The sequence below is a fragment of the Pantoea sp. EKM10T genome, assembly GCF_011800685.1.
In the GTDB taxonomy this organism is placed as follows: domain Bacteria; phylum Pseudomonadota; class Gammaproteobacteria; order Enterobacterales; family Enterobacteriaceae; genus Pantoea; species Pantoea agglomerans.
The window spans coordinates 1-57,524 of record NZ_JAALEU010000013.1; the positions used below are offsets into that span (position 1 = coordinate 1).

Sequence of the window (57,524 nt, forward strand, 5' to 3'; positions counted from 1 at the left end):
GCGGGGGCCGGATTTGAACCGACGACCTTCGGGTTATGAGCCCGACGAGCTACCAGGCTGCTCCACCCCGCGTCCGTGGAAGCGCACTATACTCTCCGCGCTAATTCATGCAACCCCTTTTTGCAGATAAAAGCCAAATTAACAGCCAGTTGCTGAAGGATTCAACCATCTGGTTAATTATTAAACTGATATGCGTGACGTCTGAGCGGATGCATTTCATTCTGTCGGGGGCTTTGCTATCGTCGCGGGGCGAACAGTTATAAAAAGAGAAGATAATGAAATCACATTGGGTGAAGTATGCACTCACTGGCGCGTTAATTACGCTGCTGGCGGCCTGTAGCTCCAAACCGACCGATCGCGGTCAGCAATATAAAGATGGCAAACTGGAACAACCGCTGGCGCTGGTGAATCAGCCCAATGCCAAAGGCGCACCGGTTAATGGCAGAGACTTTGGCGAGCAGGTCCGTCAGATTCAGTCCGCCTCATCCGCCCTGTATAGCCGTCAGAACGGCACCTATAGCGCGATTGAGAGCTGGCTGATGGCGGGTGCCGATACCCGACAGCTTCGTCAGTATGGGCTTAACGCCTGGCAGATGGAGGGTACGGATAACTACGGTAACGTGCAGTTCACCGGTTACTACACGCCGGTAGTGGAAGCGCGCTACACCCGTCAGGGTGAATTCCAGTATCCCATCTACCGTATGCCTCCGCGCAAACGCGGAGAAAAATTACCGAGCCGCGCCTCTATCTATAGTGGCGGACTCGATGACCGCTACATCATCGCCTACAGCAATTCCCTGATTGATAACTTCATGATGGATGTGCAGGGCAGTGGTTATGTCGACTTTGGCGATGGCCGCCCGATGACCTTCTTTGGTTACGCCGGTAAAAATGGCTGGGGTTATCACAGCATTGGCAAAGAGCTGATCGATCGCGGTGAAGTGAAGCGCGAAGATATGTCGATGCAGGCGATTCGTCAGTGGGCGCAGGAGCACTCACCACAGGAGGTCCGTGCGCTGCTGGAAACCAACCCATCATTCGTCTTCTTTAAGGCTGAGCCATTTACGCCGGTGCGCGGTGCCAGTGCAGTTCCACTGGTGGCGAAAGCCTCCGTTGCGTCTGACCGCTCAATTATTCCGGCGGGCACCGTACTGCTGGCTGAAGTGCCGCAGTTAAATGAGAATGGCAAATTCAACGGCAAATATGAGATGCGCCTGATGGTGGCACTCGACGTGGGTGGCGCGATTAAAGGCCAGCACTTTGATATCTATCAGGGTATTGGCCCGGACGCCGCGCATCTGGCGGGCTTCTATAATCACTACGGACGCGTCTGGGTAATTAAAGCCGCGCCGGGTGCCGGACAGCCGCTGTTCTCCAGCCCGCAAAACGGTAATAATGGTTCACTGCTTCTCGGCGCTAACTAATTTCTTCTCTGCGGGCCTTCGGGCCCGCACGACGTAACAGGTTCAACTATGAAAATGTTAAATGACGCCTGGCATCAGCGCTTTGGCGGCACGGCGCGTCTCTATGGCCAGGATGCGCTGCAACGTTTTGCTGACGCACACTTCTGCGTCATCGGTATTGGCGGTGTCGGATCCTGGGCGGCGGAAGCGCTGGTGCGCACCGGGATTGGTAAAATCACCCTGATTGATATGGATGATGTCTGTATTACCAACACCAACAGGCAGCTTCATGCGCTGCAGGGCAACGTCGGCAAAGCTAAAACGGAAGTGATGGCAGAACGGCTGCGTGCGATTAATCCTGACTGCGAAGTGATCTGCATTGATGACTTTATTACGCCAGAGAACACCGCCGAACTGATGGCAGCCGGTTTCGACTATGTGATCGACGCTATCGACAGCGTGCGACCGAAAGCGGCGCTGATCGCCTGGTGCCGCCGGAATAAGATCCCGCTGATCACCACCGGTGGCGCGGGTGGGCAGATCGATCCGACTCAGATCCAGGTCGCCGATCTGGCGAAAACCATCCAGGATCCGCTGGCGGCGAAGCTGCGCGAACGACTGAAAAGCCTGGGCGTGGTGAAAAACAGCAAGGGCAAACTTGGCATCGACTGCGTCTTTTCTACCGAAGCGCTGGTCTATCCGCAGGCTGATGGCAGCGTCTGTGCTTCACGCAGCACAGCGGAGGGGCCGAAGAGAATGGATTGCACCTCCGGCTTTGGCGCGGCCACCATGGTAACCGCCACCTTCGGCTTTGTTGCCGTCTCGCATGCGCTGAAGAAGTTTCTGGCGCGTGCTGCCCGTCAGGACGCCGTCAGCGCCTGACGCGCGGCGTGCTCCACTGCGGCGGCCAGCGCCTGCAGGCCGCTGCTGCGGGAGGCACTGAGCTGGGCGCGCAGGCCCAGTTCATCAAACAGTTTTAAGGGATCCATCGCCAGCAGCTGTTGCGGCGTCTGGCCCTCAGCGGCGGTCAGCAGCACGGCCAGCAGGCCGCGCACAATACGTCCTTCACTGTCACCATAGAAATGCAGCGTGCCATCTTCGCGTAACTGGCTGCCCAGCCAGACCCGATTTTCACAACCGCTCAGTTCAATTTCTGCTGTTTTCAGTTCCCCGGGTAAGGCAGGCAACTGGCGGCTCAGCTGGATCAGCTGACGATAACGATCTTCCCACTGACGAAAGCGGCCAAAGCTCTCTTTCAGGCTGGCAACGGTAATCTGTTCGCCAAACGGGTGTGGCGCTAACGGCGATGAATGCATAATCAAAACTCCGATAACAGCGAGATGGCGCTCTTCATAGCGCGCACCAGCGCATCAACATCCTGCAGATTATTATAGGGTGCAAAAGAGGCCCGCAGCGTGCCGCTGACGCCCAGCGCCGCCAGCAACGGCTGCGCGCAGTGCTGGCCAGCGCGCAGGGCGATTCCCTGCTCAGCCAGCAGCGTCACCAGATCGCTGTGATGCAGGCCAGCGAATTCAAATGCCAGCAGGCTGGCATTTGAACAGCGGAAGCTGCGGAAACCGGGTAATTCCGCCAGCTGCTCTTCCGCCAGCGTCGCAAGCTGCTGACTCCAGCGCTCCGCTTCGGGCAGATCGTACTGCGCCAGCCAGCTCAGTGCTGCACTCAGGCCCACCACGCCCGCCACATTCGGGGTGCCAGCCTCAAAACGCCACGGCACCGGCTGCGGCGTAAATCCGTTGAAATCGACATCCGTTATCATTTTACCGCCGCCCTGCCAGGGATCCATCGCCTCCAGCAGTTCCGCTTTGCCATATAACGCGCCAATGCCCATCGGGCCGTAAATCTTATGTCCGGAAAAGGCGTAAAAGTCGATATCCAGCGCCTGTACGTCAGGCGGGCAATGCACCACGCCCTGTGCGCCATCGACCATCACTTTCGCGCCCACGGCGTGAGCCAGCGGGATCGCCTGAGCGAGTGCGGGACATCCGCCGGTGACGTTCGACATCTGTCCGACCGCCAGCAGGCGGGTACGGCTGTTGAGCAGGGCGGGCAGCTGGCTGATATCCGGCAGGCGATCCGCGCCTAACGGCCATTTTACGACGCGGGCACCGCACGCCTGCGCGGTCATCAGCCAGGGCACCAGGTTGGCGTGGTGTTCTGCCTCGCTGACCACAATCTCATCACCAGGCTGTAAGCGCGGGCGCAGCCAGCTGTTCGCCACCAGGTTTATCGCTTCGGTGGTACCGCGCGTCCAGACAATCTCACGATCGTCAGCGGCGTTAAGCCAGCGGGCAACCTGGTTGCGCGCCTGCTCATAGCGATGGGTTAAGGCCTGGGCGGCGGCAAACTGGCTGCGATGGACTGTACCCGCGCTGAGGCTGTAAAACTGCTGCGTGCTGTCAATGACGGCCTGCGGCTTCAGCGTGGTCGCTGCGCTGTCGAGATAAACGCCTGCATCGGCGAGTGCGGGAAACTGCTGGCGAAATGCGGTGGGATTAAATGCGGTCATGCCTGGTCCATGATAAGAAAAATTAGGACCACACTGAAAGAATGGTCTGCGTCTGGCAAAGCTGGAAAAGCGCGTTATGCTGAATATTGCAAGGTTTGAACCAAACCCGCATAACGATCGGACGTTTACTAGTCGATCTCACTTATCGGCTGCCTCTGGTTAGCGTAACGCGGGTGGTTTGATGCAATCAATCTACAAGGAGATAGCAGATGAAAAAATTAACCGCAGTACTGGCCGTGTGTACCCTGGCTTTTACCCTGAGTGCCTGTTCAAGCAATTACGTGATGCATACCAATGATGGTCGCACCATTGTGGCTGCCGGCAAGCCTAAAGTCGATAACGATACCGGCATGATCAGCTATAAAGATGCGAATGGCAACGAGCAGCAAATCAACCGCTCTGATGTCAAAGAGATGGTAGAGTCTGGCAACTAAGCAGCAAAAAAAAGCACCGCAATTTGCGGTGCTATTTAAAAATCACTATGGACAGACAGGGTAAATCTACAGGAATTAAGAGTTCGATCCGCAATCGTCGGATCAAAAATTGCAAACACAACATCACGACCACAAGCCAAAAGCTTTCAGAAAATCTGCGAACTCACTCACAAATCTAAAAACTTTTCGTTCCGGCTCAGGAAGTGCGGCAACTATAGGTATTTGCTGGAGGTTCCTCAACGGACAAATTATAATGCCTCGGATTAAAAATTCTAATACGTAAACGCTTTGTATAAGCCAGCGTATTTTTTGCCGATCCGGATACGGAAAACCATGTCGAAACGCCTTCCTCCTCTCAACGCACTGCGTGTTTTTGATGCAGCTGCACGCCATTTAAGCTTTACCAAAGCCGCAGAAGAGCTGTTTGTCACCCAGGCTGCTGTAAGCCATCAGATTAAATCTCTGGAAGATTTTCTGGGGTTAAAGCTATTTCGCCGGAGGAATCGTTCGCTATTACTGACCGAAGAAGGACAAAGCTACTATCTCGATATCAAAGAGATTTTCTCGGCAATCAACGAAGCGACCCGCAAACTGCAGGCACGCAGTGCCAAGGGTGCGCTGACCGTTAGTTTACTGCCGAGCTTTGCCATTCAGTGGCTGGTTCCCCGCCTCTCCAGCTTTAATATGGCTTATCCGGGAATCGACGTGCGTATCCAGGCGGTTGACCGCGACGAAGAGAAACTGGCCGACGATGTCGACGTGGCGATTTTTTACGGCCGGGGTAACTGGCCCGGCCTGCGGGTTGAAAAACTTTATGCCGAATATCTGCTGCCGGTCTGTTCACCGTCGCTGATGACCGGGGATAATCCGCTGAAAACACCGATGGATCTGTCGCGTTTTACTCTGCTGCATGATGCCTCCCGCCGGGACTGGCAATCTTATATCCGGCAACTGGGCCTGCAGCATATCAATGTGCAGCAGGGGCCAATCTTCAGCCACAGCGCCATGGTATTGCAGGCGGCGATTCATGGTCAGGGCGTGGCGCTGGCGAATAACGTCATGGCGCAGAGCGAAATAGAAGCGGGGCGATTAATCTGCCCGTTTAATGATGTATTAGTCAGTAAAAACGCTTTTTATCTGGTTTGTCATGACAGTCAGGCAGAACTGGGTAAAATAGCCGCCTTCCGACAGTGGATCCTGGAAAAAGCTGCAACCGAACAAGAAAAATTCCGCTTTCGCTATCAACAATAACGTATTGATTTATTTGCATTCAGATGCAAAAGGACTCTGAGGATCGGTTAATGTCCAGTCGTGCCATGTTTGTTTTTTCGGCTATCAGCGGATTTCTGTTGGTGGCTTTTGGCGCATTTGGTGCCCACGTTTTAAGTCAGTCGCTTGGTGCGGCTGAAATGGCCTGGATTCATACCGGGCTGGAATATCAGGCTTATCACACCTTAGCGGTGATGGGGCTGGGTGCTGCGATGTTACGCCGCGCCAATATCTGGTTTTACTGGAGCAGTGCGCTGATGGCGCTCGGCACCGTGCTGTTTAGTGGCAGCCTCTATTGTCTGGCGCTGTCACATCTGAAGTTTTGGGTTTTTATCACACCCGTGGGCGGAGTCTGTTTCCTCGCCGGTTGGGTATTGATGTTGATTGGCGCGCTGCGTCTTAAACGAAAGGCAGAACGCCATGAATAAAGTTTTACTCTATTGTCGTCCCGGTTTTGAAAAAGAGTGTGCGGCGGAAATCAGCGCCAAAGCGGCTGAACGTGAAATCTACGGCTTTCCACGGGTTAAAGATGACTCTGGCTACGTGCTGTTTGAGTGCTATCAGTTTGAAGATGCTGAGCGGCTGGCACGTGAGTTGCCGTTTGACGAGCTGATTTTTGCCCGTCAGATGCTGGTCGTCGGCGAAATGCTGCGTGACCTGCCGCAGGAAGATCGCATTACCCCGATTGTCGGCATGCTGACCGGCGTAGTGGAAAAGGGCGGAGAACTACGTGTTGAAGTGCCAGACACCAACGAAGCCAAAGAGCTGACTAAGTTCTGCCGCAAGTTTACCGTGCCGCTGCGCTCGGCACTGCGTGAAAGCAAAATCCTGTTGAATTATGAGAGCCCGAAACGCCCGGTCGTGCATGTGTTTTTCATCGCACCGGGCACCTGTTACGTCGGCTACTCCATCCGGGAAAACAGCTCGCCGTTTTACATGGGTATTCCACGCCTTAAGTTCCCCTCCGATGCGCCAAGCCGTTCCACCCTTAAGCTGGAGGAGGCGTTTCACGTCTTTATCCCTGCGGATGAGTGGGATGAGCGTTTAGCCAGCGGCATGTACGCCGTGGATCTCGGTGCCTGTCCGGGCGGCTGGACCTATCAGCTGGTGCAGCGCAGCATGATGGTATATGCGGTGGACAACGGACCGATGGCACCGAGCCTGATGGATACGGGCCAGGTGATGCACGAGAAAGCGGATGGCTTTAAATTCCGTCCGCCACGCACCAACATCAGCTGGCTGGTGTGTGACATGGTGGAGAAGCCGGTGCGCGTGGCTAACCTGATGACCGACTGGCTGGTCAACGGCTGGTGCCGTGAAGCGATCTTCAACCTTAAGTTGCCCATGAAAAAGCGCTATGAAGAGGTGACGCAGAATCTGGCCATGATGCAGGAACGATTTGATGATAATGGCATTAACGTGCAGATTCGCGCCCGCCAGCTTTATCATGACCGCGAAGAAGTGACGGTACATGTGCGCCGAATCTGGGCGGCTGCCGGTGGTCGTCGCGACGAACGTTAATCGCCGGGCTGAGTGCAAGGGCACTCAGCCGGTATAACGCAGCGTATTCAGATTGCCCTGCAGCACCAGATCCCGCTTCAGGGTTGCGACCTGACGGCTGATCTCTGCCATCTGCCGACCCTCAGCGAGCTTCTCCCGCCATCTGGCTGGCACCTGATCCAGTTGCTGATAGATCCCTTCAAGCGTGTGAAACTCTGTCAGCAGCTGTTTCGCGCTTTTCGGACCGATGCCGGTGATGCCCGGAATTTTACTGCTGCTGATGCCGCACAACCCCCAGTAGTCGGGTAACCGCTGTGGCGCCACACCAAATTCAGCCTCGATAAAAGGCAGATCAAGCCAGCGTTTCTGGAAGTAGTCGCGGATGCGGATCTCGGGTGCCAGCAGCTGACAGTAGCCTTTGTCGGTTGAAACAATGGTGGCCTGATGTCCGGCCTGAGCCATTTTCACCGCCAGCGTCGCCGCTAAATCGTCCGCCTCATCCTCGCCCGCTATCCAGCAGCTTACGCCTGCGGCGCGAAAGGCCTCCTGTAACGCCGGCATCTCTGCCTGTAAATCGTCTGGCATCGGCGGGCGACCGCTTTTGTAATCGGGTAGCAGCTGATGACGCCAGCCCTGATGACGCGCTTCGCCATCAAATACCGCCACCGCATGAGTCGGATGGGCGTGACCCAGTATCTGGCGCAGCGCGGCCAAGCAGCCTTCGACACAGGGTGAGCCCTGTACCGCATGCAGACGGCGAATCAGATTCAACGCGTCAACAATAACAAGATGAAGAGCCATGAGAGTATGGGCAGCCCGGGGGCTGCCTCCTGGTTTATTTGATAATTTCGTAGCAGGGAATGTAGGCGGTGCCTGGCAGTTTCATGCGTTGCTGTGCAACGAATCCCTGAAGCAGCTCATCCATGCGGTGCATGATGTCGGGGTCGCCATGGAGTTTGTAGCGTCCCTTCTCACGGATTTCGCGGATGCCCATCTCTTTGACGTTACCGGCTACGATACCTGAGAAGGCGCGGCGCAGGTCAGCAGCCAGCTTTTCGGGTGGCTGATTGGTGTAGAGATTGAGATTCGCCATATTTTCATGGGTTGGCAGGAACGGCACCTGCAGATCGGGTTCAATGCGAATCGACCAGTTAAAGCTGTAAGCATCGCCGGTTTCGCGACGATTCTCTTTTACCTGCGGCATCGCTTTCTTCATCAGACGCGCCACTTCGGCTGCATCGTTGATGATGATCTGATAATGCTTACGCGCCTGTTCGCCCAGGGTGTTAACGATGAAATCATCCAGCACGCGGAAGTAGTCGGCGCTCTCTTCCGGCCCGGTCAGGATCAGCGGTAATACCTGATCGCTGTTCTGCGGATTCATCAGGATGCCCAGCAGATAGAGCAACTCTTCTGCGGTCCCTACGCCGCCCGGGAAAATGATGATGCCATGGGCAATGCGCACAAAAGCTTCCAGACGTTTTTCGATGTCCGGCATGATGATCAACTCATTCACCAGCGGATTCGGCGGTTCTGCCGCAATGATGGAGGGTTCGGTCAGGCCGATAAAGCGGCTGTCACGATAGCGCTGCTGAGCATGGCCTACGGCGGCCCCTTTCATTGGCGCTTCCATCACGCCCGGCCCGCAGCCGGTACAGATGTTCAGTTCACGCAGTCCAAGCTGAGTTCCGACATTGCGGCAATACTGGTACTCAACGGCGTTGATCGAGTGACCGCCCCAGCAGACCACGGTGTTGGGATACTCGCCGATATGCAGCGCCCGCGCGTTACGCAGAATGGAAAACACGGTGTTGGTGATAGTGGCGGAGTCATTTTCTTCAGCCGCAGTGAACCGACCCGGCATGTTGAGCTGACCGCTGACAAACAGGATGTCACGCAGCACCGCAAACAGGTTAGCCTGCAGTGAACGGATGATGCGGCCATCCACAAACGCCTCTTCCGGTGGATTGATCAGCTCCAGTTTGACGCCGCGCTCACGGCGCAACACATTGATGTCGAAATTTTCAAAGCGGGAGAGCAGCTCCTGGCTGCTGTCAGTCTGGCTGCCGGAGTTAAGCACGGCAAGAGAGCAGTTGCGAAACAGCTGGTAGAGGTCGCTGCTGGCTGTGCGCTTGAGCATATCGACTTCCAGCTGTGAAAGCAGATCCATTGAGCCAAGAGGGCTGATATGGGTAATCAAATGAACTCCTTTACACCCGCCTGGGTGCGTGTTGGCACTGCAACGGCAGTGACGAAAATCCCTGGTCGGCCACCCGCAGGTAGCCGCCATCACCAGAGTAGCCTTGTCGGCCCGCACAGCTCAAGCGGAACTGCGCTTAGTGCACGCAGCCTGCGAGAAGTCTCGCAAACTACTGACGGACCAGCCGCGAAAAACCGGGCGAGAAGGGCACATTAGTGCGCCATGGATTGATATCCAGCCCGCCACGACGGGTGTAGCGTGCATACACCGTCAGCGCTTCCGGATGGCAGAAACGCATCAAATCATTAAAAATACGTTCGACACACTGCTCGTGAAATTCGTTGTGCTGGCGGAATGAGACCAGATAGCGCAGCAGCGCTTCACGGTCGATACGCGGGCCTTTATAACGAATCATCACGGAGCCCCAGTCGGGCTGATTGGTAATCAGACAGTTTGACTTGAGCAGGTGGCTGACCAGCGTCTCTTCAACGATTTCGCTGCCCGCAGCATCGGCCAGATAGTCAGCATTGAAGCGGTAATCCTCTATGGCGATATCCTGCTCATCAATACAAACCCCCTCAAAATGGCCGATGGGCTGACCTTCCACTTCATTGAGACGGAACAGCGCGACCCGCGCTTCACCTTCAGCACAGGCACTCAGGTCCCGCTCCAGCGTCTGACGAACCTCGCCCCAGTCGGCAAAGCGGGTCTGGTTGAAACTGTTAAGGTAGAGCTTGAAGCTTTTTGACTCGATAAGGTTGCGGCTCTGTGCATCGAGCACCACTTCGCCAACGGCAACCTGTGGCAGACCTTTGCTGTTGAGCCACGAGAGTTCATACAGGGTCCAGATATCACTGCCGGTAAAGGGCAGACTATCGGGAAACAGGCCAAGGGGTTCACGATTCAGGCTGCGCGGTACCGCCTGCAGTAAGCTGTTGTCATAATGATCGTGATAGGCTGTGGGTTTGCCCAGCGTCAGGTTGCTGAGTGCCTGATCCTGTTCGTGAGTAGTCATTGCGGTTACCACCAAAATTAATCAAAGTGGCTAAGTGTAACCCATCAGAAGTGAGAATATGAATGATGCAGCAAACTGCCGCCGCGTTGCGCGACTTTACCACCCGATACTGCCAGCACTGGCTTCAGCAGGCCGGGCATGCGCCGGCCAGCAGCGATCTCTTTGGTGTACCTTCGCCCTGTGCCCTGGAGGATCGCGATCAGCGGGTCGTCTGGCAGCCGCAGCCTTTTACTCTGCCACAGACGCTGGATGCGGTTGAGCGGGCGATCGACATCCAGCTCCAGCCGCAGATCACGGCTTTATATACCACGCAGTTTGCCGGCGATATGCAGGCCAGTTTTGGTGAGAATCAGCTGACACTCTTACAGGTCTGGAGTGAGGATGATTTCCTGCGTTTACAGGAGAATCTGATCGGGCATCTGGTGATGCAGCGCCGCCTTAAACAGTCGCCTACGCTGTTTATCGCCACCACCGAGTCAGAACAGGAGATCATCTCGCTTTCTAATCTCAGCGGCGAAGTGATTCTGGAGCAGCCCGGCGGTAAACAGCGTGTAAAATTAGCGGAAACGCTTGAGATATTTCTTAAGTCATTACAACCGGTTATCATCTGAGTTGCAGTGATTTGCCCCTGGTCTTGTGAGACATCTCTTACACGTGCTGTGAGAGATCGCTATATAACAGGTGAGACTTCCGGAAGGCTGAGATGTAAAAATATTGTGAATCATCAACTTAATGGCGTTTATCTGAATTTACGCCGCACATTTCGTAAAGTTCTGCTGTGAGTACCTTGTGCGCGTAACGAGTTCTGTCAAAATGTTTCGCACTGCAGGAGGCTCAGGAAAAAGATATCGTCAGGATGATGATAAGCCATGAGGCAGGAACGTAACGGAGCTTACGGCACACGGAAGGTTTCAGGATGAAACAGGATCGCTCAGGATTGAGCAAGGGACACCTCCAGGATGGAGAATGAGAACCCCCTCAGAAGAGGTGGTGGGCCAGGATGCTAAGGATACATCAGGACGATGCGCGACAGGAGTTCGCACTGGACAAGTTGTCATGGAAGAGCAGGGAGCATTAACGTGGCGGGATGGCTGCAAACGAACCGGGAGCACTGTTTATACAGTGCTCCCTTTTTTTGTGCCTGTGCCAACAAGTGATATGCTTGCCGCCCATTTTTGACTGCTCGCGGAGGTGGCGCATGACGCCTGAACAATTGATTACGCAACGGCTGGAACAACTGGAAGCAGTGATGCGTGAGCATCATCTCTGGCAGAGTACCCCGCCGGCCGAGGGGGCGCTCGAGAGCCGCGAACCCTTTTGCCTGGATACGCTGGAGCCGCTGCAGTGGCTCCAGTGGGTGTTAGTCCCGCGGATGCATGCCCTGATTGCGGCCCGACATCCGCTACCACAAAATTTTGCCGTGGCCCCCTATTATGAGGTGGCTCTGGTGCCTGACCAGCCGGGTATTGCGCCGCTGTTGCTGACCCTGCGTCAACTTGATGCGTTAATCACGGATGCTGCCCACTGATGCTGGAGATACTCTATCAGGATGAGTGGCTGGTTGCCGTCAACAAGCCCAGCGGCTGGCTGGTTCATCGCAGCTGGCTGGATCGCCATGAAACGGTGTTTGTGATGCAGACCGTTCGTGATCAGATTGGACAGCATGTGTTTACGGCGCATCGTCTCGACAAGCCCACGTCAGGGGTACTGCTGATGGGGCTCTCCAGTGAAGTCGGACGTCTGCTTTCGCTGCAGTTTGAACAGCACCAGATGCAGAAAACCTACCATGCTGTGGTTCGCGGCTGGCTGGAGAGCAGCGGGACGCTCGATTATCCGCTGGTGGAAGAGCTGGATAAAATTGCCGATAAACACGCCACGGAAGCGCGCACCGCACAGCCCGCGGTCACCGATTATCAGTCACTGGCAACGGTCGAGATGCCGGTCGGCATTGGCCGTTATCCCACTTCGCGTTATAGCCTGGTTGAACTGGCTCCTAAAACCGGTCGCAAGCATCAGCTGCGTCGTCATATGTCACACCTGCGTCATCCGATTATTGGCGATTCGGCGCACGGCGATCTGCGTCAGAACCGGGGTGCTGCCGAACATTTTGGCGCTAACCGCCTGATGCTGCACGCCAGCAGCCTGGCATTAACTCATCCGGTAACCGGTGAACCGTTGCTGCTTCGCGCCGGACTGGATGGCGTCTGGCAGAATCTGATGAACCAGTTTGGCTGGCAGGATCGCATTCCTGAGGTGCCGCGGGTTGAGTTTGACGCAGCGCCAGGACAGGATAACGTTTCAGAATAAGGGAGAAAGCAGATGGCAAAGATTGGCATTTTTGTAGGTACGGTATATGGCAATGCGCTACTGGTCGCGGAAGAAGCAGAGCCCATTCTGCAGCAGCAGGGGCACAGCGTAACGGTGTTTGACGATCCGACGCTGGCTGACTGGCAAAACTATGCCAGCGACGTGGCGTTAATTGTCACTTCTACTACCGGGCATGGCGATTTTCCCGACACGATTTCAGGTCTGTTCCATGCGATTAAAGATCAGCTCGGTCATCAGCCCGCGCTGCGCTATGGCGTGATTGCGCTGGGTGACAGCAGCTATGACCATTTCTGTGGCGCGGGTAAAACCTTTGACGCGCTGCTGCAGGAGCAGGGCGCTCAGCGGGTTGGTGAGGTGTTACTGGTTGATGCCACTGAAAACCCGGAACCGGAGGCGGTTACCTCGCCGTGGGTTGAAGCCTGGGGCGCGCAGCTCTGATTGCAAGGCCAGGCTTATCTCTGCCTTAACAGAGATAAGCCTGTAGTGCGCGCACGGCGATATCCGTTGAGTGCACTGTCAGGTGACAGGCGCCGGGTTAAACACCGCCAGCTGATTACGAATGCCCCAGCGATCGGACCAGGTCTGCTTTCTGCCACTGGCGATATCCAGAATCAATTCAAACAGTCGCCAGCCCACCTGCTCAATACTCTCTTCACCGGTAGCAATCGTCCCGGCATTGATGTCCATCAGATCGTGCCAGCGCTCTGCCAGCGCATTACGCGTCGCCATCTTGATCACCGGAATCGCGGCCAGACCGTAAGGCGTACCGCGACCAGTAGTAAACACCTGCAGGGTGATACCGGATGCCAGCTGCTGTGTACCGCAGACAAAATCGCTGGCGGGCGTGGCCGCGTAGATCAATCCGCGTCGCGTGGGCCGCTGGCCGGGCGAGAGCACTTCAACAATGGCGCTGCGTCCCGATTTTGCGATCGAGCCAAGCGCTTTTTCCACCACGTTCGCCAGCCCGCCTTTCTTATTGCCCGGCGACGGGTTAGCGCTGCGATCGGTCTGGCCCTGGTCGAGGTAATTATCATACCAGGCCATCTCCTCCAGTAAGCGCTTACCGACTTCCTGATTAATCACCCGCGGCGTCAGCAGGTGAATCGCATCACGCACTTCCGTGACTTCCGAGAACATCACGGTGGCACCGCAACGCACCAGCAGATCAGAGGCAAAGCCCACTGCAGGATTTGCCGTCACGCCCGAAAACGCATCGCTGCCACCACACTGCATGCCGACAATCAGTTCTGCTGCAGAGCAGGTTTCGCGCTGGCGCTGATTCAGCCGCTGGAGATGACGCTCCGCCACCTGCAGAATCTCATTGACCATCGCGCCAAAGCCCACCAGCTTTTCATCCTGCAGACGCACGATGTCATGGTCGTCCAGCGAAATCGCCTGCACGTCGGGGGTGCCAGTCAGCAGACGCTCTGGCTGTAACTTTTCACAGCCGAGGCTGACGATCATCACTTCGCCGCCGAAATTCGCATTCAGCGCCAGGTTATGAATGGTGCGAATTGGTACGACCGCCGCGGGTGCGTTGATCGCCACCCCACAGCCATAAAGGTGGTTCAGGGCAACCACACCATCCACGTTCGGATAGCGCGGCAGTAAATCCCGTTCAATGATCTGTACGACATGATCCACCACACCGGCCACGCAGTGGACGCTGGTGGTGATGCCGAGCAGGTTACGCGTGCCTACGCTGCCATCCGCATTGCGGTAACCTTCAAAGGTATAGCCCTCCAGCGGCGGCAAATCAGGCGGAACCTGAGTGGCTAACGGCAGACTCTCCAGCGGAGGGGCTTCCGGCAGCGCAACCAGTGATTCATCAATCCAGCTGCCCTGGGCAATATCCCGCAATGCATAGCCAATGACTTCGCCATAACGCACGATCTCTGCACCCTGATTAATCGCGCTCAGCGCCACTTTGTGGCCCTGCGGCACATGCTCTGTGAGAGTCAGGCCATCCGCAAACTGCGTACCGGCTGGCAGACCGAGGCTGTTAACCACAATCGCCACATTGTCGTGCTCATGGACTTTGATATAGAGCGGTTGTTCATCTGTTTTTGGGTTCATCGCTCACCTTCCCGTCTGTCGTACCGTACTTGTGCGGCACGCTGTAATGATCTGACCTGTCACGCCCTTGTTTGCCAGCTTCAGTATAGGGAGGCGGGGCGGGTCGCGCATTGTGCAAATGACCACCATTAAGGCAATTCGTCTCGCTGTTTTGGGTCGATTATCCAAAAGCAAGTGAAGACCCTCACAAACAGCGTGGGAAAGCGTTATCCGGGGCGGATTTTGCACGGGTATTTGCCACTTTCGTGAGCTATACCGCAGGCTTTTGTGCATCCGCAAGACAATCACTTCAATAAGGCGATTATTCCAGGGCGATGCGCCAATGTGATCGCCACAGGCTGTTCTTATACTGAGTTCCGTTAGCCAAAGTCAGGTTATCTGTCACGACGTATTATTCATCCGAAAGAGGTTGCCTGGAGTTATTACCGGCCGCGGCTGCCAGACGCCGGATGGATAAATAAAGTTTGCCAAAACAAAAAGATCGCCGTGTTTAACCCAACTTCTCTCTGATACCCAACGCGATGTGTATGCAGTCAGAGCGAATGTAGCTCACGCTATATTTCAGGAGTGCATCATGAATAGTTTCAGCCAGACCGCGGAAACGGTGCAGAAACGCACCAATGCCCGTTACTGGATTGTGGTGATGTTATTTATCGTCACCTCATTCAACTACGGTGACCGCGCAACGATTTCGATTGCCGGTTCGGCGATGTCAAAAGATATTGGCCTCGATTCGGTCGGACTCGGCTATATCTTCTCTGCCTTCTCATGGGCGTATGTTATTGGTCAGATTCCGGGCGGCTGGCTGCTTGACCGCTTCGGCTCAAAACGCGTCTATTTCTGGAGCATCTTTACCTGGTCGCTCTTTACCTTTTTGCAAGGGTTCGTCGATCTGTTCAGCGGCTTCGGCATCATCATGTCGCTGTTTATTCTGCGCTTCCTGGTGGGACTGGCCGAAGCGCCCTCTTTCCCTGGCAACAGCCGCATCGTCGCGGCCTGGTTTCCGGCGCAGGAGCGCGGCACGGCCGTGGCGATCTTCAACTCGGCCCAATACTTCGCCACCGTTATCTTCGCGCCCATCATGGGCTGGCTGGTCTCTTCCGTGGGCTGGGCGCACGTGTTCTGGTTTATGGGCGGCCTGGGCATCATCCTCAGTTTCATCTGGCTGAAAGTGATCCACGATCCCACCGATCACCCAGGCGTGAATAAAGCCGAACTGGAGTACATGGAGCAGGGCGGTGCGCTGATCAACATGGATGTCAAAAAGGATAGCCGCAAAGTGAGCTGGAGCGAGAAGTGGTTCCAGATCAAACAGCTGCTGACGTCACGCATGATGCTGGGTATCTACCTCGGTCAGTACTGCGTTAACGCCTTAACCTACTTTTTTATCACCTGGTTCCCGGTCTATCTGGTACAGGCGCGCGGCATGTCGATTCTCAAAGCGGGCTTTATTGCCTCGATTCCGGCGGTGTGCGGCTTCCTCGGCGGCGTACTGGGTGGGGTGATCTCCGACTGGCTGATGCGTAAAACCGGCTCCCTGAATATCGCGCGTAAAACGCCGATCGTGCTCGGCATGCTGCTCTCTATTTCGATGGTGATGTGTAATTACACCGATACCGAATGGGTGGTGGTGTTCTTCATGGCACTGGCGTTCTTTGGTAAAGGCATCGGTGCGCTGGGCTGGGCGGTGATGGCAGATACCGCACCGAAAGAGATCAGTGGCCTGAGCGGCGGTCTGTTCAACATGTTCGGTAACTTCTCTGGCATCGTGACGCCTATCGCCATCGGTTACATCATCGCCACCAGCGGCTCCTTTGAAGGCGCGCTGATCTATGTCGGTATTCATGCCTTTGTCGCCGCATTCAGCTTCCTGGTGATCGCGGGCGATATCAAACGTGTCGAACTGAAAACCTGGCCCGGTAAGGATGCATTATGAATACGCAAAGTTCGCCGGTGATTACTGAGATGCAGGTTATCCCGGTCGCCGGTTATGACAGCATGCTGCTCAATATTGGTGGTGCGCACAACGCCTGTTTTACCCGCAATATTGTGGTTCTCACCGACAGCGCCGGTCACACCGGCGTCGGTGAAGCCCCCGGCGGCGACACCATCTATCAGACGCTGGTAGAGGCGATTCCGCAGGTGAAAGGCCAGCAGATTGCGCGAATGAACCGTCTGGTGCAGCAGGTGCACAAAGGCAATCAGTCGGCTGACTTCACCACCTTCGGCAACGGTGCCTGGACTTTTGAGTTGCGGGTCAACGCGGTAGCGGCGCTGGAAGCGGCGCTGCTCGATCTGCTGGGACAGTGTCTGGGCGTACCGGTTGCTGAACTGCTGGGGCCAGGTAAACAGCGTGATGAAGTGACGGTGCTGGGCTATCTGTTCTATCTCGGTGACCGCCGCAAGACCGATCTGCCCTATCTGAGTGGTGAGCAGGCCAGCCACGACTGGTATCACCTGCGTCATCAGGAAGCGCTGACCAGCGATGCCGTGGTACGGCTGGCTGAGGCGGCTGCGGATAAATATGGCTTCAAAGATTTTAAGCTCAAAGGCGGCGTGTTGCCGGGCGAGCAGGAGATTGCCACCGCGGCGGCGCTGAAGCAGCGCTTTCCCGACGCCCGCATTACGGTCGACCCGAATGGCGCCTGGCTGCTGGACGAGGCGATAGCGCTGTGTAAAGGGATGCAGGATGTGCTGAGCTACGCCGAAGATCCGTGCGGCGCGGAGCAGGGCTATTCGGGACGTGAAGTGATGGCCGAGTTCCGGCGCGCAACCGGCTTACCGGTGGCCACCAATATGATCGCCACCAACTGGCGCGAGATGAATCACGCGGTGATGCTCAATGCAGTCGATATTCCGCTGGCGGATCCTCACTTCTGGACGCTGAGCGGTGCCGTGCGGGTCGCGCAGCTCTGCGATGAGTGGGGCCTCACCTGGGGCTGCCACTCCAATAACCACTTCGATATTTCGCTGGCGATGTTCACCCATGTGGGTGCGGCGGCGCCAGGTAATCCTACCGCGATTGATACCCACTGGATCTGGCAGGAGGGCGATCAGCGCCTGACGAAAAATCCGCTGCAAATCCGCAACGGGAAAATTGCCGTACCGGATGCGCCGGGTCTGGGCATTGAGCTCGACTGGGAGCAGGTAAACAAAGCCAATCAGCTTTATCAGTCACTGCCCGCCGGTGCGCGTAACGACGCTACGGCGATGCAATATCTGGTCCCCGGCTGGACATTTGATCGCAAACGCCCGGCATTTGGCCGAGCAACAGCATAAGGAGCAGGAGATGAGTTCAACACCGAAAGTCACCGCCATGCAGGTTATTCCGGTCGCAGGCTACGACAGCATGCTGCTGAACCTCAGCGGCGCTCACTCGCCATTCTTTACCCGCAACATTGTGATTATCAAAGATAACGCCGGACACACCGGCGTCGGCGAAATCCCGGGCGGCGAAAAAATCCGCCAGACGCTGGAAGATGCAGCGTCGCTGGTGATTGGCAAAACCGTGGGCGAATACAAAAACATTCTCAGCCTGGTGCGCAGCACCTTCGCCGACCGCGATGCCAGCGGGCGCGGCACCCAGACCTTCGATCTGCGCACCACTATTCATGTGGTGACCGGCATTGAAGCGGCGCTGCTCGACCTGCTGGGTCAGCATCTGGAGGTTAATGTGGCCTCGCTGCTGGGCGACGGACAGCAGCGCGACCGCGTTGAGATGCTCGGTTATCTCTTCTACATCGGCGACCGCCGCAAAACGTCCCTCTCTTACCAGAGCCAGGAGAGCGATCCCTGCGACTGGTATCGCCTGCGCCACGAAGAGGCGCTAACCCCGGAGACGGTGGTGCGGCTGGCGGAAGCGGCGTATGAGAAATATGGCTTCAACGATTTCAAACTCAAAGGTGGCGTACTGCGCGGCGGCGAAGAGGCCGAAGCGGTCACAGCGCTGGCTAAGCGTTTTCCTGAAGCCCGTATCACCCTTGATCCCAACGGGGCCTGGTCGCTCAACGAGGCGATCATGCTCGGCAAACAGCTCAAAGATGTGCTCGCCTACGCAGAAGATCCCTGTGGCGCGGAGCAGGGGTACTCCGGCCGTGAAGTGATGGCGGAGTTCCGCCGCGCCACCGGCATGCCAACCGCCACCAATATGATCGCCACCGACTGGCGTCAGATGGGCCATACCCTGTCGCTGCAGTCGGTGGACATTCCGCTGGCGGATCCGCACTTCTGGACCATGCAGGGTTCGGTGCGGGTAGCACAGATGTGTCACGACTTCGGCCTGACATGGGGCTCGCACTCCAATAACCACTTCGACATTTCGCTGGCGATGTTCACCCACGTCGCCGCTGCCGCGCCGGGCGCGATCACCGCCATTGATACCCACTGGATCTGGCAGGAGGGCAATCAGCGCCTGACCAAAGAGCCATTCCAGATCAAAGGCGGCATGGTGCAGGTACCGCAGAAGCCCGGTCTCGGCGTCGAGCTGGATATGGATCAGGTGATGCAGGCCAACGCGCTCTATCAGAAGCAGGGGCTGGGCGCGCGTGACGATGCCGAAGCGATGCAATTTTTAGTGCCGGGATGGACCTACGACAACAAACGTCCCTGCCTGGTACGTTAACCTTTTCGGCTCCCCACGGGGAGCCATCGTCACAGGAGTTTAACCATGAGTAATGCAGCCTGGCCAAATGGATTTCGTCGTCGTTTGTTAGCGGGTGAAACCCTGATCGGCAGCTGGTGTGCGCTTGCCAGCCCGATCTCAACCGAGATTTTAGGGCTGGCCGGTTTTGACTGGCTGGTCCTGGATGGCGAACACGCGCCCAACGATATCACCACGTTTGTGCCGCAGCTGATGGCGCTTAAAGGCAGCCACAGTGCGCCCGTGGTACGTCCGCCCTGCAACGAGCCGGTGATTATTAAGCGTCTGCTGGATATCGGGTTTAACAACTTCCTGGTGCCATTTGTCGAGACCGAAGAGGAAGCAGTGCGTGCCGTCGCCTCAACCCGCTATCCGCCAGCCGGCATTCGCGGTGTCTCGGTTTCGCACCGCAGCAACATGTACGGCACCCTGCCGGATTACAACAGCACCATCAATGACAACATCACGGTGCTGGTGCAGATCGAAACCCAGCAGGCGGTCGACAACATTGACGCCATCGCGGCGGTGGACGGTGTCGACGGTATTTTTGTCGGGCCGGGCGATCTCTCTGCTGCGCTGGGCTATCTCGGTCAGCCCGCCCATCCTGAAGTGCTGAAAGTGATTAAACACATTTTTGAACGCGCCAAAGCTGCCGGTAAGCCGAGCGGCATTCTGGCACCGGTGGAAGCGGACGCGCGTCGTTATCTGGAGTGGGGCGCCACTTTTGTCGCCGTCGGCAGCGATGTCGGTATGTTCCGCAACGCCTCTCAGGCGTTATGCGACAAATTTAAGCGCTAATCAATCAAGGGGAAACGCAATGAAAATTGGATTTATCGGCCTGGGTATTATGGGCAAACCAATGAGTAAAAATCTGGTGAAAGCCGGTTATTCGCTGGTGGTGCGCGATCATAACGCTGACAACGAAGCGGAACTGACTGAACTGGGCGCGACCGTGGCGAAATCGCCAAAAGAGGTGGCTGAGCAGTGCGATGTGGTGATTACCATGGTGCCCAACTCGCCGCAGGTCATCGAAGTCTGTCTGGGTAAAAATGGCATTATCGAAGGGGCGAAGCCAGGCCTGGTGGTCATCGACATGAGCTCAATTGCGCCGCTGGCGAGCCGTGAAGTCCACGATGCGCTGGCAGAAAAAGGGATCAAAATGCTGGATGCGCCGGTCAGTGGCGGTGAACCCAAAGCGATCGAAGGCACGCTCTCTGTGATGGTCGGCGGTGATAAAGCGGTATTCGATACCTGTTACGACATCATGAAATCGATGGCGGGATCGGTGGTGCATACCGGCGACATCGGTGCGGGTAACGTGACTAAGCTGGCCAATCAGGTAATTGTGGCGCTGAATATTGCGGCGATGTCCGAGGCGTTATCACTGGCGACCAAAGCGGGTGTGAATCCGGATCTGGTTTATCAGGCGATTCGTGGCGGCCTGGCCGGCAGCACGGTACTGGATGCCAAAGCGCCCATGGTGATGGATCGCAACTTCAAACCCGGCTTCCGCATTGACCTGCATATCAAAGATCTGGCGAACGCGCTGGATACCTCGCACAGCATCGGCGCGCATCTGCCGCTAACGGCGGCGGTGATGGAGATGATGCAGGCGCTGCGTAACGACGGACAGGGTAGCGCCGACCACAGCGCGCTGGCCTGCTATTATGAGAAGTTAGCGAAGGTTGAAATCGCCCGCTAAAACCCGGTGTCGGTCTCTGCGGAAACCGGACTGGTTCAGAGCCGTTTCAATTACTCAACTGCGCTCGGATTGCCTATGAAAATCGTAATCGCACCGGATTCATATAAAGAGAGTTTATCCGCCCTGGATGTGGCATCGGCGATTGAAGCGGGTTTCCGTGACATCTTTCCCGATGCGCATTACGTGAAAATACCGGTCGCCGACGGCGGTGAAGGAACGGTAGAAGCGATGGTGGCGGCGACGAAGGGAAAAATCGTCAGGCTGAAGGTGACGGGGCCGCTGGGAACAGAGGTCGACGCCTTCTATGGCCTGTCCGGCGATGAGTCCACCGCCTATATCGAAATGGCAGCGGCCAGTGGACTGGAGCGGGTGCCTGCATCGCAGCGTGACCCGCTGATAACGACCTCATTTGGCACCGGCGAGTTGATCAGACATGCGCTGGATAAGGGGGTCGGCCACATCATCATTGGTATCGGCGGCAGCGCCACCAATGATGGCGGAGCCGGCATGATGCAGGCGCTGGGCGCCCGGCTGCTGGACGACCAGGGCTGCGAGATCGGTCACGGTGGCGGTGCACTCGCCGATCTTGCCAGCATCGATATTGACGCGCTGGACACCCGCATTCATCAGTGCCGCATTGAAGTGGCCTGTGACGTCACGAATCCGCTGACGGGCAAAGAAGGTGCATCGGCCATTTTCGGCCCGCAGAAAGGGGCGACACCGGCGCTGGTGCAGCAGCTCGATCAGGCGCTGGCCCATTACGCCGCGATTATTCACCGCGATCTCGATATTGATGTGCTGCATATTCCGGGCGGCGGCGCAGCGGGCGGTATGGGGGCGGCGCTGCACGCCTTCTGTCAGGCGGAGCTGCGACGCGGCATTGAGATTGTTACTGAGGCATTGGGGCTGGCGGAAGAGGTAAAAGATGCTGACCTGGTGATTACCGGTGAAGGGCGTATCGACAGCCAGAGTATTAATGGCAAGGTGCCGATCGGCGTCGCCAGCGTGGCAAAGCGCTTTAATAAGCCGGTGATTGGCATCGCCGGAAGCCTGACGGCCGATGTCGGCGTGGTGCATCAGCACGGGATCGATGCGGTATTCAGCGTGCTCTACAGCATCTGTACCCTGGATGAGGCACTCGCCAGCGCCGGAAAGAATGTTGAGATGACGGCGCGTAATGTGGCAGCCACGTTAAAGCTGGCCGGGTTTAACTAACTACCAGCATTACCCGGCCACTCCACATCGGCCGGGTTTAACTCACCGCCAGCCTTATCCAATCCCTAACAGCTGGCGGGCTTCTCGGGCGACGTTCTCCATCTCATCCTGCAGCTCCAGCAGCTCCGGCTCCAGCGCAGCGATATCGCTGGCCTCCAGCAGCTCTCTTTCCAGCTGATGGCAGAGTTGCTTCATGCGCGGCACGCCGCTGTAGCTGGCACTGCCGTGCAGCTTGTGAATAATCTCACGCAGGGCGTTGACCTCATTGGTCGACATAAACTGCGCCATCTTCGCATGCACTTCCGGTAAAAATTCCAGCAGCATCCGCAGCAGATCGCGCGCCAGATCCGCTTTGTTCGCCGCCTGTCGCAGCGCCAGTTGCCAGTCCAGCGTGGGTAATATTGGCAGCAGTTCCGGCACGGTGACCACCGGTGGTGGCGTATAGCGCGCCAGCAACTGTCTTAACTTGCTCTCATCAATCGGTTTGGCAAGATAGTCATTCATGCCCGCCTTGATCAATTGTTCACGCTCGCCATCAATCGCATGGGCGGTGACCGCCACAATCGGTGTACTGGCATGATGCGGCATGCTGCGGATAATTTCGCTGGCGCGAATGCCATCGATGTCCGGCATCTGAATATCCATCAGAATCACATCCAGCGACTGCTGACGTGCCTCACGGATGGCGTGTTCGGCGCTGCTGCACAGCAGGATGTTCTGCACCTGCTCCTCCAGCAGCGCGCCAATCAGCTTGAGGTTGGCGGGGTTATCATCCACCGCCATCACCGTCAGCGGCAGCCGGGGTGAAAGCGGCAGTTCACTGATCTGACGGGTATGCAGATCCAGTAACATCGGCAGGAGTCGCGTCAGGGAGATCGGTTTAGCGATGCAACCGTCAATGCCGCGTACCTTCAGTTCATCCGCCAGCAACATCATCGGGCTGGGGAGCGCCATCAGCACGTTGTCGGCCCGATCCAGCAGCGCATTAATCATGCGTTCATTGAGCAGCTCGGGCTGACTGATGTCGACCGGCATCGCCATCAGCAGCAGCGGATAGTGAGACGCTTTTAAACCCTCCAGCGTTTCGCTGTAATCGATCTGCAATGGTGTGGCGCTTAACATCTCCAGTGCTGCGCTGGCAACGTTAGCATCCGCTTCAACATAGGCAATGCGCGCATGTGACAGCGCATCCAGCACGCGTGGCATGCCGGGCGCATTGGGATTGAGATCCAGCTGCACGCGAATCACAAAGGTGGAGCCCTTGTCCGGCTGGCTGCTGAAGGTGATTTCGCCGCCCATCTCCCGCACCAGTTTCTGGGTGATCACCAGCCCCAGCCCGGTGCCGCCATGACGGCGCGAAATGCTGGCGTCAGCCTGACGGAACGCCTGGAACAGCTGTGTCTGTTGCTGCTCAGAGATGCCGATGCCGCTATCTTCAACCTGAATCTCCAGCTCAACGCGCGACTGTGTAATCACCCGCTGTCCGACGCGCAGGCCGATATACCCTTTTTCGGTAAACTTGATGGCGTTGCCGATCAGGTTAATCAGAATCTGTTGCAGGCGCAGCGCATCGCCAATCACGTTGTCCGGCACGCTGCTGTCACACACCACCGTCAGCTCCAGCCCTTTGTCATGCGCTGACGGGGCCAGCAGCACCAGCGTTTCATCCAGTGTGGCACGCAGCGGGAAGGGGATCGCCTCCAGCATCAGTTTGCCCGCTTCCAGCTTCGAGAAGTCGAGCACGTCATTGATAATACTGAGCAGGTTATTGGCTGAACGTTCAATGGTCTGCATATAGTCGCGCTGGGTGGTGCGCAGCTGGGTTTTCAGCATCTGCCGGGTAAAGCCCAGCACGCCATTAAGCGGCGTCCGCAGCTCATGCGACATATTGGCCAGAAACTCAGATTTGATGCGCGCCGCTTCCTGGGCGCGTTTCTTCGCCAGATCCAGCTCAACGTTCTGAATCTCCAGCTGTTCCAGCGTCTCTCGCAGATCGTAGGTCGCCTGATCGATATTGTGCTGCATCTCTTCGTGATAGGCGGTCAGCGACATCGCCATCGCATTAATCCCGTTTTTCAGAATGCTGAGTTCACCCAGCATGTATCCCTCAACGCGGCTGTCGAGCTGGCCGCGACGGATGCGGTCAACGGTGGTGACCATATTGCGGATCGGACCGGTGACATCACGCATCAGACGATAGGCAAACAGCATGGCCAGGCAGAGGCAGAAGAGCAGCATCAGCGTGGCGACAAACACCTCTTTGTACTGCTGCAGGCGCACCGACTGCAGATCCAGCTCTATCGCCACGTAGCCCAGCGGATTGCCCGACGGCTTGGCATCTTCGTCCGGCAATTCATCCACATCGTAACGCTCTGTGGTGATCGGTGTGCGCAGAATCAATACGTTGCCGTGACGCTCCATGGAGACATCGTCGGGCAGGGCGCGGATATCATCCTGTTGCAGCAGGCTGAGGTTCTGCTTGTGATTGGAGGTGACATAGAGCTGGTTGTGGTTATCAAATACCGAGATCGCCCGGACGATGCCCGAATGGCGACGGTGCAGCAGGCTGACCAGTTCACGCATGGCGTCACGATTGTGCCAGGTCATGCTGTATTCACTGGAAATCGCCAGCGGTTCAATGATATTGGCTCCGGCATCGATCACCTGGCGCTGCAGTTCATTGTAGCGGTGCACCACAAAAAATGAGCTGAGCAGCAGGCCAACCATCAGCGTGGGTGCCAGAATTAAAATCATCATTCGCGCCCGCAGGCTGTATTTGGTCATAATAGTCGCCTGGCTACTCCGGCATTAACGTCCCTGTGCATGCTGTTGACAAAACAATGCAGGTCGTTTTCGATAAAGAGAATTAATAACACTATGGCGCAATTTTACGTTGCAAAACAGCGCGTGACGACGCAACAACGGATCACCGTCACCATTGAGGCGCTCGATCCGTTCGGACAAGGGGTGGCGCGTCACAAGGGCAAAACCCTTTTTGTCGCCGGTGCCCTGCCTGGGGAACAGGCGGAGGTCATGCTGACAGAGGATAAACGTCAATTTGCCCGGGCGAAAGTGACACGACTGATTAGCCGCAGTCCGGCGCGCGTCACGCCGCGCTGCCCACATTATGAACGCTGCGGCGGCTGCCAGCAGCAGCATGCCGATGTGGCGCTGCAACAGCAGAGCAAAGCCCAGGCGCTGAGCCGGATGCTGCGTCAGGCCGCCGCACAAGAGGTGGCGGTGGATGAGGTGATCGCCGGTCAGCCCTGGGGCTATCGTCGTCGCGCCCGTCTGGGGCTGCAATGGCAAAATAAGGCGCAGCGGTTGCAGATGGGCTTCCGTCAGGAAGCCAGCAACGATCTGGTCGATATTCAGCAATGCCCCATTTTAGTGCCCGAACTTGAGGCTTTACTGGTTCCATTGCACCAGTGTCTCAGTGACTTACGCGCTGTCAGGCGTCTCGGGCATGTAGAGCTGGTGCTGGCAGACAACGGGCCGCTGATGATTCTGCGCCATCTTGATGCGCTGCATGCGGATGACCGTGAAAAACTGGAACAGTTTTCGCATAAGCATCAGCTGATGCTGTTCCTGGATGCGGGCGGGGAAGAGTTGAGTGCGTTAAGTGAGTCGACGCCGTTTTATCAATCTCACCAGCTTAAGCTAACCTTCAGCCCACAGGATTTTATTCAGGTTAACGATGATGTTAATCAGCAGATGGTCGCGAAGGCAATTGCCTGGCTCGATCTGCAGCCAGAAGACCGGGTGCTGGATCTGTTTTGCGGCATGGGAAACTTCACACTTCCTATAGGAATCTTCGTACAAAATGTAGTTGGTGTGGAGGGGATTGCAGCATTAGTGCGGCAGGCAGCGTATAATGCTGATTTGAATAATCTTAAAAATGTCAGTTTCTTTCAGCATAATCTGGAAGAAGATGTGTCGCGCCAGCCGTGGGCGGCACAGGGATTTAACAAGGTATTACTCGATCCGGCACGCGCCGGGGCTGCGGGCGTAATGGCGCATGTGGTTAAACTTGCACCAGATCGCGTGGTCTATGTTTCGTGTAATCCCACCACACTCGCCCGCGACAGCCAGACATTGCTGTCGGCAGGCTACCAATTGGAAAGGGTCGCGATGCTGGATATGTTCCCACATACCCGTCATCTCGAATCCATGGTGCTGTTCAGAAAAACATAAGCGATGTATGTCGTTGTGCAGGAGAGGTTATGGTTGCGGTCAGAAGTGCGCATTTAAATACTGAGGGGGATTTCGCCCTCGACCAGTGGATCGCCAGTCTCGGTATTGCCAACCCGCAATCATGTCAACGTGTGGCCGAGACCTGGCGCTACTGTGAAGCGCAGACGCAGGGCCATCCTGATCAGTCGCTGCTGCTGTGGCGCGGTATTGAGATGGTTGAAATCCTCTCAATGCTCAGCATGGATATCGAAAGCCTGTGTGCGGCGCTGATTTTCCCGCTGGCTAACGATGAAGTGGTGAGTGAAGAGGAGCTGGAAACCGCCGTCGGCAAAGGCATTGTTTCGCTGGTACACGGCGTGCGCGATATGGACGCCATCCGCCAGCTGAAAGCGATCCACAACGACTCCATGGCCTCTGAACAGGTGGATAACGTTCGCCGCATGCTGCTGGCGATGGTAGAAGATTTCCGCTGCGTAGTGCTGAAGCTGGCTGAACGCATCATGAACCTGCGCGAAATGAAAGATGCGCCGGAAGATGAGCGGGTACTGGCCGCCAAAGAGAGCACCAATATCTATGCGCCACTGGCCAATCGTCTCGGTATTGGTCAGCTCAAATGGGAGCTGGAAGATTACTGCTTCCGCTACCTGCATCCCGACGAATATAAGCGCATCGCCAAATTACTGCATGAGCGGCGTATTGACCGTGAGCAGTACATCGAAAACTTCGTCAGCAATCTGCGCAAAGAGATGGTCAAAGAGGGCGTGCGCGCCGAAGTCTATGGCCGTCCGAAACATATCTACAGCATCTGGCGCAAGATGCAGAAAAAATCGCTGGCCTTTGATGAGCTGTTTGACGTGCGGGCGGTGCGCATCGTCGCCGATCGCCTGCAGGATTGCTACGGTGCGCTGGGTACGGTGCATACGCTCTATCGCCATCTGCCCAGCGAGTTTGATGACTACGTCGCTAACCCCAAACCCAACGGCTACCAGTCGATTCATACGGTGGTGTTAGGGCCGCAGGGCAAAACGGTGGAGATCCAGATCCGTACCCGCCAGATGCATGAAGATGCCGAGCTGGGCGTGGCGGCGCACTGGAAATATAAAGAGGGGCCAACTTCCAGCAGCGCGCGTGGCGCGGCCGGTCATGAAGAGCGGATCGCCTGGCTGCGTAAGCTTATCAGCTGGCAGGAAGAGATGGCGGACTCCGGCGAACTGCTGGAAGAGGTCCGCAGCCAGGTGTTCGATGACCGGGTCTACGTCTTTACCCCGAAAGGCGACGTGGTGGATCTGCCCGCTGGATCGACGCCGCTCGACTTTGCCTATCATATTCACAGCGACATCGGTCACCGCTGCATCGGCGCGAAAATCGGTGGCCGTATCGTGCCGTTCACCTACCAGCTGCAGATGGGCGATCAGGTTGAAGTGATCACCCAGAAGCAGCCGAACCCGAGCCGCGACTGGCTCAATCCGAATCTGGGCTACATCACCACCAACCGTGGGCGCTCGAAGATCCACAACTGGTTCCGCAAGCAGGATCGCGACAAGAATATTATCGCCGGACGGCAGATTCTGGATAACGAACTGAATCAGCTGGATATCAGCCTGCGCGAAGCCGAAAAATTGCTGCTGCCGCGCTATAACGTGACCTCGCTTGAAGAGCTGCTCGCGGCGATTGGCGGCGGCGATATCCGTCTTAACCAGATGGTTAACTTCCTGCAGGCGAAGCTGAACAAGCCGAGCGCCGAAGAGGAAGATCGCGAAGCGCTGCGTCAGCTCACCCAGAAGTCGTACACTCCCTCTTCACGCAAAGAGAGCGGACGCGTCGTCGTGGAAGGCGTGGGCAACCTGATGCACCACATTGCCCGCTGCTGCCAGCCGATTCCGGGGGATGATATTGTCGGCTTCATCACCCAGGGGCGCGGCATCTCTATTCATCGCGCCGACTGCGACCAGTTGGCTGAACTCATTTCGCATGCGCCGGAACGTATCGTCGATGCGGTGTGGGGCGAAAGCTACTCCAGCGGCTATTCGCTGGTGGTGCGCGTGACCGCCAACGATCGCAGCGGCTTACTGCGTGACATCACCACCATTCTCGCCAACGAGAAAGTGAATGTCCTGGGCGTCTCAAGCCGCAGCGACACCAAAAAACAGCTGGCGACCATCGACATGGATATTGAGATCTACAACCATCAGGTACTGGGACGTGTCCTGGCGCGTCTGAACCAGGTCTCTGATATCATTGACGCCCGTCGCCTGCACTGATATTCAGGCAGGCACTGAGGCAACCGGCAGCTGGAGGTTGCGCAGGCGTTTTCTGCACCACCAGACACGGCCGGACGCGGTGAATAGCGTCCTGCCGTGTTGTACGCTTTGCCTCTTCGCCCGTTGCCTGTCATCTCACTAATCAAGGATCCTCCTGAATGAACGCTATTGAGCGCCTGCTTGGCATAATGAAAACCCTGCGCGATCCACAACATGGCTGTCCGTGGGATCGTGAACAGACCTTCGCCACCATCGCGCCCTATACGCTGGAAGAGACCTACGAAGTGCTGGACGCTATCCAGCGCGAAGATTTTGACGATCTGCGCGGTGAGCTGGGCGATCTGCTGTTTCAGGTGGTGTTCTATGCGCAGATGGCCAGCGAACAGGATCGCTTTAATTTTGAGGATGTCTGCCACGCAATCAGCGACAAGCTGGAGCGCCGTCATCCACACATTTTTGGCGATGCCACAGCAGAAACCAGCAGCGAAGTGCTGAAAAACTGGGAAGCGATAAAAACCGCTGAGCGGGCTGACAAAGCCCAGCATTCGGCGCTGGATGATATCCCTAAGGCACTGCCCGCACTGATGCGCGCCCACAAGATTCAGAAGCGTTGTCACAATGTCGGATTCGACTGGACCACGCTGGGGCCGGTGGTGGCTAAAGTGCATGAAGAGATTGATGAAGTGATGCACGAGGCGCAGCAGAGCGTGGTGGATGGTGAGAAGCTGGAAGAGGAGATTGGCGATCTGCTGTTCGCCACGGTTAACCTGTCGCGCCATCTGGGCAGCAAAGCGGAAACTGCGCTGCAAAAGGCCAACGACAAGTTTGAGCGCCGCTTCCGCGAAGTCGAAGCGATCATCGCTGCACAGGGGTTAAGTATGCCGGGTGCCACGCTGGAGCAGATGGAAGCCGCCTGGCAGCAGGTGAAACGGGGCGAGAAGCGCTGATTATTCCAGCGCTGTGCATAAAGTCACCGCTTTCGCTTACTCGATTCAGCCTGACGGCAACTTTGTGACGCACGTCAACATTTCATTGGCGGCTATCGGCTATGTTAGCCGCAGCAATGCGTTGGAGGATGGCGGTGATTCATCAATTGTGGCTGATAGCGGTTTCCAGTATACTGTTTTCCCGTCCTGGTTATTCCACCGTCTTTAAACCTAAACTCTCAGGTTCAGCATGACAACGAATTATATTTTTGTGACCGGCGGGGTCGTTTCCTCTCTGGGTAAAGGCATTGCCGCAGCCTCCCTCGCAGCCATTCTCGAAGCCCGTGGTCTGAACGTGACCATCATGAAGCTGGACCCGTATATCAACGTGGATCCAGGCACCATGAGCCCGACGCAGCACGGTGAAGTTTTCGTCACTGATGACGGCGCTGAAACCGATCTGGATTTGGGTCACTACGAGCGCTTCATCCGTACCAAAATGTCGCGTCGTAACAACTTCACCACTGGCCGTATCTACTCAGAAGTCCTGCGCAAAGAGCGCCGTGGCGACTATCTGGGCGCAACCATTCAGGTTATTCCGCACATCACCAACGCCATCAAAGAACGCATTATTGAAGGCGGTGAAGGTCATGATGTGGTACTGGTCGAAATCGGCGGCACGGTCGGGGATATCGAATCACTGCCGTTCCTGGAAGCGATTCGCCAGATGGCCGTTGATGTGGGCCGCGAACACACCATGTATATGCACCTGACGCTGGTGCCGTATATGGCGGCTGCCGGTGAAGTGAAAACCAAACCGACCCAGCACTCGGTGAAAGAGCTGCTGTCGATTGGTATTCAGCCAGACGTGCTGATTTGCCGTTCTGACCGTGCCGTACCGGCCAACGAACGCGCTAAAATCGCCCTGTTCTGTAACGTCCCTGAAAAAGCGGTTATCTCGCTGAAAGACGTTGATTCCATCTACAAGATTCCTGGCATGCTGAAATCGCAGGGCCTGGATGACTATATCTGCAAGCGCTTCAACCTGAATGCACCGGAAGCCAACCTGGCCGAATGGGAGCAGGTGATCTACGAAGAAGCCAATCCGGGTGGTGAAGTCACCATCGGTATGGTGGGCAAGTATGTGGAATTGCCGGATGCCTACAAGTCGGTCATCGAAGCGCTGAAACATGGCGGCCTGAAAAATCGCGTCACCGTGAACATCAAACTGATCGATTCGCAGGATGTTGAATCACGCGGTGTCGAATTACTGAAAGATCTGGATGCGATTCTGATCCCGGGTGGCTTCGGTTACCGTGGCGTGGAAGGCAAGCTGATGACCGCGCAGTATGCACGTGAAAACAACGTGCCGTACCTGGGCATCTGCCTGGGCATGCAGGTTGCGCTGATGGAGTTCGCCCGCAATGTCGCCGGGATGCCAGGCGCCAACTCCACGGAATTTGTGCCAGACTGTAAATATCCGGTGGTGGCATTAATCACCGAATGGCGTGACGAAGATGGCAACGTCGAAGTCCGCAGCGAGCAGAGCGATCTGGGCGGCACCATGCGTCTGGGCAGCCAGCAGTGTCAGTTAACGCCGGGCAGCCAGGTTCGCCAGCTCTACGGCTCTGACACTATCGTTGAGCGCCATCGCCACCGCTATGAAGTGAACAATATGCTGTTAAAGCAGATTGAAGCAGCCGGTCTGCGCGTAGCAGGTCGCTCTGGTGATGATCAACTGGTTGAGATTATCGAGATCCCGAACCATCCGTGGTTTGTGGCCTGCCAGTTCCATCCTGAGTTTACCTCGACCCCACGCGACGGCCATCCGTTGTTTGCCGGCTTTGTTAAAGCCGCACATGAGCATCAGAAGCGTTTAGCGAAGTAAGTTTCACAGGCAGCGCGCGAACTTTTCGCGCGTTGCTTGTCTTAGGATTGACTAACTTGTACTGAGGAAAATCGTAATGTCCAAAATCGTAAAAGTCATCGGTCGCGAAATTATCGACTCACGTGGTAACCCGACTGTTGAAGCTGAAGTGCATCTGGAAGGCGGTTTCGTAGGCCTGGCAGCTGCACCATCAGGTGCCTCTACCGGTTCACGCGAAGCGCTGGAACTGCGTGACGGTGACAAATCACGTTATCTGGGCAAAGGCGTAACCAAAGCCGTTGCTGCAGTAAACGGTCCGATTGCTGAAGCGGTAAAAGGCAAAGACGCGAAAGATCAGGCGAACATCGATAAGATCATGATCGACCTGGACGGTACTGAGAACAAATCTAACTTCGGTGCTAACGCCATTCTGGCTGTTTCACTGGCAGCTGCTAAAGCCGCTGCAGCCTCTAAAGGTCAGCCGCTGTATGAGCACATCGCTGAACTGAACGGCACCCCAGGCAAATACTCTATGCCACTGCCAATGATGAACATCATCAACGGCGGCGAACATGCCGACAACAACGTCGACATCCAGGAATTCATGATCCAGCCGGTTGGCGCTCCGAACCTGAAAGAAGCCATCCGTATGGGTTCTGAAGTGTTCCACAGCCTGGCAAAAGTGCTGAAAAGCAAAGGCATGAGCACTGCAGTGGGTGACGAAGGCGGCTACGCGCCTAACCTGGGTTCCAACGCCGAAGCGCTGGCTGTTATCGCTGAAGCGGTAAAAGCAGCAGGCTACGAGCTGGGCAAAGACATCACCCTGGCGATGGACTGTGCGGCATCTGAGTTCTACAAAGATGGCAAATACGTTCTGGCCGGTGAAGGCGGTAAATCGTTTACCTCTGAAGAGTTCACCCACTTCCTGGAAGATCTGACTAAACAGTATCCGATCGTTTCTATCGAAGATGGCCTGGACGAATCTGACTGGGACGGCTTCGCTTACCAGACCAAAGTACTGGGCGACAAAATCCAGCTGGTGGGTGATGACCTGTTCGTTACCAACACCAAAATTCTGAAAGAAGGTATCGATAAAGGTATCGCTAACTCCATTCTGATCAAATTCAACCAGATCGGTTCTCTGACCGAAACTCTGGCTGCGATCAAAATGGCGAAAGACGCGGGCTACACTGCCGTGATCTCTCACCGTTCAGGCGAAACCGAAGATGCGACCATCGCTGACCTGGCGGTAGGTACTGCAGCGGGCCAGATCAAAACCGGTTCAATGAGCCGTTCTGACCGTGTTGCTAAGTACAACCAGCTGATCCGTATCGAAGAAGCGCTGGGTTCTAAAGCGCCATTCAACGGTCTGAAAGAAGTTAAAGGTCAGTAATGACTGTGCGTTGATGTCGCGCTAAGTGACATCATCGGCCTCTGAAGCCCCGCCTTGTGCGGGGCTTTTTGTTGGTGGCGGTGTGCAGACGCAGATGGCAAGGCCCGATCGCCAAAGCGGCATCTCTGCCGGCCGGGTCCGCGCGATTACGCACCTCATCCCTGAGGTACGCCCGTTACCGGGACAACGTTTTGCGTTGTTCAAAAACGCTTCCGGCGTTTTTGTCCTGAGCGCGGGACGCTTTGCTCTTCGGTCCTGGCCATCCACGTTTTGCGCCTGTCAGCCATCTGAAGCCCCTCATTTGTGTTTTGTCCGGCGCGGAGAAAAGGCACAACGCGTGGTTGAGCTGCGCGGCAAATCTGCCATAATCAGCGCCCTGTTTTTTTCAAGCGAGTCCGTAATGCAATACCCGATTAACGAAATGTTCCAGACACTGCAGGGCGAAGGTTATTACACCGGCGTGCCTGCCATTTTCATTCGTTTGCAGGGATGCCCGGTGGGCTGTAGCTGGTGCGATACCAAACACACCTGGGAAAAGCGGACAGATCGGGAAACGTCGCTGGGCGATATTTTGATCAAGACGGTGGAAAGCGACGCCTGGGGTGATGCCGACGCGGCGACCCTGGTGAGTGCCATTGCGCAGCAGGGCTGGACGGCGCGTCATGTGGTCATCACCGGTGGTGAACCGGCGATTTACGATCTGCGTCCGTTAACCACTGCGCTGGAGCAGCACGGTTTCCAGTGCCAGATTGAGACCAGCGGAACCCACGAGATTCACTGTTCTGAACGGACCTGGGTGACCGTCTCACCGAAGGTCAACATGCGCGGCGGCTACGATGTGCTGCCCCAGGCGCTGAGCCGGGCCGATGAAATCAAGCATCCGGTAGCGCGCGAGCGTGATGTGGAAGCGCTGGATCGGCTGCTGGCAGGCATTGATGACACCAAAGCGCGTATCATCGCCCTGCAGCCGATCAGCCGCAAAGATGATGCAACCCGGCTCTGTATTGAGACCTGCATTGCCCGTAACTGGCGTCTGTCGATGCAGACCCATAAATATCTCAATATCGCCTGATCCTGATAAAGCGGCACGCAATGAGCCTTTAACCACAGGAAAGCGTTGAGCGTCAGAGGCAGAACGGAGAGAAAATCCGCGTCGGATCGAAGGGTTCGATCCGACAGGGTTAGCCGCGGTAAACGCAGCCTGCGGTGCAGGTTTCTTTGATCATCACCGCGCTAAGCAGCGGCAGTTGCGGCTTCATCTGATCCCAGATCCATTTCGCCAGCACTTCGCTGGTGGGATTTTCCAGGCCGGGAATATCATTCAGATAGTAGTGGTCCAGCCGATTGTAGACCGGCTTAAACGCCGCCTTCAGCTCAGCAAAATCCATAACCCAGCCGGTATGCGCATCCACTTCGCCGGTAATCTCCAGACGAACCAGGAACGAATGACCGTGCAGACGGCCACATTTGTGTCCGGCCGGCACATTCGGTAGATGATGCGCGGCTTCGAACTGGAACTCTTTAAACAAGGTGGTAGACATAATGGTTCTCAGACATTAAAAAACCGCTGAATTCTACCTGATTACCGCTTTTTTCGCACCCGAACCGCACAAACCGATACTTTTCCTGCGCGTTTATACAGTTGCGTCCAGCTAATTAACTGATATATCACCGCTTTGCTTACCACTTTTAACGATTATTCCTACCTGGAAAACCATTTAGTCATTTTGGTTATTTGATATGTCGAAGGTGTATTTAATCGTTAATATACGGACCGGTAACCTACGCACTCTTCCGCCATTTTACGGTCCGGACTTCTGATACTGGAATTTTTAACGCGATGACGACTCAGGCACCTGGTTCAATGCTTCCGCTCTCCCCGGAACAACTCGCTCGCTTACAGGCGGCGACGACAGATTATTCCCCGACTCAACTGGCGTGGCTGTCAGGCTATTTCTGGGGCAGGGTGGAACAGACCCCGGGTAGCGCCGTCGCCAGCACTGCATCTGCTCCGGCTCCGGCCGAAGCGCCCGCCATTACGCTGCTTTCCGCTTCCCAGACCGGCAACGCACGTCGTCTGGCTGAGCAGTTGCGTGATGACCTGCTGGCCGCAAAGCTGAACGTAAACCTGGTGAATGCCGGTGATTACAAGTTCAAACAGATTGGCCAGGAAAAAATGCTGGTGGTTGTAACCTCCACCCAGGGCGAAGGCGAACCGCCAGAAGAGGCGGTGGCGCTGCATAAATTCCTGATGTCAAAAAAGGCACCGAAAATGGAGGGTGCCGCCTTCGCAGTGTTTGGCCTGGGCGACACCTCTTATGAATTCTTCAGTCAGGCGGGTAAAGATTTTGACAGCCGACTGGCGGAGCTGGGCGGCGAGCGTCTGCTGGATCGCGTTGATGCGGATGTTGAGTATGCAGAGCAGGCCGCCGCCTGGCGCAATGCACTGACGGAAATTCTCAAGAAACGCGTGCCGACCGAATCTCCGGCGCAGGCTGCGGCGACAGCAGCCGGCAGCGTCAACGAAGTCACCACCAGCCCCTATACTAAAGAGTCGCCGCTCAGCGCGAGTCTGGCGGTGAATCAGAAAATTACCGGACGGGACTCAGATAAAGATGTGCGCCATATCGAAATCGATCTGGGCGATTCCGGTCTGCGCTACCAGCCTGGCGATGCGCTGGGCGTCTGGTATGAGAACGATGCGGCGCTGGTCAGCGAACTGCTGGAGCTGGTCTGGCTGAAAGGCGATGAGCCGGTAGAGGTTCAGGGGAAAACCCTGCCGCTGGCGGAGGCGCTGCAGAAGCATTTCGAGCTGACGGTTAACACCGCGCAGATCGTGGCGCAGTATGCCCAGCTGTCACGCAACGCGGAGTTGCTCTCACTGGTGGATGATAAAGCCAGGCTGCAGCACTATGCGCAGCACTATCCGATTGTGGATATGGTGCGCCTGGCACCGTCTGAACTCAGCGCTGAACAGCTGACCGGCCTGCTGCGACCGCTGACGCCGCGACTCTACTCTATCGCCTCTTCGCAGGCTGAAACCGATACCGAAGTGCATATCACCGTCGGTGCCGTTCGCTTTGATATTGAAGGTCGCCAGCGTGGCGGCGGTGCATCGACCTGGCTGGCCGATCGCATCGAAGAAGAGGGCGAAGTCCGGGTCTTCATCGAACACAACGACAACTTCCGCCTGCCGGCTAATCCGGATGCGCCGGTGATCATGATTGGCCCGGGCACCGGCATCGCGCCGTTCCGCGCCTTTATGCAGCAGCGCGACAACGACGGTGCCGGCGGCAAAAACTGGCTATTCTTTGGTAATCCGCACTTCACCGACGATTTCCTCTATCAGGTAGAGTGGCAGAAATATGTTAAGGATGGTCTGCTGACCCATATCGACCTCGCCTGGTCACGCGATCAGGCAGAGAAGATTTACGTACAGGATAAGATCCGCGCGAAAGGGGCCGAAGTGTGGCGCTGGATTGAAGAGGGCGCGCATCTTTATGTCTGTGGCGATGCGAATCGTATGGCAAAAGACGTCGAGCAGGCATTGCTGGATGTGGTGGTCGAACACGGCGGAATGGATCGTGAAACGGCCGACGAATTTTTAAGTGAGCTGCGCATTGAGCGCCGTTATCAGCGAGACGTTTACTAATGAGCGATAAACACCCTGGACCGCTGGTTGTAGAAGGCAAATTAGCAGACGCTGAGCGTCTGAAGAAGCAGAGCAACTATCTGCGCGGCACCATTAAAGAAGATCTGGAAGAGGGTCTGACCGGCGGTTTTACCGGCGACAACTTCCTGCTGATTCGTTTTCACGGCATGTACCAGCAGGACGATCGCGATATTCGTGCCGAACGTGCGGAGCAGAAGCTGGAGCCACGCCACGCCATGATGCTGCGTTGCCGGTTGCCGGGCGGCATCATTACGCCGACCCAGTGGCTGGCCATCGACAAATTTGCCACCGACAAAACCATCTATGGCAGCATCCGTCTGACTAACCGTCAGACCTTCCAGTTTCACGGCATTCTGAAGAAGAACGTTAAGCCGACGCATCAGATGCTGCATGAAGTGGGGCTGGATGCGCTGGCGACCGCCAACGACGTTAACCGTAACGTGCTCTGTACGTCGAACCCGGTTGAGTCGGAACTGCATCAGGAAGCGTATGAGTGGGCGAAGAAACTCTCTGAGCATCTGCTGCCACGCACCCGTGCCTATGCGGAGATCTGGTGGGATAAAGAAAAAGTCGCCACCACCGACGAAGAGCCGATCCTCGGTGAAACGTATCTGCCGCGTAAATTCAAAACCACCGTGGTGATCCCGCCGCATAACGACGTGGATCTGCACGCCAACGATCTGAACTTTGTCGCTGTCGCCGAGCACGGCAAGCTGGTGGGCTTTAACCTGCTGGTGGGTGGCGGGCTGTCGATTGAGCACGGTAACAAAGCGACCTATGCGCGGACCGCCAGCGAGTTTGGCTATTTCCCGGTGGAGAAGATCCTCGACGTTGCCGAGGCGGTGGTCACGACGCAGCGCGACTGGGGTAACCGCACCGACCGTAAAAACGCCAAAACCAAGTACACGCTGGAACGCGTTGGCGTCGAGACCTTTAAAGCCGAAGTTGAAAAACGGGCAGGCGTGACGTTTGAGCCGATCCGTCCTTATGAGTTCACCACCCGTGGCGATCGCATTGGCTGGATTAAAGGCATCGACAACAAATGGCACCTGACGCTGTTTATCGAAAATGGTCGCCTGCTCGACTATCCGGGCCGACCGCTGAAAAGCGGCATCGCTGAAATTGCGAAAATCCATCAGGGCGATTTCCGCCTGACCGCTAACCAGAACCTGATTGTGGCGGGCGTGCCGGAAAGCGAAAAAGCGCAGATCGAAGCAATCGCGCGCGAACATGGTCTGATGGATCACGTTACGGCACAGCGCGAAAACTCGATGGCCTGCGTGGCGTTCCCGACCTGTCCGCTGGCGATGGCAGAAGCCGAGCGCTTCCTGCCTGCCTTCGTGACCAAAGTGGAAGGGATCATGCATGCGCATGGCGTTGGCGATGAGCACATAGTGTTACGCGTTACCGGTTGTCCCAACGGCTGTGGCCGTGCCATGCTGGCTGAGCTGGGTCTGGTGGGTAAAGCGCCAGGTCGCTACAACCTGCATCTGGGTGGAAACCGCAGCGGAACGCGTATTCCCCGCATGTACCGTGAAAACATTAACGAAAGCGAAATTCTCGCCACCATTGATGAGCTGGTGGGACGCTGGGCCACTGAGCGCCAGGCCGCTGAAGGCTTTGGTGACTTCACTATCCGCGCGGGCATTGTTGCGCCGGTGCTGGACCCGGCACGCGATTTTTGGGAGGAAGCAAAATGAGTCACCCCGACCTCGCAGCACTGAATGAGATGTCCAAAGTCCAGCGTGCTATGGCGCTGGCCGCGACCAATGCGCAGCTGGAGAAGTCATCTGCGGAAGAGCGGGTCAGTTGGGCGCTGGAGAATCTGCCGGGTGCCTATGTGCTCTCCTCCAGTTTCGGTATTCAGGCCGCGGTGTCGCTGCATCTGGTGACGCGTCAGCAGCCCGATATTCCGGTGATCCTGACCGACACCGGCTATCTGTTCCCGGAGACCTATCGTTTTATTGATGAGCTGGCGGACCAGCTCAATCTCAACCTTAAAGTGTTCCGCGCCGAAACCTCACCGGCCTGGCAGGAAGCGCGCTACGGCAAACTGTGGGAGCAGGGCGTCGAGGGGATTGAGAAATATAACGAGATCAACAAAGTTGAGCCGATGAATCGCGCCATTGAAACCCTGGGCGCACAGACCTGGTTTGCCGGATTGCGCCGCGACCAGTCGGGCAGCCGGGCGAATCTGCCGGTGCTGGGCGTCCAGCGTGGCGTCTTTAAGCTGCTGCCGATTATCGACTGGGATAACCGCCAGATTCATCAGTATCTGGAGCAGCATAAGCTGAAGTACCATCCGCTGTGGGATGAAGGCTATCTCTCGGTGGGCGATACCCATACCACCCGCAAGTGGGAGCCGGGTATGGCAGAAGAAGAGACGCGCTTCTTCGGCCTCAAGCGCGAGTGTGGTCTGCACGAAGGCTGACGCAGGACTTCTCTCCCCCAACACAGGGAGAGAAGATTTTGGCTGCAGTCAGGCGGAAAGCTAAGCGCCTTTTAATCCGGCAAACGCCTCTGCTGCACGGGTCACATTCACTTTCGTCACCTCATACTCTGCCACCGTGACAAACGGATCTTCCGCTAAAATTGCATCCAGCTCTTCTCGTTCCATCTCCCTGACCAGTAACATGCCGCCCGTGCGCGGATCTTTACGTCCCGCTGCAATAAAAAAGCCCGCGTCAAAATAGCGATCCAGCCATTCGATATGGGCTGCCAGCAGCGCTTCAACTTCTTCTACCGGACGAACGTAATTCAGAAAGACCACGTACATGTCAGATCCTTACACTTTGGGATTGGTCAGTTCACTGAGCAGCGGCAGCAGCACGCGAACGCTGTCGCGGGTTCGCAAGGTTATCTGCCCCGGCAGCCAGCGGTCGAGATAGCTCAGATTATCCAGGTCAGTCTGATGGCGGGTAACGCCATCAGGAAAGTGGGGACTACGATGACGCTGCAGCGCACCATCTTTATTACCCAGCGTCCAGTTGCTGGCGGTCACATCCAGCAGCGGAAAGCCCGCCTTGTCGAAGGCATTAAGAGCGTCAAAGTCTTTACGGTTCAGCTGATGACTGGCTGCGGGAATGCCCTGCTGACGTGCCAGCAACAGGGCACGTTCGCTGGTCTGCTTGCGTACCGCCCGGGGCGTATTCATGCCGCTGTTAAAATAGAGATGATCGCCGGTGATCAGGCTATTCAGATCGATGACCAGCAGGGTATTCTTCTTCTCACGCGTGCTCATCCGCTCAACATAATCATCCATGCCGTGCAGATCTGCCTCTCCGGCGCTCAGGGCCACAAAACGTATGCCGTAGTGCAGCGGTTTGCGGCTCAGCTGCTGTGCCAGCTCCAGCATCACGCCAAGACCCGATGCATTATCATCGACGCCCTGCAGGCGTAAGCCGCCCAGGTTGTGCTGGGCCTGGCTGCTATTTTGCGGCGTCCAGGTATCCAGATGTGCCACGATCAGAATCTCCTGCGGCACGCTGCCTGCACGCGCGGCAATCACCGAGGTTGCCGTGAGCTTATGCCAGCGCTGCGTGCCGTCCTCTTCCTGCCACTTATAGCCGGTCCTGAACTGGCGGGTATTGGTCTTATACCCCAGCGCGGTAAATTGCTGTTGCAGGTAGTCGGCTGCCATCAGCTCAGCCGGGCTGCCGCTCATCCGGCCAGGAAACAAGGTGGCGATGTGCCGGACCTGCTGTTCGGCAAACTGGCCAGGCGGAGTGGCCAGAGCCAGCGGAGAAATGAGTGCGCCAAATAAAATTGTCGCTACCCTCAAGCGGAGGGAATAAAACATAGTGCATCCTTTTTCATTATTCGGGAGCCGTTCCGCATGGGGGCCAGGGCCAGCCATGCCGCGCGCATTATATCCTTTTTGTCCCGTGACTTTGTTAGTGGAATCGGGCGCTGTCACTACCGAAAGGCGTAACGGACCATTATCGCTGGCACTTATCTGCTTTTGCTGCCGCAGGTGTGGCTTTCAATATGTGAGCCTGTTCACGAAAAAGCCATTAAATTTCATCTGTTAAGACCAAATTGTTCTGTGCTTTGCGGCGTCGTTATTCCATTCGGTAACTACTCATTCCAATTCGTAATTTCATCTGGATAAACCCAGCGACGTATAGTCGCGTTAATACAAAGTTAAAACATCAGGGTTAACGTGGACTATTTGCCTCTTTTTGCCGATCTTTCTGGCCGCCCGGTTCTGGTTGTCGGCGGGGGAGATATTGCGGCGCGAAAAATTGAACTGCTGCGCCGTGCACGCGCGCGCGTTCTGATCGCATCTCGTGAACTCTGCCCTGAACTGCAGGCACTGCTGGATAAGCAGGAGCTGGAGTGGCTGGCGACCGAATTTGACCCGGCCCAGCTGGATGGCGTTTTCCTGGTGATTGCCGCCACCGACGACAACCATCTCAACACCCAGGTGTTTGAAGCCGCCAATGCGCGGCATAAGCTGGTTAACGTGGTGGATGACCAGCCAAAATGCACCTTTATCTTCCCCTCGATTGTTGACCGCTCACCGCTGGTGGTGGCGATCTCCTCCAGCGGCACCGCACCGGTGCTGGCACGCATGCTGCGCGAAAAAATCGAAACGCTGCTGCCTGCCAGTCTGGGTCAGATGGCTGAAGTGGCCGGACTCTGGCGCGATAAAGTTAAACAGCGCTTCAGCCGCATGTCTGACCGTCGGCGCTTCTGGGAACGCGCTTTCGATGGCCGGTTCGCCAGTGAGATGTCTGCCGGTAACGTCGAAGAGGCGAAACGCACGCTGGACCGTGAGCTGCAGGAAGAGCCGACACGTCAGGGCGAGATCTTTCTGGTGGGCGCCGGGCCGGGCGACAGCGGTCTGCTGACGCTGCGTGGCCTGCAGGTGATGCAGTTAGCCGATGTGGTGCTCTACGACCATCTGGTCAGCGAAGAGGTGCTGGATCTGGTGCGCCGCGATGCCGATCGCATCTGCGTCGGCAAACGGGCCAGCGCGCACACGTTGCCGCAGGAAGAGATCAATCAGATGCTGGTTTCACTGGCGCTGAAAGGCAAGCGCGTCGTGCGCCTCAAGGGCGGCGATCCCTTTATCTTTGGCCGCGGCGGCGAAGAGCTGCAGGCGGCTCAGCAGGCGGGTGTGCCGTTCCAGGTGGTGCCGGGCGTCACCGCGGCAGCCGGTGCGACGGCCTATGCCGGTATTCCGCTGACCCACCGCGACTACGCGCAGAGCGTGATGTTTATTACCGGTCACTGCCGTCCCGATGGGGATGACATTGACTGGCCATCGCTGGCGCGTGCGCGTCAGACGCTGGCGATCTACATGGGAACCGTTAAAGCCGCTGCCATCAGCGAGGCGCTGATTCAGCACGGTCGCGCGCCATCAACGCCGGTGGCGGTGATCAGTCGCGGCACCCGTCAGGATCAACAGGTGCTGACCGGCACCTTAGAACAACTTGAGGCGCTGGCCGCCTCGGCACCCACTCCGGCGCTGCTGGTGATCGGAGAGGTGGTTAATCTGCACGGGCAACTCGCCTGGTTTAAACATTCAGCACAGCAGGGGGCTCGCGAGTCCGCCGTTGTCAATCTGGCTTGAGGGAAAATCATGGACCAAAAACGACTCACTCATCTGCGTCAGCTGGAGGCGGAGAGTATCCACATCATTCGCGAAGTGGCGGCGGAGTTCAGCAATCCGGTGATGATGTACTCCATCGGCAAAGACTCCTCGGTCATGCTCCATCTGGCGCGTAAAGCCTTCTACCCAGGCACGCTGCCCTTCCCGTTGCTGCATGTGGATACCGGCTGGAAATTCCGTGAAATGTACGAATTTCGCGACCGCACCGTGAAAGCGATGGGCGCAGAGTTGCTGGTTCACCGCAACCCGGAAGGCGTGGCGATGGGCATCAACCCCTTTGTTCACGGCAGTGCCAAACACACTGACATCATGAAAACCGAAGGGCTGAAGCAGGCGCTGAACAAATATGGTTTTGATGCAGCCTTTGGCGGCGCACGTCGTGATGAAGAGAAGTCACGCGCCAAAGAGCGTATCTACTCATTCCGTGACCGCTTCCATCGCTGGGATCCGAAAAACCAGCGCCCTGAGCTGTGGCACAACTACAACGGTCAGATCAACAAGGGTGAAAGCATCCGCGTCTTCCCGCTGTCGAACTGGACCGAACTGGATATCTGGCAGTACATCTTCCTGGAAAACATCGAGATCGTGCCGCTCTATCTCGCCGCACCGCGTCCGGTGCTGGAGCGTGATGGCATGCTGATGATGATCGATGACGATCGCATCAACCTGCAGCCGGGTGAAGAGATCACCGAACGGATGGTCCGTTTCCGTACGCTCGGCTGCTGGCCGCTGACCGGCGCGGTAGAGTCTGAAGCGCAGACGCTGCCGGAGATCATCGAAGAGATGCTGGTTTCCACCACCAGCGAGCGTCAGGGCCGCATGATCGATCGCGATCAGTCCGGTTCGATGGAACTGAAAAAACGTCAGGGTTATTTCTAAGGAGACGCCAGATGAATACCGTAATTGCACAACAGATTGCCGACCAGGGCGGCGTTGAAGCCTGGCTGACCACGCAACAACACAAGAGCCTGCTGCGTTTTCTGACCTGCGGCAGCGTTGACGACGGAAAAAGTACCCTGATTGGACGTCTGCTACACGACACCCGTCAGATCTATGAAGATCAGCTCTCATCGCTGCACAACGACAGCAAACGTCACGGCACCCAGGGCGAGAAGCTCGATCTGGCGCTGCTGGTGGATGGTCTGCAGGCTGAGCGTGAGCAGGGCATTACCATCGATGTGGCCTACCGCTACTTCTCGACCGAAAAGCGTAAATTTATTATCGCCGACACGCCGGGACATGAGCAGTACACCCGTAACATGGCGACCGGCGCGTCAACTTGCGATCTGGCGATCCTGCTGATCGATGCGCGTAAAGGCGTACTGGATCAGACCCGCCGCCACAGCTTTATCTCGACGCTGCTGGGGATCAAACACCTGGTGGTGGCAATCAATAAAATGGATCTGGTGGAGTACAACCAGGAGCGCTTCGAGCAGATCAAACAGGATTACCTCGACTTTGCTGCGCAGCTGCCGGAAGACCTCGATATCCGCTTTGTGCCGATGTCGGCGCTGGAAGGGGATAACGTCGCTTCTGCCAGTCAGACCATGCCGTGGTATAGCGGCCCGACGCTGCTGGATGTGCTGGAGACCGTGGAGCTGAAGCGCGTCGTCGATTATCAGCCGATGCGTTTCCCGGTGCAGTATGTCAACCGTCCGAACCTCGATTTTCGTGGCTATGCCGGCACCCTGGCGTCGGGCAGCGTGCAGGTAGGCCAGCGCGTTAAAGTGCTGCCTTCTGGCGTGGAGTCGACCATTGCCCGCATTGTGACCTTCGATGGCGATCTGCAGGAAGCGGGTGCAGGCGAAGCGATTACCCTGGTGCTGCAGGATGAGATTGATATCAGCCGTGGCGATCTGCTGGTGGATGCCAGTGAAGAGCTGGCAGCGGTTCAGTCTGCCAGCGTTGACGTGGTCTGGATGGCAGAGCAGCCGCTGCAGGCCGGTCAGAGTTATGACCTGAAAATCGCCGGTAAGAAAACCCGTGGCCGGGTAGAGAAGGTGCTGCATCAGGTCGAGATCAACTCACTGGAGACGCGTCAGGTCGATACGCTGCCGCTGAACGGTATCGGTCGCATTGAGATCACCTTTGACGAACCGATGGTGCTCGACAGCTATCAGCAGAACCCGGTAACCGGCGGCATGATCTTTATCGATCGCCTGAGCAACGTCACCGTGGGTGCCGGCATGATCCATCAGCCAAACCATGATGCCCCGGTTAATACCGGCGAGTTCAGCGCGTTTGAGCTGGAACTGAATGCGCTGGTGCGCCGCCACTTCCCACACTGGAATGCGCGCGACCTGCTGGGCGGTCAGTAATGGCTCAGCACGACGATAACGTGGTGTGGCATGATCATCCGGTGACACGCGCCTCTCGCGAACAGCAGCATGGCCATCAGGGCGTGGTGCTGTGGTTCACCGGGCTTTCGGGCTCGGGGAAATCCACCGTTGCCGGTGCGCTGGAGCAGGCGCTGCACCGCATCGGCGTCAGCACCTATCTGCTGGATGGTGACAATGTGCGTCACGGCCTCTGTCGTGACCTCGGTTTCAGCGATGATGATCGTAAAGAGAATATCCGTCGCGTCGGTGAGGTGGCGAAACTGATGGTGGATGCCGGACTCGTGGTGCTCACTGCCTTTATTTCGCCGCATCGTGCCGAGCGTCAGATGGTGCGCGATCTGCTGGAGCCGGGACAGTTTATCGAGGTATTTGTCGATACGCCGTTAGCCGTGTGTGAAGCGCGTGATCCGAAAGGGTTGTATCGCAAAGCGCGCGCCGGTGAACTGCGTAATTTCACCGGCATCGACAGCGTCTATGAGGCGCCCGATAGCCCGGAAATCCAGCTGGATGGCGAACAATTGGTTACAAAACTCGCCGCCCAATTGTTAGACCTGCTGCGTGACCGCGATATCATCAAATCCTGAAGAGACAGCGGCAAATCGTTTCTGATTTGCCGCCCTCGCGCCAACAGGATGCCTATGCAGAACATTACCCCAATGCTCGCTCGAAAAGATGACTCCTCCCCGGATGAGCCGCGCTCATTGCTACCGGGCGGCGTTATCGGCTTTCTCGCTTACTGGTGCGCGCTGGCGATTCCTTTCCTGCTGTTCGGCTCTAACACGCTGTTCTTCTTTCTTTATACCTGGCCATTCTTTCTGGCGCTGCTGCCGGTTGCGGTGGTCACGGGTATCGCGCTGAATACGCTGCTGAGTGGACAGTGGCTGTGGGCCGCGCTCGCCACGGTGATAATGGTGGTCACGCTCTTCTGGTTAATGTTCTCTTTTCTCTCTGGCTGGTAAGCCCTCAGTGCGCCCGCGCTGATGTGCAAACGCATCGGCAGGTTACAAATCTTTTCCCGTCTGAATCGGTACTGATTCATATTTTGCGCAGACGCGCAGCAAAGCGCGCCATTTTCTCCGCTGGTGTGGAGTCCTGTGCAAAGTTATGGGATGATTGGGCCGTTTTTAGGGGGCGGGATGGGAAAACTGACGTTACTGTTATTGGTGCTGCTTGGCTGGCTGCAATATTCGTTGTGGCTGGGGAAAAATGGCATCCATGACTATACGCGCGTCAATGATGATGTCGCGGTGCAACAGGCAAACAATGCCAAACTGAAATCGCGAAACGATCAGCTGTTTGCCGAAATTGACGATCTCAATGGCGGCTCGGAAGCGATCGAGGAGCGTGCACGCAATGAACTGGGCATGATTAAGCCCGGTGAGACTTTCTATCGTCTGGTGCCTGACCAGAACAAACGCAACGCGCAACAAGCAGCGCTTAACCAACAACGATAAAACATGAACACTCTGGCCTCCCTTGCGGATGTGATTGCCGTGGTGCCCGCTGCCGGGATCGGCAGCCGCATGCAGGCAACCTGTCCGAAGCAGTATCTGACGATTGGTCAGCACACCCTTCTGGAACACAGCATTGCGCGTCTGTTTTCCCATCCCGCTATCAAACAGGTGATTGTCGCCCTCAGTCCTGATGACCAGCACTTCGCTTCACTGCCGCTGGCACGCGATCCGCGCGTGCTCAGGGTGACAGGCGGAGAGACCCGCGCCGAATCGGTGCTGGCCGGATTGCAGGCCGCACAGGGTTCCGCCTGGGTGCTGGTCCATGATGCCGCGCGTCCCTGTCTGCATCCCGACGATCTCCAGCAACTGCTCAACGTGCGTGAACAGAGCCACGTTGGCGGGATTCTGGCCGCGCCAGTGCGTGACACCATGAAACGGGGCGAGCCGGGCAAAGCCGCGGTGGCCCATACCGTAGAGCGCGACGATCTCTGGCACGCCTTAACGCCGCAATTTTTCCCTCATGCGCTGCTCACCGCCTGCCTGACGCGGGCGCTGGCAGAAGGCGCGACCATCACCGATGAAGCCTCGGCGCTGGAGTATTGCGGCTACCACCCGCTGTTAGTCAGCGGACGCAGTGATAACATCAAAGTCACCCGGCCAGAAGATCTGGCGCTGGCGGCTTTTTATCTGAGTCAGATTCAATTAAAGGAGAGCGCATGATGCGTATCGGTCACGGTTTTGACGTTCACGCCTTTGGCGGAGAGGGTCCGTTAGTGATTGGCGGTGTGCGGATCCCGTTTGAGCAGGGTTTTATCGCCCATTCGGATGGCGATGTGGCACTGCATGCGCTGACTGACGCGCTGCTGGGCGCAGTGGCGATGGGCGATATCGGCAAGCTGTTTCCTGACACCGATCCGGCCTTTAAAGGGGCGGACAGCCGCGGCCTGCTGCGTGAGGCCTGGCGCCGTATCGAAGCCAAAGGCTATCGCATCGGTAATGTCGACGTCACGATTATTGCTCAGGCACCGAAAATGCTGCCGCACGTGCCACAGATGCGGATCAATATTGCAGAAGATCTGGGCTGCCATATGGATGCGGTCAACGTCAAAGCGACCACCACCGAGAAGCTGGGCTTTACCGGGCGCGGCGAAGGCATCGCCTGTGAAGCGGTGGCGTTAGTCCTGAAAGCTGACAGCCAATGATGCTGAATTACCTGCACGGTACACCCGTGGCCTCCGGCGTGATCAAAGCCAATCCGGAAGATTTCGTGGTGGTTGAGGATCTCGGTTATGGCGCGGATGGTGAAGGTGAGCACCTGCTGGTGCGCATCCGTAAAGTGGGGGCCAATACCCGCTTTGTGGCGGAGGCACTGGCGAAGTATCTCGGTATTCATCAGCGCGACATGAGTTATGCCGGAATGAAAGATCGCCATGCGGTGACGGAACAGACTCTCTGTTTTCGCCTGCCGGGTAATGCGATGCCCGATCTGCGCGGTTTTGAGCTGGAAGGGGTCGAGATTCTGCAGGCGGTGCGCCACAAACGTAAGCTGCGCATCGGCGCACTGGCGGGGAACGCGTTCCGGCTGATCATCCGCCAGATCAGTGACCGTGATGCAGTTGAAACGCGTCTGGCGCAGATTCGTGATGCGGGCGTGCCGAACTATTTTGGTGAACAGCGCTTTGGCCGCGGCGGCAATAATCTGGTGATGGCTGAAAAGTGGGCGCGCAATGAGATCATTATTCGCGACCGCAACAAGCGCAGCCTGATGCTCTCTGCCGCGCGCAGTGCGCTGTTTAATCAGGTGACCAGTGCGCGTCTGCAACAGCAGGGTGGGCTGACTCAGGTGCTCAACGGCGATGCGTTGCAGCTGACCGGACGAGGCAGCTGGTTTGTCGCCCAGCCTGATGAACTGGCAGAGTCACAGCGCCGGGTTGATCAGCATGAGCTGCGCATCACCGCGCCGCTGCCGGGACGGGACGAGCCTGGCCCGCAGGCTGACGCGCTGGCCTTTGAACAGCAGGCGCTGGCTGATGAGACGCTGCTGCTGGGACTGATTGAACGTGAGAAGGTCGATGCTGCACGCCGCGCCATGCTGGTGGTGCCGCGCGATATGCAGTGGAGCTGGTGGGATGATGTCACGCTGGAACTGGCATTCTGGCTGCCAGCGGGCAGCTTTGCCACCAGCGTGGTCCGGGAGCTGCTGACCCACGCGGACTCGCCCGATCAGATTGATGAGTAATCTTCGCCGCAACCTGACCCGCAGTGTGGGTAATGTTGCGGCAAACCCCCACCGTCGTGTGATTTACGCCTACCACTTCCTTGCGCGCCTCGCTAGAATGCAAAAATCGCCGTCTATTCCTCACCTGTTGCCATGCCGTTAAAACAGGTTCCGTCACGGCGACCAGTCGAATAAAAAAAGGTCAGAACGAAATGCGGATATTGCTCAGTAACGATGACGGCATTCATGCGCCAGGCATTCAGACTCTGGCGAAAGCCCTGCGGCAGATTGCTGACGTGCAGGTTGTTGCCCCCGATCGTAACCGAAGCGGTGCCTCGAACTCATTAACGCTGGAAACGCCTCTGCGCACCTTCACCCATGAAAACGGCGATATCGCCGTCCAGATGGGGACGCCGACCGACTGCGTCTATCTGGGGGTGAATGCGCTGATGCAGCCGCGTCCCGACATTGTGGTGTCGGGCATCAATGCCGGCCCCAATCTGGGCGATGATGTGATCTACTCCGGCACGGTGGCGGCAGCGATGGAAGGGCGACATCTTGGCTTACCGGCTATCGCGGTTTCGCTCAACGGCCATCAGCACTACGCCACCGCGGCGGCCGTGACCTGCGCGCTCCTCAGGGCGCTGACGCATGAACCGCTGCGCACCGGCCGCATTCTCAATATCAACGTTCCCGATCTGCCGTTGTCTGAACTCAAAGGCATCCGCGTGACGCGCTGTGGCAGCCGCCATCCGGCGGATCAGGTGATTGCGCAGCAGGATCCGCGTGGCAATACACTCTACTGGATTGGTCCGCCAGGCGAAAAACTGGATGCGGGCCCGGATACAGACTTCGCCGCCGTGGATCAGGGCTACGTCTCTGTCACGGCACTCCATGTCGATTTAACGGCGCACAGCGCGCAGAACGTCCTCAGTGACTGGCTGGCTAAAGCTGAGGTGAACCTGGCATGGTGAATCGGCGTATTGAGACGTTGCTGTCACAACTGCGTCAGCAGGGCATCGATGATGAAAACCTGCTGAAAGCCATCAGCGAGGTGCCGCGCGAACGTTTTATCGACGAAGCGTTCGAGCATAAAGCCTGGGACAATGTTGCCTTGCCCATCGGCTCCGGTCAGACGATATCACAGCCCTACATGGTCGCGCGGATGACCGCGCTGCTCGGACTTAATCCGCATTCGCGTGTGCTGGAGATTGGTACGGGTTCAGGTTATCAGACGGCGATTCTTGCCCATCTGGTGGACCATGTTTATTCAGTGGAACGCATCAAAGGGCTGCAGTGGCAGGCCAAGCGCCGTCTGAAACAGCTGGATCTGCATAATGTCTCAACCCGTCATGGTGATGGCTGGCAGGGCTGGCCTTCACGTGGCCCCTTCGATGCCATCATCGTCACGGCTGCACCGCCTGAAATTCCGATTGCGCTGATAGCACAACTGGCAGAAGGCGGCATCATGGTGCTGCCAGTTGGCGAAGATCAGCAGGTACTGAAGCGCCTGCGTCGTCAGGGCGAAGAGGTGATGGAAGAGACCATCGAACCAGTGCGTTTTGTCCCGCTGGTGCAGGGCGATCTGGCCTGACCCTCTTCGTATTTCTTCACAACTGTTTCATAGCACCACGTACCTGATGTTGTTACTATCCAGTTTATTCATCGAAAACGCAGATTTTATCGCGCCGCGCAGAGTATCCTGCTGGCAGATACAGTGAAACAGATAGATCAGAGTTGCCATCACGGGGGATTAATGAGCACGGGAAGCACACTTTTTCAGTTACGCCGTCTGGCGGCGCTTTCACTGGTAGGTTTTTGGCTGGCAGGCTGTAGCTCCAGCGACAACTCACAGGCACCCATCAGTCGCGTTGGCGACAATGGTGGCATGAACACTAACCAGTCTGGAGCAGACATGAGTTCAGGCGGCGTTCCTGCCACGCCAGCCCAGGGACAAATGTTAAGCAAAAATTCAGCATCTGCCCCCGCTAGTGGTGGAATGATTAGTACCAACAGCAATGTTGAGACGCAGAATGGCCGGATTGTTTACAATCGCAGTTATCAGAACATTCCTAAGGGTAGCTACTCCGGTGAAACTTATACCGTTAAGCGTGGCGACACATTGTTTTACATCGCCTGGATTACCGGCAACGATTTCCGTGATTTAGCCCAGCGCAACAATGTTCCGGCGCCATATGGCCTGAATGTCGGACAAACTTTGCAGATTGGCAATGGGTCGGGTCAGCCGATTACTGGCGGCAATCCCATTACCGTTGCTGATGCAACGCAGGGCGGCGTTCCGGCGGCGCCACAAATTAAATCGCCTGCTGTTGCACAGCAACCTGTTATTACGTATTCTGATGATTCAGGTAATTCGGGTGGCAGCAAAATGTTGCCTTCGAATGGAGCAAATGTTGCAACGACAACAGCTCCAGTCGTTACCGCACCCCCAACGGTTAGCAGTACAACCAACAGTTCAACGCCGGTCGGAAGCTGGCGCTGGCCGACTGACGGGAAGATCATCGATAACTTCTCTGCCGCCGAAGGTGGCAATAAAGGTATCGATATCGCCGGGACGCGCGGACAATCTGTGGTCGCCACTGCTTCAGGACGAGTGGTTTACGCAGGTAACGCACTCCGGGGTTACGGTAATTTAATCATCATTAAACACAACGATGATTACCTGAGCGCCTACGCCCACAACGATACAATGCTGGTCCGGGAACAACAGGAAGTTAAGGCGGGGCAAAAGATCGCTACCATGGGTAGCACCGGAACCAGTTCAGTCAGATTACACTTTGAAATTCGTTACAAGGGGAAATCCGTAAACCCGTTGCGTTATTTACCGCAGCGATAATCCGGCAGAACAAAACAGGTTTATGTTCTGCCCTGGAATCACGGGTAGGAGCCGCTTATGAGCCAGAATACGCTGAAAGTAAACGAGTTACATGAGAACGCGGAATTCGATGAGAACGGAGCTGAAATTTTTGACGAGAAGGCACTCGTTGAAAATGAAGCCAGTGATAGCGACGTAGCGGAAGAAGAGTTGCTATCACAGGGTGCGACGCAACGTGTGTTAGATGCGACGCAGCTCTATCTCGGGGAGATTGGCTATTCTCCGTTGTTAACGGCAGAGGAAGAAGTCTTTTTCGCTCGCCGTGCATTGCGGGGTGATATCCCTTCCCGTCGCCGTATGATCGAAAGTAACTTACGCCTGGTGGTGAAAATCGCTCGTCGTTACAGCAATCGTGGTTTAGCTCTGCTGGACCTGATTGAAGAAGGTAACCTCGGCCTGATTCGCGCCGTAGAGAAATTTGACCCGGAGCGCGGGTTCCGTTTCTCAACGTACGCCACCTGGTGGATTCGTCAGACTATTGAACGGGCGATCATGAATCAAACCCGTACCATCCGTCTGCCGATTCACATTGTGAAAGAACTGAATGTTTATCTGCGTACTGCGCGTGAACTTTCCCACAAGCTCGACCATGAGCCGAGTGCGGAAGAGATCGCAGAGCAGCTTGATAAACCGGTTGATGACGTAAGCCGCATGTTACGTCTCAACGAACGCATTACCTCGGTTGATACGCCATTAGGCGGTGATTCTGAAAAAGCGCTGCTGGATATTCTGGCCGATGAGAAAGACAACGGCCCGGAAGACACCACGCAGGACGATGATATGAAACAAAGCATCGTTAAATGGCTGTTCGAACTGAACGCCAAGCAGCGTGAAGTGCTGGCACGTCGTTTCGGCCTGTTGGGCTATGAAGCGGCAACACTTGAGGATGTGGGTCGTGAAATCGGCTTAACCCGCGAGCGTGTACGCCAGATTCAGGTTGAAGGTTTACGCCGTCTGCGTGAAATCCTGCAGGCGCAGGGCCTCAGCATTGAAGCACTGTTTCGTGAATAATTGTTAACAGTAAATCTGAGTTTGAATGCGAAAAGCGATGGTGAAAACCATCGCTTTTTTTATGTCTGCAGAAAAGTGATTTTCGGGCAAGCAAGCATCGCACCGCGCATTAACGCGGTGCGATGTACGGGATGTAATATCAGACCAGCGATTTAAGACGATAAATCCAGTCGAGTGCCTGACGCGGTGTCAGCGTATCGGGATCCAGCGCCTCTAGCGCCTCCATGGCAGGCGAGGTCTCTTCAACCAGCAGCGGCAGCTGAGAGCCATCGACCGTCGATGACGCGGAGTGGTTTGAAACGGTCTCAAGTTCCTTCAGCTTATTGCGTGCCCGCTTAATCACCTCTTTGGGTACGCCGGCCAGCGCCGCCACCGCCAGACCATAGCTCTTACTTGCCGCACCCTCCTGGACGCTGTGCATAAAGGCGATCGTGTCGCCATGCTCAACGGCATCCAGATGGACGTTGACCACGCCTTCCATTTTTTCCGGCAGGGTTGTCAGCTCGAAGTAATGGGTGGCAAACAGCGTCATCGCCTTGATACGGTTTGCCAGGTTTTCGGCGCAGGCCCAGGCGAGCGATAAACCGTCGTAGGTGGATGTTCCGCGTCCAATCTCATCCATCAGCACCAGGCTGTTTTCGGTGGCGTTGTGCAGGATGTTAGCGGTTTCGGTCATCTCAACCATAAAGGTCGAGCGCCCGGAGGCGAGATCGTCAGCGGCACCGACACGGGTAAAGATGCGATCCAGCGGGCCAATCAGCGTCTCATCGGCAGGAACAAAACTGCCAATCCATGCCATCAGCGCAATCAGCGCCGCCTGACGCATATAGGTACTTTTACCGCCCATGTTGGGGCCGGTAATAATCAGCATTCTGCGCTGGGGTGCCAGTGACAGTGGGTTGGCAATAAACGGCTCTTTCAGAACCTGTTCCACCACCGGATGGCGTCCGCCGCTGATTTTAATCCCGGCTTTATCCTGCAATACCGGGCGGCAATAGTTCAGGGACCAGGCACGTTCTGCCAGGTTGCTTAACACATCCAGCTCTGCCAGCGCGGCGGCACTCAGCTGCAGCGCTTCAAGATGCGGCAGCAACTGATCGAACAGCGCCTCATACAGGCTTTTTTCCAGCGACAGCGCTTTACCCTTGGAGGTGAGTACTTTGTCTTCGTACTCTTTCAGCTCCGGAATGATATAGCGTTCAGCATTTTTCAGGGTCTGACGACGGACATAGTGCATCGGTACCTGATGGCTCTGTCCGCGGCTCACCTGAATGTAATAACCATGCACGCCGTTAAAGCCGACCTTCAGGGTATCCAGTCCCAGCTTCTCGCGTTCGCGGATCTCCAGCCGGTCTAGATAGTCGGTAGCGCCATCTGCCAGTGCGCGCCACTCATCCAGCTCCGCGTTGTAGCCGGGTGCAATGACTCCGCCGTCGCGGATCAACACAGGCGGTGACTCAATCACCGCCTGTTCCAGCAGCTCACGTAACGCAGTGAACTCGCCCATCTGCGTGCGCAGCTTCTGCAACTGGGGCGCCTCAACATCGGCCAGCAGCTGGTTAAGTTCTGGCAGTTGCTGAAACGCATGACGCATGCGAGCCAGATCGCGCGGACGTGCGGTGCGCAGGGCCAGGCGAGCCAGGATTCGCTCCAGATCGCCGACCTGACGCAGCACCGGTTGCAGCACGTCGCTGAGATTTTGCAGCTCAGCAATCGACTCCTGACGCTGGTTAATGATGCGCGCATCGCGCAGCGGCATATGCAGCCAGCGTTTCAGCATCCGGCTACCCATCGGGGTGACCGTTTTATCCAGCACCGCCGCTAAGGTGTTGTCAGTGCCGCCTGCCAGGTTCTGGGTGATCTCCAGATTACGGCGGGTGGCCGCATCCATGATGATGCTGTCCTGCTGCCGCTCCATGCTCAGCGAGCGGATGTGGGGCAGCGTGGTGCGCTGGGTATCTTTAACATACTGCAGCAGGCAGCCCGCCGCGCTTAGTCCGAGGTGCGCATTCTCCACGCCGAAGCCATTGAGATCGCGGGTGCCGAACTGCAGGTTCAGCTGCTGGCGTGCGGTGTCGATCTCAAACTCCCACAGCGGACGGCGTCGCAGGCCGCGTCGCTGATCGATCAGCGACATCGCCTGGAAATCTTCGGGGTAGAGCAGCTCCGCCGGATTGGTGCGCTGCAGTTCTGCCGCCATGGTTTCAGCATCGGCAGGTTCGCTGAGGCGAAAACGGCCTGAGCTGATATCCAGCGTGGCGTAGCCAAAACCGCGCGGGCTTTGCACGATCGCCGCCAGCAGATTGTCGTGCCGCTCCTGCAACAGCGCCTCATCACTGATGGTACCCGGGGTAACGATGCGCACCACTTTGCGTTCGACCGGGCCTTTGCTCAGCGCCGGATCGCCTATCTGCTCGCAGATGGCAACGGATTCGCCCAGCTGCACCAGTTTAGCCAGGTAACCTTCAACCGCATGATAGGGCACACCCGCCATCGGAATCGGCTCGCCCGCTGACGCACCGCGCTTGGTGAGTGAAATCTCCAGCAGCTGCGAGGCACGTTTTGCATCGTCATAAAACAGCTCGTAGAAGTCACCCATACGGTAAAACAGTAGAATGTCAGGATGCTCCGCCTTGAGACGCAGGTACTGCTGCATCATCGGCGTATGGGAAGGAAAGTCCTTTTCGGTTGGCTCTTGCATAAGGTTTTAGCTCATTTTTAATGCGGTAAATTTCTGGCGGTCAACGCCCATGAAACCGAAAGGGATTCCAGGCGCGCAGGATAATCAGATGATAACGAATAGGGCAGGGCATATGCCAGCGTGATGCACAGCCGCGATCCTGACCGGGTGTAACCTGACAGGCATCCTGGCAAATGTGGCGGCGGCTGGCGACAAAAAAGTGCCTGTTCTCATGACGCTGAGGCGGGGCTGCGAGGCGGCTCGCGATTTCTGCGGTAGTTTACGGCCGGCAGGAGGGCAATGCGCCGCATCGGGAAGGGGAAAGTGTCAGTGCAGCCCGTTCTGCAGCGCCCAGACGGCGGCTTCAAGTCGGGATTTAAGGTTCATCTTTTTCAGCAGATATTTAACGTGAACCTTGACCGTGCTTTCACTGATGACCAGCTTGCGGGCAATCGCTTTATTGGTCATCCCGTCGCTGATCAGTTGCAGAATATCGCGTTCGCGCCGGGTCAGCTGATTGATGTCGCGCGTCTGAGCAGGCTGCGCTTCACGCAACCGGGCGACCAGAATCGGGGTTAACGCCTCGCTCAGCACGATCTGACCGGCAGCAGCCTGATGCAGCGCTTTCAGTAAGGCTTCTGGTTCCATATCTTTCAGCAGATAACCATCAGCGCCGCGCTTCAGCGCGCTGACCACATCCTCTTCATTATCTGAAACGCTGAACACCACCACCCGGCCAGAAAGGGCTATCTCACGCAGCTGGGTCAGGATATCCAGTCCGTTCAGACCTGGCATATTAAGATCAAGCAGGATCAGGTCGGGATCATGCTGCTGTGCCAGCGCCAGGCCATCAATGCCATTACCCGCTTCGGCAACCACCTGCAGTCTTTCATCCAGCGCAATCAGCTGCTTCAGGCCATTGCGCAGCATGGGATGGTCGTCGATCAATAAAAGCGTAAATTTCTCTGCCGTCACAATGACTCCTGTTCCTGTCACATACGCCAGCCCTGAGCGGGCGGAGAGCCTATCTTACCGGTGAAGCGGGATCGCTATATACCCCCAATGGACTACTCCTTTATTTCCAGTCGGACACCCTTTTACAGAAGGCATGGGCGGCCGTGTTTAAACCCTATGATTTATAAGGGTTATCTGAATTCAGTCAACTACTTAACCGGGGTGAAGAGAGGGCGCTGCACCTCTGTAACCTGCATTGCCGTTGATTTGTATCAAGCCCGACACCACGGCGGATGCGCAGGATACGCACAATTATTATTCTGCTGATGAGAGATTTATGACCCAATCCACCTCTTTGCAAACCCCGACGCGCGGCGCGTTAATTCAGGACTGGCAACCGGAAAACGACGCGTTCTGGCAGGCGCGTGGTAAACGTATCGCCAGTCGTAACCTGTGGATTTCTGTCTTCTGTCTGCTGCTGGGCTTCTGCGTCTGGATGCTGTTCAGCACCGTTGCGGTTAACCTGAATAAAGTTGGCTTTACCTTCAGCACTGAGCAGCTCTTTTTACTGACCGCACTGCCGTCGGTTTCTGGCGCGTTGCTGCGTGTGCCTTACTCTTTTGTTATTCCCATCTTTGGAGGACGTCGCTGGACCGCCTTCAGCACCGGCATCCTGATCATTCCCTGCCTGTGGCTCGGCTTTGCCGTACAGGACAGCCAGACCTCATTCACCACTTTTATGGTGATTTCCCTGCTGTGCGGTTTTGGTGGCGCTAACTTCGCGTCGAGCATGGGCAATATCAGCTTCTTCTTTCCCAAAGCCCGTCAGGGCGGCGCGCTGGGCATCAACGGCGGCCTCGGTAATCTTGGCGTCAGCGTAATGCAGTTTGTCGCCCCGCTGGCGATCTCCTGTGCCATTTTTGGTTTTGCCGATGTGGGTCAGACCACCGTCACCGGCGACAGCATCTGGCTGGAAAATGCCGCCTGGATCTGGGTGCCGTTCCTGGCGATCGGCACGCTGGCGGCCTGGTTCGGCATGAACGACCTGGCGGCGGCGAAATCCTCGCTGCGTGAGCAGTTACCGGTGCTGAAACGTCCCCACCTGTGGGTTATGGCGCTGCTCTATCTGGCCACCTTTGGCTCGTTTATCGGTTTCTCTGCCGGTTTTGCCATGCTGACGAAGACGCAATTTCCTGATGTCGTGATCATGCATTACGCCTTTTTCGGCCCCTTTATTGGCGCGCTGGCCCGTTCAGCAGGCGGCATCATTTCTGACCGCTTCGGCGGTACCCGCGTCACGCTGATTAACTATGTGCTGATGGCGCTGTTTGCTGCGCTGCTGTTCCTGACCCTGCCGGGTGCCGGACATGATGGCTCGTTCGTGGCCTTCTTCGCCGTGTTTATGGGCCTGTTCCTGACGTCCGGTCTGGGCAGCGGCTCCACCTACCAGATGATTGCGGTGATCTTCCGTAAGCTGACGCTGGAACGTATCAAAGCTGAGGGCGGCGACGATGCGCTGGCACAGCGCGAAGCGGCAACAGAAACCTCTGCTGCGCTCGGCTTTATCTCCGCCATTGGCGCGCTGGGCGGTTTCTTTATTCCGCAGACTTTTGGCCTGTCGCTCGCGATGACCGGTTCACCCGCCGGCGCGATGAAAATCTTCCTGGTCTTTTATCTCTGCTGCATCGCGGTGACCTGGCTGGTTTACGGCCGAAAAGCACGCGCCTGATAAC

The 57,524-nt window shown here is 56.6% G+C and carries 51 protein-coding genes; 39 read left to right on the forward strand and 12 right to left on the reverse strand.

All coding sequences use genetic code 11. The features are described 5' to 3' along the window. Nucleotides 1-275 precede the first annotated feature (275 nt). Together mltA and tcdA are read left to right on the forward strand one after the other, a co-directional pair. Nucleotides 276-1,424: a murein transglycosylase A gene (mltA, locus tag HFD95_RS19635; RefSeq protein WP_167430631.1), complete on the forward strand. Its 1,149-nt coding sequence runs from the start codon at nt 276-278 to the stop codon at nt 1,422-1,424. Nucleotides 1,425-1,472: 48 nt separating this feature from the next. After that, nucleotides 1,473-2,285, forward strand: coding sequence for a tRNA cyclic N6-threonylcarbamoyladenosine(37) synthase TcdA (tcdA, locus tag HFD95_RS19640; protein ID WP_167430632.1), 813 nt, complete (start codon nt 1,473-1,475; stop codon nt 2,283-2,285). Here the strand turns inward: tcdA and csdE are convergent. Next, the gene (gene csdE, locus HFD95_RS19645; RefSeq protein WP_167430633.1) at nt 2,264-2,719 is read right to left on the reverse strand and encodes a cysteine desulfurase sulfur acceptor subunit CsdE; all 456 of its coding nucleotides are present in this window, start codon (nt 2,717-2,719) and stop codon (nt 2,264-2,266) included. The genes tcdA and csdE overlap by 22 nt on opposite strands. A gap of 2 nt (nt 2,720-2,721) precedes the next feature. After that, nucleotides 2,722-3,930 (reverse strand): cysteine desulfurase CsdA, encoded by a 1,209-nt coding sequence (gene csdA / locus HFD95_RS19650; protein ID WP_167430634.1) that lies wholly within the window; start codon nt 3,928-3,930, stop codon nt 2,722-2,724. Nucleotides 3,931-4,139: 209 nt separating this feature from the next. On the opposite strand from csdA, the gene HFD95_RS19655 reads away from it, so the two are divergent. The 4 genes from HFD95_RS19655 (at nt 4,140) to rlmM (ending at nt 7,154) form a co-directional block, all read left to right on the forward strand. After that, nucleotides 4,140-4,364 (forward strand): YgdI/YgdR family lipoprotein, encoded by a 225-nt coding sequence (locus tag HFD95_RS19655; RefSeq protein WP_010248613.1) that lies wholly within the window; start codon nt 4,140-4,142, stop codon nt 4,362-4,364. Between the two features lie 333 nt (nt 4,365-4,697). After that, a complete protein-coding gene (locus HFD95_RS19660) occupies nt 4,698-5,615 on the forward strand; it encodes a transcriptional regulator GcvA (protein ID WP_003854641.1) in 918 nt (305 codons plus the stop codon). A 50-nt stretch (nt 5,616-5,665) separates the two neighbouring features. Continuing rightward, nucleotides 5,666-6,061, forward strand: a complete 396-nt coding sequence (locus tag HFD95_RS19665; protein WP_010248611.1) for a DUF423 domain-containing protein — start codon at nt 5,666-5,668, stop codon at nt 6,059-6,061. Continuing rightward, complete coding sequence (rlmM, locus tag HFD95_RS19670) at nt 6,054-7,154, forward strand: 23S rRNA (cytidine(2498)-2'-O)-methyltransferase RlmM (RefSeq protein WP_010248609.1); 1,101 nt, start codon at nt 6,054-6,056, stop codon at nt 7,152-7,154. The genes HFD95_RS19665 and rlmM overlap by 8 nt, the downstream gene beginning before the upstream one ends. Before the next feature lie 24 nt (nt 7,155-7,178). Here the strand turns inward: rlmM and xni are convergent, their stop codons facing one another. The 3 genes from xni to queF all read right to left on the reverse strand — a co-directional run bounded on the left by xni (nt 7,179) and on the right by queF (nt 10,348). Further along, a complete protein-coding gene (gene xni / locus HFD95_RS19675) occupies nt 7,179-7,934 on the reverse strand; it encodes a flap endonuclease Xni (RefSeq protein ID WP_010672145.1) in 756 nt (251 codons plus the stop codon). 34 nt (nt 7,935-7,968) lie between these two features. Beyond that, on the reverse strand, nt 7,969-9,333 hold the full coding sequence (ppnN, locus tag HFD95_RS19680) for a nucleotide 5'-monophosphate nucleosidase PpnN (RefSeq protein ID WP_010672144.1): 1,365 nt from the start codon (nt 9,331-9,333) through the stop codon (nt 7,969-7,971). Between the two features lie 169 nt (nt 9,334-9,502). Next, nucleotides 9,503-10,348, reverse strand: coding sequence for an NADPH-dependent 7-cyano-7-deazaguanine reductase QueF (gene queF, locus HFD95_RS19685; protein ID WP_061901167.1), 846 nt, complete (start codon nt 10,346-10,348; stop codon nt 9,503-9,505). Nucleotides 10,349-10,410: 62 nt separating this feature from the next. Between queF and syd the strand changes: the two genes are divergently transcribed. The 4 genes from syd to HFD95_RS19705 all read left to right on the forward strand — a co-directional run bounded on the left by syd (nt 10,411) and on the right by HFD95_RS19705 (nt 13,114). Further along, nucleotides 10,411-10,959: a SecY-interacting protein gene (syd, locus tag HFD95_RS19690; RefSeq protein ID WP_167430635.1), complete on the forward strand. Its 549-nt coding sequence runs from the start codon at nt 10,411-10,413 to the stop codon at nt 10,957-10,959. Nucleotides 10,960-11,546: 587 nt separating this feature from the next. Then, nucleotides 11,547-11,876, forward strand: a complete 330-nt coding sequence (locus tag HFD95_RS19695) for a YqcC family protein (RefSeq protein WP_022623807.1) — start codon at nt 11,547-11,549, stop codon at nt 11,874-11,876. Beyond that, entirely contained in the window at nt 11,876-12,655 is a 780-nt protein-coding gene (gene truC / locus HFD95_RS19700) for a tRNA pseudouridine(65) synthase TruC (RefSeq protein WP_033772508.1), read from the forward strand. Before HFD95_RS19695 ends, truC begins: the two co-directional genes overlap by 1 nt. A 12-nt stretch (nt 12,656-12,667) precedes the next feature. Beyond that, nucleotides 12,668-13,114 (forward strand): flavodoxin, encoded by a 447-nt coding sequence (locus HFD95_RS19705; RefSeq protein WP_010248594.1) that lies wholly within the window; start codon nt 12,668-12,670, stop codon nt 13,112-13,114. Between the two features lie 78 nt (nt 13,115-13,192). Here the strand turns inward: HFD95_RS19705 and garD are convergent, their stop codons facing one another. Continuing rightward, entirely contained in the window at nt 13,193-14,752 is a 1,560-nt protein-coding gene (garD, locus tag HFD95_RS19710; RefSeq protein WP_010672140.1) for a galactarate dehydratase, read from the reverse strand. Nucleotides 14,753-15,326: 574 nt separating this feature from the next. Between garD and HFD95_RS19715 the strand changes: the two genes are divergently transcribed. From HFD95_RS19715 to HFD95_RS19740, 6 genes are all read left to right on the forward strand, one after another. Next, complete coding sequence (locus tag HFD95_RS19715; protein ID WP_010248591.1) at nt 15,327-16,688, forward strand: MFS transporter; 1,362 nt, start codon at nt 15,327-15,329, stop codon at nt 16,686-16,688. Further along, a complete protein-coding gene (locus HFD95_RS19720) occupies nt 16,685-18,031 on the forward strand; it encodes an enolase C-terminal domain-like protein (protein WP_010248589.1) in 1,347 nt (448 codons plus the stop codon). Before HFD95_RS19715 ends, HFD95_RS19720 begins: the two co-directional genes overlap by 4 nt. Nucleotides 18,032-18,041: 10 nt before the next feature. Next, complete coding sequence (gudD, locus tag HFD95_RS19725; RefSeq protein WP_010248587.1) at nt 18,042-19,373, forward strand: glucarate dehydratase; 1,332 nt, start codon at nt 18,042-18,044, stop codon at nt 19,371-19,373. Between the two features lie 45 nt (nt 19,374-19,418). Beyond that, nucleotides 19,419-20,189 carry a 2-dehydro-3-deoxyglucarate aldolase gene (gene garL, locus HFD95_RS19730; RefSeq protein WP_010248585.1) on the forward strand — a complete coding sequence of 257 codons (771 nt, stop codon included), beginning with the start codon at nt 19,419-19,421 and terminating at the stop codon, nt 20,187-20,189. 19 nt (nt 20,190-20,208) lie between these two features. Beyond that, nucleotides 20,209-21,093: a 2-hydroxy-3-oxopropionate reductase gene (garR, locus tag HFD95_RS19735; protein ID WP_010248583.1), complete on the forward strand. Its 885-nt coding sequence runs from the start codon at nt 20,209-20,211 to the stop codon at nt 21,091-21,093. Nucleotides 21,094-21,168: 75 nt separating this feature from the next. Further along, complete coding sequence (locus HFD95_RS19740; RefSeq protein ID WP_033758769.1) at nt 21,169-22,308, forward strand: glycerate kinase; 1,140 nt, start codon at nt 21,169-21,171, stop codon at nt 22,306-22,308. Between the two features lie 54 nt (nt 22,309-22,362). Here HFD95_RS19740 and barA read toward each other — a convergent pair whose 3' ends face one another. Beyond that, nucleotides 22,363-25,092 carry a two-component sensor histidine kinase BarA gene (barA, locus tag HFD95_RS19745; RefSeq protein ID WP_010248580.1) on the reverse strand — a complete coding sequence of 910 codons (2,730 nt, stop codon included), beginning with the start codon at nt 25,090-25,092 and terminating at the stop codon, nt 22,363-22,365. A gap of 93 nt (nt 25,093-25,185) precedes the next feature. Between barA and rlmD the strand changes: the two genes are divergently transcribed. The 6 genes from rlmD to queE all read left to right on the forward strand — a co-directional run bounded on the left by rlmD (nt 25,186) and on the right by queE (nt 34,021). After that, a complete protein-coding gene (rlmD, locus tag HFD95_RS19750; protein ID WP_167430636.1) occupies nt 25,186-26,502 on the forward strand; it encodes a 23S rRNA (uracil(1939)-C(5))-methyltransferase RlmD in 1,317 nt (438 codons plus the stop codon). A gap of 29 nt (nt 26,503-26,531) precedes the next feature. Beyond that, nucleotides 26,532-28,763: a GTP diphosphokinase gene (relA, locus tag HFD95_RS19755; protein ID WP_010248576.1), complete on the forward strand. Its 2,232-nt coding sequence runs from the start codon at nt 26,532-26,534 to the stop codon at nt 28,761-28,763. Between the two features lie 158 nt (nt 28,764-28,921). Beyond that, nucleotides 28,922-29,710 (forward strand): nucleoside triphosphate pyrophosphohydrolase, encoded by a 789-nt coding sequence (gene mazG / locus HFD95_RS19760; protein ID WP_010248574.1) that lies wholly within the window; start codon nt 28,922-28,924, stop codon nt 29,708-29,710. A 229-nt stretch (nt 29,711-29,939) separates the two neighbouring features. Beyond that, nucleotides 29,940-31,577 (forward strand): glutamine hydrolyzing CTP synthase, encoded by a 1,638-nt coding sequence (gene pyrG / locus HFD95_RS19765; RefSeq protein ID WP_010248572.1) that lies wholly within the window; start codon nt 29,940-29,942, stop codon nt 31,575-31,577. A gap of 76 nt (nt 31,578-31,653) precedes the next feature. Then, a complete protein-coding gene (gene eno / locus HFD95_RS19770) occupies nt 31,654-32,949 on the forward strand; it encodes a phosphopyruvate hydratase (protein ID WP_010248571.1) in 1,296 nt (431 codons plus the stop codon). Between the two features lie 400 nt (nt 32,950-33,349). Further along, nucleotides 33,350-34,021: a 7-carboxy-7-deazaguanine synthase QueE gene (gene queE, locus HFD95_RS19775; protein ID WP_010248569.1), complete on the forward strand. Its 672-nt coding sequence runs from the start codon at nt 33,350-33,352 to the stop codon at nt 34,019-34,021. A gap of 109 nt (nt 34,022-34,130) precedes the next feature. Here queE and queD read toward each other — a convergent pair whose 3' ends face one another. Then, nucleotides 34,131-34,490: a 6-carboxytetrahydropterin synthase QueD gene (queD, locus tag HFD95_RS19780; protein WP_010248568.1), complete on the reverse strand. Its 360-nt coding sequence runs from the start codon at nt 34,488-34,490 to the stop codon at nt 34,131-34,133. 299 nt (nt 34,491-34,789) lie between these two features. On the opposite strand from queD, the gene cysJ reads away from it, so the two are divergent. Genes cysJ through HFD95_RS19795 form a run of 3 tightly spaced genes read left to right on the forward strand, consistent with a single transcriptional unit; the run spans nt 34,790 to nt 39,053 of the window. After that, nucleotides 34,790-36,601, forward strand: a complete 1,812-nt coding sequence (cysJ, locus tag HFD95_RS19785; protein WP_022623799.1) for an NADPH-dependent assimilatory sulfite reductase flavoprotein subunit — start codon at nt 34,790-34,792, stop codon at nt 36,599-36,601. Beyond that, a complete protein-coding gene (gene cysI, locus HFD95_RS19790; RefSeq protein ID WP_022623798.1) occupies nt 36,601-38,322 on the forward strand; it encodes an assimilatory sulfite reductase (NADPH) hemoprotein subunit in 1,722 nt (573 codons plus the stop codon). The genes cysJ and cysI overlap by 1 nt, the downstream gene beginning before the upstream one ends. After that, nucleotides 38,319-39,053: a phosphoadenylyl-sulfate reductase gene (locus HFD95_RS19795; RefSeq protein WP_010248562.1), complete on the forward strand. Its 735-nt coding sequence runs from the start codon at nt 38,319-38,321 to the stop codon at nt 39,051-39,053. Before cysI ends, HFD95_RS19795 begins: the two co-directional genes overlap by 4 nt. Nucleotides 39,054-39,113: 60 nt before the next feature. On the opposite strand, the gene HFD95_RS19800 is transcribed toward HFD95_RS19795, so the two are convergent. Continuing rightward, the gene (locus HFD95_RS19800) at nt 39,114-39,398 is read right to left on the reverse strand and encodes a YciI family protein (protein WP_010248560.1); all 285 of its coding nucleotides are present in this window, start codon (nt 39,396-39,398) and stop codon (nt 39,114-39,116) included. A 9-nt stretch (nt 39,399-39,407) separates the two neighbouring features. Then, nucleotides 39,408-40,421: an aminopeptidase gene (locus HFD95_RS19805; RefSeq protein ID WP_010672132.1), complete on the reverse strand. Its 1,014-nt coding sequence runs from the start codon at nt 40,419-40,421 to the stop codon at nt 39,408-39,410. A gap of 363 nt (nt 40,422-40,784) precedes the next feature. Between HFD95_RS19805 and cysG the strand changes: the two genes are divergently transcribed. From cysG to rpoS, 13 genes are all read left to right on the forward strand, one after another. Beyond that, the gene (cysG, locus tag HFD95_RS19810; protein ID WP_010672131.1) at nt 40,785-42,200 is read left to right on the forward strand and encodes a siroheme synthase CysG; all 1,416 of its coding nucleotides are present in this window, start codon (nt 40,785-40,787) and stop codon (nt 42,198-42,200) included. Between the two features lie 9 nt (nt 42,201-42,209). Continuing rightward, complete coding sequence (gene cysD / locus HFD95_RS19815; protein ID WP_010248554.1) at nt 42,210-43,118, forward strand: sulfate adenylyltransferase subunit CysD; 909 nt, start codon at nt 42,210-42,212, stop codon at nt 43,116-43,118. A gap of 11 nt (nt 43,119-43,129) precedes the next feature. Then, nucleotides 43,130-44,557 (forward strand): sulfate adenylyltransferase subunit CysN, encoded by a 1,428-nt coding sequence (gene cysN / locus HFD95_RS19820; protein ID WP_167430637.1) that lies wholly within the window; start codon nt 43,130-43,132, stop codon nt 44,555-44,557. Beyond that, nucleotides 44,557-45,162 carry an adenylyl-sulfate kinase gene (gene cysC, locus HFD95_RS19825; RefSeq protein WP_010672130.1) on the forward strand — a complete coding sequence of 202 codons (606 nt, stop codon included), beginning with the start codon at nt 44,557-44,559 and terminating at the stop codon, nt 45,160-45,162. The genes cysN and cysC overlap by 1 nt, the downstream gene beginning before the upstream one ends. A 54-nt stretch (nt 45,163-45,216) precedes the next feature. Then, nucleotides 45,217-45,537 (forward strand): DUF3561 family protein, encoded by a 321-nt coding sequence (locus tag HFD95_RS19830; protein WP_010248547.1) that lies wholly within the window; start codon nt 45,217-45,219, stop codon nt 45,535-45,537. 177 nt (nt 45,538-45,714) lie between these two features. Beyond that, nucleotides 45,715-46,032, forward strand: a complete 318-nt coding sequence (gene ftsB, locus HFD95_RS19835; RefSeq protein WP_010248545.1) for a cell division protein FtsB — start codon at nt 45,715-45,717, stop codon at nt 46,030-46,032. Between the two features lie 3 nt (nt 46,033-46,035). After that, the gene (ispD, locus tag HFD95_RS19840) at nt 46,036-46,752 is read left to right on the forward strand and encodes a 2-C-methyl-D-erythritol 4-phosphate cytidylyltransferase (protein ID WP_010248543.1); all 717 of its coding nucleotides are present in this window, start codon (nt 46,036-46,038) and stop codon (nt 46,750-46,752) included. Continuing rightward, nucleotides 46,752-47,234 carry a 2-C-methyl-D-erythritol 2,4-cyclodiphosphate synthase gene (gene ispF / locus HFD95_RS19845; protein WP_010248541.1) on the forward strand — a complete coding sequence of 161 codons (483 nt, stop codon included), beginning with the start codon at nt 46,752-46,754 and terminating at the stop codon, nt 47,232-47,234. Before ispD ends, ispF begins: the two co-directional genes overlap by 1 nt. Beyond that, the gene (gene truD / locus HFD95_RS19850; protein ID WP_167430638.1) at nt 47,231-48,271 is read left to right on the forward strand and encodes a tRNA pseudouridine(13) synthase TruD; all 1,041 of its coding nucleotides are present in this window, start codon (nt 47,231-47,233) and stop codon (nt 48,269-48,271) included. Before ispF ends, truD begins: the two co-directional genes overlap by 4 nt. 191 nt (nt 48,272-48,462) lie before the next feature. Then, entirely contained in the window at nt 48,463-49,224 is a 762-nt protein-coding gene (surE, locus tag HFD95_RS19855; protein WP_003849099.1) for a 5'/3'-nucleotidase SurE, read from the forward strand. Continuing rightward, entirely contained in the window at nt 49,218-49,844 is a 627-nt protein-coding gene (locus tag HFD95_RS19860; protein ID WP_010248537.1) for a protein-L-isoaspartate(D-aspartate) O-methyltransferase, read from the forward strand. Before surE ends, HFD95_RS19860 begins: the two co-directional genes overlap by 7 nt. A gap of 162 nt (nt 49,845-50,006) precedes the next feature. Next, a complete protein-coding gene (gene nlpD, locus HFD95_RS19865) occupies nt 50,007-51,107 on the forward strand; it encodes a murein hydrolase activator NlpD (RefSeq protein ID WP_010248535.1) in 1,101 nt (366 codons plus the stop codon). A 57-nt stretch (nt 51,108-51,164) separates the two neighbouring features. After that, nucleotides 51,165-52,157: an RNA polymerase sigma factor RpoS gene (gene rpoS / locus HFD95_RS19870; RefSeq protein WP_003849090.1), complete on the forward strand. Its 993-nt coding sequence runs from the start codon at nt 51,165-51,167 to the stop codon at nt 52,155-52,157. 139 nt (nt 52,158-52,296) lie between these two features. On the opposite strand, the gene mutS is transcribed toward rpoS, so the two are convergent. After that, the gene (gene mutS / locus HFD95_RS19875) at nt 52,297-54,858 is read right to left on the reverse strand and encodes a DNA mismatch repair protein MutS (protein ID WP_010248533.1); all 2,562 of its coding nucleotides are present in this window, start codon (nt 54,856-54,858) and stop codon (nt 52,297-52,299) included. A 306-nt stretch (nt 54,859-55,164) separates the two neighbouring features. Next, complete coding sequence (gene narL, locus HFD95_RS19880; protein ID WP_167430639.1) at nt 55,165-55,812, reverse strand: two-component system response regulator NarL; 648 nt, start codon at nt 55,810-55,812, stop codon at nt 55,165-55,167. Nucleotides 55,813-56,128: 316 nt separating this feature from the next. Between narL and HFD95_RS19885 the strand changes: the two genes are divergently transcribed. Further along, nucleotides 56,129-57,520 (forward strand): NarK family nitrate/nitrite MFS transporter, encoded by a 1,392-nt coding sequence (locus tag HFD95_RS19885; RefSeq protein ID WP_033786725.1) that lies wholly within the window; start codon nt 56,129-56,131, stop codon nt 57,518-57,520. The last annotated feature ends 4 nt before the right edge of the window (nt 57,521-57,524 follow it).

What these genes read in the sequence shown, in the direction of transcription:
- mltA (WP_167430631.1), top strand. Translation starts at nt 276, where the DNA reads ATGAAATCACATTGGGTGAAGTATGCACTCACTGGCGCGTTAATTACG.
- tcdA (WP_167430632.1), top strand. Translation starts at nt 1,473, where the DNA reads ATGAAAATGTTAAATGACGCCTGGCATCAGCGCTTTGGCGGCACGGCG.
- csdE (WP_167430633.1), bottom strand. Translation starts at nt 2,719, where the DNA reads ATGCATTCATCGCCGTTAGCGCCACACCCGTTTGGCGAACAGATTACC.
- csdA (WP_167430634.1), bottom strand. Translation starts at nt 3,930, where the DNA reads ATGACCGCATTTAATCCCACCGCATTTCGCCAGCAGTTTCCCGCACTC.
- HFD95_RS19655 (WP_010248613.1), top strand. Translation starts at nt 4,140, where the DNA reads ATGAAAAAATTAACCGCAGTACTGGCCGTGTGTACCCTGGCTTTTACC.
- HFD95_RS19660 (WP_003854641.1), top strand. Translation starts at nt 4,698, where the DNA reads ATGTCGAAACGCCTTCCTCCTCTCAACGCACTGCGTGTTTTTGATGCA.
- HFD95_RS19665 (WP_010248611.1), top strand. Translation starts at nt 5,666, where the DNA reads ATGTCCAGTCGTGCCATGTTTGTTTTTTCGGCTATCAGCGGATTTCTG.
- rlmM (WP_010248609.1), top strand. Translation starts at nt 6,054, where the DNA reads ATGAATAAAGTTTTACTCTATTGTCGTCCCGGTTTTGAAAAAGAGTGT.
- xni (WP_010672145.1), bottom strand. Translation starts at nt 7,934, where the DNA reads ATGGCTCTTCATCTTGTTATTGTTGACGCGTTGAATCTGATTCGCCGT.
- queF (WP_061901167.1), bottom strand. Translation starts at nt 10,348, where the DNA reads ATGACTACTCACGAACAGGATCAGGCACTCAGCAACCTGACGCTGGGC.
- syd (WP_167430635.1), top strand. Translation starts at nt 10,411, where the DNA reads ATGATGCAGCAAACTGCCGCCGCGTTGCGCGACTTTACCACCCGATAC.
- HFD95_RS19695 (WP_022623807.1), top strand. Translation starts at nt 11,547, where the DNA reads ATGACGCCTGAACAATTGATTACGCAACGGCTGGAACAACTGGAAGCA.
- truC (WP_033772508.1), top strand. Translation starts at nt 11,876, where the DNA reads ATGCTGGAGATACTCTATCAGGATGAGTGGCTGGTTGCCGTCAACAAG.
- HFD95_RS19705 (WP_010248594.1), top strand. Translation starts at nt 12,668, where the DNA reads ATGGCAAAGATTGGCATTTTTGTAGGTACGGTATATGGCAATGCGCTA.
- garD (WP_010672140.1), bottom strand. Translation starts at nt 14,752, where the DNA reads ATGAACCCAAAAACAGATGAACAACCGCTCTATATCAAAGTCCATGAG.
- HFD95_RS19715 (WP_010248591.1), top strand. Translation starts at nt 15,327, where the DNA reads ATGAATAGTTTCAGCCAGACCGCGGAAACGGTGCAGAAACGCACCAAT.
- HFD95_RS19720 (WP_010248589.1), top strand. Translation starts at nt 16,685, where the DNA reads ATGAATACGCAAAGTTCGCCGGTGATTACTGAGATGCAGGTTATCCCG.
- gudD (WP_010248587.1), top strand. Translation starts at nt 18,042, where the DNA reads ATGAGTTCAACACCGAAAGTCACCGCCATGCAGGTTATTCCGGTCGCA.
- garL (WP_010248585.1), top strand. Translation starts at nt 19,419, where the DNA reads ATGAGTAATGCAGCCTGGCCAAATGGATTTCGTCGTCGTTTGTTAGCG.
- garR (WP_010248583.1), top strand. Translation starts at nt 20,209, where the DNA reads ATGAAAATTGGATTTATCGGCCTGGGTATTATGGGCAAACCAATGAGT.
- HFD95_RS19740 (WP_033758769.1), top strand. Translation starts at nt 21,169, where the DNA reads ATGAAAATCGTAATCGCACCGGATTCATATAAAGAGAGTTTATCCGCC.
- barA (WP_010248580.1), bottom strand. Translation starts at nt 25,092, where the DNA reads ATGACCAAATACAGCCTGCGGGCGCGAATGATGATTTTAATTCTGGCA.
- rlmD (WP_167430636.1), top strand. Translation starts at nt 25,186, where the DNA reads ATGGCGCAATTTTACGTTGCAAAACAGCGCGTGACGACGCAACAACGG.
- relA (WP_010248576.1), top strand. Translation starts at nt 26,532, where the DNA reads ATGGTTGCGGTCAGAAGTGCGCATTTAAATACTGAGGGGGATTTCGCC.
- mazG (WP_010248574.1), top strand. Translation starts at nt 28,922, where the DNA reads ATGAACGCTATTGAGCGCCTGCTTGGCATAATGAAAACCCTGCGCGAT.
- pyrG (WP_010248572.1), top strand. Translation starts at nt 29,940, where the DNA reads ATGACAACGAATTATATTTTTGTGACCGGCGGGGTCGTTTCCTCTCTG.
- eno (WP_010248571.1), top strand. Translation starts at nt 31,654, where the DNA reads ATGTCCAAAATCGTAAAAGTCATCGGTCGCGAAATTATCGACTCACGT.
- queE (WP_010248569.1), top strand. Translation starts at nt 33,350, where the DNA reads ATGCAATACCCGATTAACGAAATGTTCCAGACACTGCAGGGCGAAGGT.
- queD (WP_010248568.1), bottom strand. Translation starts at nt 34,490, where the DNA reads ATGTCTACCACCTTGTTTAAAGAGTTCCAGTTCGAAGCCGCGCATCAT.
- cysJ (WP_022623799.1), top strand. Translation starts at nt 34,790, where the DNA reads ATGACGACTCAGGCACCTGGTTCAATGCTTCCGCTCTCCCCGGAACAA.
- cysI (WP_022623798.1), top strand. Translation starts at nt 36,601, where the DNA reads ATGAGCGATAAACACCCTGGACCGCTGGTTGTAGAAGGCAAATTAGCA.
- HFD95_RS19795 (WP_010248562.1), top strand. Translation starts at nt 38,319, where the DNA reads ATGAGTCACCCCGACCTCGCAGCACTGAATGAGATGTCCAAAGTCCAG.
- HFD95_RS19800 (WP_010248560.1), bottom strand. Translation starts at nt 39,398, where the DNA reads ATGTACGTGGTCTTTCTGAATTACGTTCGTCCGGTAGAAGAAGTTGAA.
- HFD95_RS19805 (WP_010672132.1), bottom strand. Translation starts at nt 40,421, where the DNA reads ATGTTTTATTCCCTCCGCTTGAGGGTAGCGACAATTTTATTTGGCGCA.
- cysD (WP_010248554.1), top strand. Translation starts at nt 42,210, where the DNA reads ATGGACCAAAAACGACTCACTCATCTGCGTCAGCTGGAGGCGGAGAGT.
- cysN (WP_167430637.1), top strand. Translation starts at nt 43,130, where the DNA reads ATGAATACCGTAATTGCACAACAGATTGCCGACCAGGGCGGCGTTGAA.
- cysC (WP_010672130.1), top strand. Translation starts at nt 44,557, where the DNA reads ATGGCTCAGCACGACGATAACGTGGTGTGGCATGATCATCCGGTGACA.
- HFD95_RS19830 (WP_010248547.1), top strand. Translation starts at nt 45,217, where the DNA reads ATGCAGAACATTACCCCAATGCTCGCTCGAAAAGATGACTCCTCCCCG.
- ftsB (WP_010248545.1), top strand. Translation starts at nt 45,715, where the DNA reads ATGGGAAAACTGACGTTACTGTTATTGGTGCTGCTTGGCTGGCTGCAA.
- ispD (WP_010248543.1), top strand. Translation starts at nt 46,036, where the DNA reads ATGAACACTCTGGCCTCCCTTGCGGATGTGATTGCCGTGGTGCCCGCT.
- ispF (WP_010248541.1), top strand. Translation starts at nt 46,752, where the DNA reads ATGCGTATCGGTCACGGTTTTGACGTTCACGCCTTTGGCGGAGAGGGT.
- truD (WP_167430638.1), top strand. Translation starts at nt 47,231, where the DNA reads ATGATGCTGAATTACCTGCACGGTACACCCGTGGCCTCCGGCGTGATC.
- surE (WP_003849099.1), top strand. Translation starts at nt 48,463, where the DNA reads ATGCGGATATTGCTCAGTAACGATGACGGCATTCATGCGCCAGGCATT.
- HFD95_RS19860 (WP_010248537.1), top strand. Translation starts at nt 49,218, where the DNA reads ATGGTGAATCGGCGTATTGAGACGTTGCTGTCACAACTGCGTCAGCAG.
- nlpD (WP_010248535.1), top strand. Translation starts at nt 50,007, where the DNA reads ATGAGCACGGGAAGCACACTTTTTCAGTTACGCCGTCTGGCGGCGCTT.
- rpoS (WP_003849090.1), top strand. Translation starts at nt 51,165, where the DNA reads ATGAGCCAGAATACGCTGAAAGTAAACGAGTTACATGAGAACGCGGAA.
- mutS (WP_010248533.1), bottom strand. Translation starts at nt 54,858, where the DNA reads ATGCAAGAGCCAACCGAAAAGGACTTTCCTTCCCATACGCCGATGATG.
- HFD95_RS19885 (WP_033786725.1), top strand. Translation starts at nt 56,129, where the DNA reads ATGACCCAATCCACCTCTTTGCAAACCCCGACGCGCGGCGCGTTAATT.